General features: G+C 72.9%; 56 protein-coding genes and 1 riboswitch (2 of these 57 cut by a window edge). Of the genes, 25 read left to right on the top strand and 31 right to left on the bottom strand.

What is annotated here, in order from left to right:
• A protein-coding gene (locus tag AB1207_RS13005; protein WP_367638799.1) for an ABC transporter ATP-binding protein crosses the window boundary here: on the top strand, window positions 1-619 show its 3' portion. The gene continues 314 nt to the left of window position 1, outside the view; 619 of the gene's 933 nt are visible here — the last part of the coding sequence; the start codon falls outside the window, past its left edge; its stop codon occupies window positions 617-619.
• Window positions 616-1,443, top strand: a complete 828-nt coding sequence (locus AB1207_RS13000; RefSeq protein ID WP_367638798.1) for an ABC transporter ATP-binding protein — start codon at window positions 616-618, stop codon at window positions 1,441-1,443. Before AB1207_RS13005 ends, AB1207_RS13000 begins: the two co-directional genes overlap by 4 nt.
• Before the next feature lie 4 nt (window positions 1,444-1,447).
• Here AB1207_RS13000 and AB1207_RS12995 read toward each other — a convergent pair whose 3' ends face one another.
• From AB1207_RS12995 to AB1207_RS12950, 10 genes are all read right to left on the bottom strand, one after another.
• Window positions 1,448-2,515 carry a carboxylate-amine ligase gene (locus AB1207_RS12995; RefSeq protein WP_367638797.1) on the bottom strand — a complete coding sequence of 356 codons (1,068 nt, stop codon included), beginning with the start codon at window positions 2,513-2,515 and terminating at the stop codon, window positions 1,448-1,450.
• A gap of 65 nt (window positions 2,516-2,580) precedes the next feature.
• Entirely contained in the window at window positions 2,581-3,963 is a 1,383-nt protein-coding gene (locus AB1207_RS12990; RefSeq protein ID WP_367638796.1) for an NtaA/DmoA family FMN-dependent monooxygenase, read from the bottom strand.
• Complete coding sequence (locus AB1207_RS12985; RefSeq protein ID WP_367638795.1) at window positions 3,960-5,162, bottom strand: acyl-CoA dehydrogenase family protein; 1,203 nt, start codon at window positions 5,160-5,162, stop codon at window positions 3,960-3,962. The genes AB1207_RS12990 and AB1207_RS12985 overlap by 4 nt, the downstream gene beginning before the upstream one ends.
• A complete protein-coding gene (locus tag AB1207_RS12980; RefSeq protein WP_367638794.1) occupies window positions 5,159-6,799 on the bottom strand; it encodes a dipeptide ABC transporter ATP-binding protein in 1,641 nt (546 codons plus the stop codon). Before AB1207_RS12980 ends, AB1207_RS12985 begins: the two co-directional genes overlap by 4 nt.
• A gap of 41 nt (window positions 6,800-6,840) precedes the next feature.
• On the bottom strand, window positions 6,841-7,722 hold the full coding sequence (locus tag AB1207_RS12975; protein ID WP_367638793.1) for an ABC transporter permease: 882 nt from the start codon (window positions 7,720-7,722) through the stop codon (window positions 6,841-6,843).
• Entirely contained in the window at window positions 7,719-8,018 is a 300-nt protein-coding gene (locus AB1207_RS12970; RefSeq protein WP_437178929.1) for an ABC transporter permease subunit, read from the bottom strand. The genes AB1207_RS12975 and AB1207_RS12970 overlap by 4 nt, the downstream gene beginning before the upstream one ends.
• 51 nt (window positions 8,019-8,069) lie before the next feature.
• The gene (locus AB1207_RS12965) at window positions 8,070-8,726 is read right to left on the bottom strand and encodes an ABC transporter permease (protein ID WP_367638792.1); all 657 of its coding nucleotides are present in this window, start codon (window positions 8,724-8,726) and stop codon (window positions 8,070-8,072) included.
• 7 nt (window positions 8,727-8,733) lie between these two features.
• Window positions 8,734-10,200 (bottom strand): ABC transporter substrate-binding protein, encoded by a 1,467-nt coding sequence (locus AB1207_RS12960; RefSeq protein ID WP_367638791.1) that lies wholly within the window; start codon window positions 10,198-10,200, stop codon window positions 8,734-8,736.
• Window positions 10,201-10,466: 266 nt separating this feature from the next.
• Window positions 10,467-10,559, bottom strand: a complete 93-nt coding sequence (locus tag AB1207_RS12955; protein ID WP_367638912.1) for a putative leader peptide — start codon at window positions 10,557-10,559, stop codon at window positions 10,467-10,469.
• Between the two features lie 21 nt (window positions 10,560-10,580).
• Window positions 10,581-10,678, bottom strand: a riboswitch (SAM riboswitch).
• Between the two features lie 130 nt (window positions 10,679-10,808).
• On the bottom strand, window positions 10,809-11,744 hold the full coding sequence (locus tag AB1207_RS12950; protein WP_367638790.1) for a sugar-binding transcriptional regulator: 936 nt from the start codon (window positions 11,742-11,744) through the stop codon (window positions 10,809-10,811).
• Between the two features lie 104 nt (window positions 11,745-11,848).
• Between AB1207_RS12950 and AB1207_RS12945 the strand changes: the two genes are divergently transcribed.
• Genes AB1207_RS12945 through AB1207_RS12930 form a run of 4 tightly spaced genes read left to right on the top strand, consistent with a single transcriptional unit; the run spans window position 11,849 to window position 14,270 of the window.
• Complete coding sequence (locus tag AB1207_RS12945; RefSeq protein WP_367638789.1) at window positions 11,849-12,496, top strand: transaldolase family protein; 648 nt, start codon at window positions 11,849-11,851, stop codon at window positions 12,494-12,496.
• Window positions 12,497-12,536: 40 nt separating this feature from the next.
• Complete coding sequence (locus AB1207_RS12940) at window positions 12,537-13,289, top strand: SDR family oxidoreductase (protein WP_367638788.1); 753 nt, start codon at window positions 12,537-12,539, stop codon at window positions 13,287-13,289.
• Window positions 13,290-13,315: 26 nt separating this feature from the next.
• Window positions 13,316-14,059, top strand: a complete 744-nt coding sequence (locus tag AB1207_RS12935; RefSeq protein ID WP_367638787.1) for a PfkB family carbohydrate kinase — start codon at window positions 13,316-13,318, stop codon at window positions 14,057-14,059.
• Complete coding sequence (locus AB1207_RS12930; RefSeq protein ID WP_367638786.1) at window positions 14,037-14,270, top strand: PfkB family carbohydrate kinase; 234 nt, start codon at window positions 14,037-14,039, stop codon at window positions 14,268-14,270. Before AB1207_RS12935 ends, AB1207_RS12930 begins: the two co-directional genes overlap by 23 nt.
• Before the next feature lie 19 nt (window positions 14,271-14,289).
• Here the strand turns inward: AB1207_RS12930 and AB1207_RS12925 are convergent, their stop codons facing one another.
• The gene (locus AB1207_RS12925) at window positions 14,290-15,345 is read right to left on the bottom strand and encodes an agmatine deiminase family protein (RefSeq protein WP_367638785.1); all 1,056 of its coding nucleotides are present in this window, start codon (window positions 15,343-15,345) and stop codon (window positions 14,290-14,292) included.
• A gap of 42 nt (window positions 15,346-15,387) precedes the next feature.
• Window positions 15,388-17,424, bottom strand: a complete 2,037-nt coding sequence (locus tag AB1207_RS12920) for an amidase (RefSeq protein ID WP_367638784.1) — start codon at window positions 17,422-17,424, stop codon at window positions 15,388-15,390.
• Window positions 17,425-17,431: 7 nt separating this feature from the next.
• Between AB1207_RS12920 and AB1207_RS12915 the strand changes: the two genes are divergently transcribed.
• A complete protein-coding gene (locus AB1207_RS12915; protein WP_367638783.1) occupies window positions 17,432-18,154 on the top strand; it encodes a TetR/AcrR family transcriptional regulator in 723 nt (240 codons plus the stop codon).
• A 173-nt stretch (window positions 18,155-18,327) separates the two neighbouring features.
• Here the strand turns inward: AB1207_RS12915 and AB1207_RS12910 are convergent, their stop codons facing one another.
• The 3 genes from AB1207_RS12910 to AB1207_RS12900 are packed head-to-tail and all read right to left on the bottom strand — an operon-like array spanning window position 18,328 to window position 22,330.
• Window positions 18,328-18,645, bottom strand: coding sequence for a DMT family transporter (locus tag AB1207_RS12910; RefSeq protein WP_367638782.1), 318 nt, complete (start codon window positions 18,643-18,645; stop codon window positions 18,328-18,330).
• Window positions 18,645-19,079, bottom strand: coding sequence for a DMT family transporter (locus AB1207_RS12905; protein WP_437178928.1), 435 nt, complete (start codon window positions 19,077-19,079; stop codon window positions 18,645-18,647). Before AB1207_RS12905 ends, AB1207_RS12910 begins: the two co-directional genes overlap by 1 nt.
• Entirely contained in the window at window positions 19,076-22,330 is a 3,255-nt protein-coding gene (locus tag AB1207_RS12900) for a cytochrome P450 (RefSeq protein ID WP_367638781.1), read from the bottom strand. The genes AB1207_RS12905 and AB1207_RS12900 overlap by 4 nt, the downstream gene beginning before the upstream one ends.
• Window positions 22,331-22,429: 99 nt before the next feature.
• Between AB1207_RS12900 and AB1207_RS12895 the strand changes: the two genes are divergently transcribed.
• The 4 genes from AB1207_RS12895 to AB1207_RS12880 all read left to right on the top strand — a co-directional run bounded on the left by AB1207_RS12895 (window position 22,430) and on the right by AB1207_RS12880 (window position 26,273).
• The gene (locus AB1207_RS12895; RefSeq protein WP_367638780.1) at window positions 22,430-23,050 is read left to right on the top strand and encodes a TetR/AcrR family transcriptional regulator; all 621 of its coding nucleotides are present in this window, start codon (window positions 22,430-22,432) and stop codon (window positions 23,048-23,050) included.
• A 297-nt stretch (window positions 23,051-23,347) separates the two neighbouring features.
• Entirely contained in the window at window positions 23,348-23,707 is a 360-nt protein-coding gene (locus AB1207_RS12890) for a hypothetical protein (RefSeq protein ID WP_367638779.1), read from the top strand.
• Between the two features lie 1,056 nt (window positions 23,708-24,763).
• Window positions 24,764-25,795 (top strand): site-specific integrase, encoded by a 1,032-nt coding sequence (locus AB1207_RS12885; RefSeq protein WP_367638778.1) that lies wholly within the window; start codon window positions 24,764-24,766, stop codon window positions 25,793-25,795.
• A gap of 7 nt (window positions 25,796-25,802) precedes the next feature.
• Complete coding sequence (locus AB1207_RS12880) at window positions 25,803-26,273, top strand: hypothetical protein (RefSeq protein ID WP_367638777.1); 471 nt, start codon at window positions 25,803-25,805, stop codon at window positions 26,271-26,273.
• A 7-nt stretch (window positions 26,274-26,280) separates the two neighbouring features.
• Here AB1207_RS12880 and AB1207_RS12875 read toward each other — a convergent pair whose 3' ends face one another.
• The 7 genes from AB1207_RS12875 to AB1207_RS12845 all read right to left on the bottom strand — a co-directional run bounded on the left by AB1207_RS12875 (window position 26,281) and on the right by AB1207_RS12845 (window position 31,586).
• Complete coding sequence (locus AB1207_RS12875; protein ID WP_367638776.1) at window positions 26,281-26,604, bottom strand: hypothetical protein; 324 nt, start codon at window positions 26,602-26,604, stop codon at window positions 26,281-26,283.
• Between the two features lie 26 nt (window positions 26,605-26,630).
• Window positions 26,631-27,071: a MarR family winged helix-turn-helix transcriptional regulator gene (locus tag AB1207_RS12870; protein ID WP_367638775.1), complete on the bottom strand. Its 441-nt coding sequence runs from the start codon at window positions 27,069-27,071 to the stop codon at window positions 26,631-26,633.
• A 92-nt stretch (window positions 27,072-27,163) separates the two neighbouring features.
• Complete coding sequence (locus AB1207_RS12865; protein ID WP_367638774.1) at window positions 27,164-27,637, bottom strand: MaoC family dehydratase; 474 nt, start codon at window positions 27,635-27,637, stop codon at window positions 27,164-27,166.
• Complete coding sequence (locus AB1207_RS12860; RefSeq protein WP_367638773.1) at window positions 27,634-28,542, bottom strand: amidohydrolase family protein; 909 nt, start codon at window positions 28,540-28,542, stop codon at window positions 27,634-27,636. Before AB1207_RS12860 ends, AB1207_RS12865 begins: the two co-directional genes overlap by 4 nt.
• A 5-nt stretch (window positions 28,543-28,547) precedes the next feature.
• On the bottom strand, window positions 28,548-29,480 hold the full coding sequence (locus tag AB1207_RS12855) for an SDR family oxidoreductase (RefSeq protein WP_367638772.1): 933 nt from the start codon (window positions 29,478-29,480) through the stop codon (window positions 28,548-28,550).
• A gap of 37 nt (window positions 29,481-29,517) precedes the next feature.
• Entirely contained in the window at window positions 29,518-29,976 is a 459-nt protein-coding gene (locus tag AB1207_RS12850; protein WP_367638771.1) for a DUF3237 family protein, read from the bottom strand.
• A complete protein-coding gene (locus tag AB1207_RS12845) occupies window positions 29,973-31,586 on the bottom strand; it encodes an acyl-CoA synthetase (RefSeq protein ID WP_367638770.1) in 1,614 nt (537 codons plus the stop codon). Before AB1207_RS12845 ends, AB1207_RS12850 begins: the two co-directional genes overlap by 4 nt.
• A gap of 121 nt (window positions 31,587-31,707) precedes the next feature.
• Between AB1207_RS12845 and AB1207_RS12840 the strand changes: the two genes are divergently transcribed.
• Genes AB1207_RS12840 through AB1207_RS12830 form a run of 3 tightly spaced genes read left to right on the top strand, consistent with a single transcriptional unit; the run spans window position 31,708 to window position 34,702 of the window.
• Window positions 31,708-32,556, top strand: coding sequence for an IclR family transcriptional regulator (locus AB1207_RS12840; protein WP_367638769.1), 849 nt, complete (start codon window positions 31,708-31,710; stop codon window positions 32,554-32,556).
• Window positions 32,557-32,570: 14 nt separating this feature from the next.
• Window positions 32,571-33,698, top strand: a complete 1,128-nt coding sequence (locus tag AB1207_RS12835; RefSeq protein WP_367638768.1) for an aromatic ring-hydroxylating dioxygenase subunit alpha — start codon at window positions 32,571-32,573, stop codon at window positions 33,696-33,698.
• Window positions 33,695-34,702 (top strand): PDR/VanB family oxidoreductase, encoded by a 1,008-nt coding sequence (locus AB1207_RS12830; protein WP_367638767.1) that lies wholly within the window; start codon window positions 33,695-33,697, stop codon window positions 34,700-34,702. The genes AB1207_RS12835 and AB1207_RS12830 overlap by 4 nt, the downstream gene beginning before the upstream one ends.
• Window positions 34,703-34,727: 25 nt before the next feature.
• On the opposite strand, the gene AB1207_RS12825 is transcribed toward AB1207_RS12830, so the two are convergent.
• On the bottom strand, window positions 34,728-36,275 hold the full coding sequence (locus AB1207_RS12825) for a methyl-accepting chemotaxis protein (RefSeq protein ID WP_367638766.1): 1,548 nt from the start codon (window positions 36,273-36,275) through the stop codon (window positions 34,728-34,730).
• A 91-nt stretch (window positions 36,276-36,366) separates the two neighbouring features.
• Window positions 36,367-37,704, bottom strand: a complete 1,338-nt coding sequence (locus AB1207_RS12820) for a M20/M25/M40 family metallo-hydrolase (RefSeq protein ID WP_367638765.1) — start codon at window positions 37,702-37,704, stop codon at window positions 36,367-36,369.
• A 33-nt stretch (window positions 37,705-37,737) separates the two neighbouring features.
• Here AB1207_RS12820 and AB1207_RS12815 point away from each other — a divergent pair, with 33 nt between their 5' ends.
• The 6 genes from AB1207_RS12815 (at window position 37,738) to AB1207_RS12790 (ending at window position 43,509) form a co-directional block, all read left to right on the top strand.
• Complete coding sequence (locus AB1207_RS12815) at window positions 37,738-38,394, top strand: GntR family transcriptional regulator (RefSeq protein WP_367638764.1); 657 nt, start codon at window positions 37,738-37,740, stop codon at window positions 38,392-38,394.
• A gap of 154 nt (window positions 38,395-38,548) precedes the next feature.
• Entirely contained in the window at window positions 38,549-39,472 is a 924-nt protein-coding gene (locus tag AB1207_RS12810; RefSeq protein ID WP_437178936.1) for a sugar phosphate isomerase/epimerase family protein, read from the top strand.
• Window positions 39,473-39,494: 22 nt separating this feature from the next.
• A complete protein-coding gene (locus AB1207_RS12805; RefSeq protein WP_367638762.1) occupies window positions 39,495-41,204 on the top strand; it encodes a dihydroxyacetone kinase family protein in 1,710 nt (569 codons plus the stop codon).
• Between the two features lie 13 nt (window positions 41,205-41,217).
• Complete coding sequence (locus AB1207_RS12800; RefSeq protein WP_367638761.1) at window positions 41,218-41,718, top strand: ribose-5-phosphate isomerase; 501 nt, start codon at window positions 41,218-41,220, stop codon at window positions 41,716-41,718.
• A gap of 33 nt (window positions 41,719-41,751) precedes the next feature.
• The gene (locus AB1207_RS12795) at window positions 41,752-42,525 is read left to right on the top strand and encodes a triose-phosphate isomerase family protein (protein ID WP_367638760.1); all 774 of its coding nucleotides are present in this window, start codon (window positions 41,752-41,754) and stop codon (window positions 42,523-42,525) included.
• Between the two features lie 9 nt (window positions 42,526-42,534).
• A complete protein-coding gene (locus tag AB1207_RS12790; RefSeq protein WP_367638759.1) occupies window positions 42,535-43,509 on the top strand; it encodes a 3-hydroxyacyl-CoA dehydrogenase family protein in 975 nt (324 codons plus the stop codon).
• A gap of 19 nt (window positions 43,510-43,528) precedes the next feature.
• Here AB1207_RS12790 and AB1207_RS12785 read toward each other — a convergent pair whose 3' ends face one another.
• The 3 genes from AB1207_RS12785 to AB1207_RS12775 form a co-directional block, all read right to left on the bottom strand.
• Window positions 43,529-43,966 (bottom strand): VOC family protein, encoded by a 438-nt coding sequence (locus AB1207_RS12785; protein WP_367638758.1) that lies wholly within the window; start codon window positions 43,964-43,966, stop codon window positions 43,529-43,531.
• A gap of 44 nt (window positions 43,967-44,010) precedes the next feature.
• A complete protein-coding gene (locus tag AB1207_RS12780; protein WP_367638757.1) occupies window positions 44,011-45,591 on the bottom strand; it encodes a methyl-accepting chemotaxis protein in 1,581 nt (526 codons plus the stop codon).
• A gap of 257 nt (window positions 45,592-45,848) precedes the next feature.
• Entirely contained in the window at window positions 45,849-47,804 is a 1,956-nt protein-coding gene (locus AB1207_RS12775; RefSeq protein WP_367638756.1) for an alpha-amylase family protein, read from the bottom strand.
• A gap of 122 nt (window positions 47,805-47,926) precedes the next feature.
• On the opposite strand from AB1207_RS12775, the gene AB1207_RS12770 reads away from it, so the two are divergent.
• Window positions 47,927-48,694, top strand: a complete 768-nt coding sequence (locus AB1207_RS12770) for an alpha/beta hydrolase family protein (protein WP_367638755.1) — start codon at window positions 47,927-47,929, stop codon at window positions 48,692-48,694.
• Here AB1207_RS12770 and AB1207_RS12765 read toward each other — a convergent pair.
• Window positions 48,675-49,337: a hypothetical protein gene (locus AB1207_RS12765; protein WP_367638754.1), complete on the bottom strand. Its 663-nt coding sequence runs from the start codon at window positions 49,335-49,337 to the stop codon at window positions 48,675-48,677. The two genes, AB1207_RS12770 and AB1207_RS12765, sit on opposite strands and share 20 nt — an antisense overlap.
• A 106-nt stretch (window positions 49,338-49,443) precedes the next feature.
• On the opposite strand from AB1207_RS12765, the gene AB1207_RS12760 reads away from it, so the two are divergent.
• Complete coding sequence (locus AB1207_RS12760; RefSeq protein ID WP_367638753.1) at window positions 49,444-49,968, top strand: QcrA and Rieske domain-containing protein; 525 nt, start codon at window positions 49,444-49,446, stop codon at window positions 49,966-49,968.
• A gap of 10 nt (window positions 49,969-49,978) precedes the next feature.
• Here the strand turns inward: AB1207_RS12760 and ilvD are convergent, their stop codons facing one another.
• On the bottom strand, window positions 49,979-51,835 hold the full coding sequence (gene ilvD, locus AB1207_RS12755; protein ID WP_367638752.1) for a dihydroxy-acid dehydratase: 1,857 nt from the start codon (window positions 51,833-51,835) through the stop codon (window positions 49,979-49,981).
• Window positions 51,836-52,159: 324 nt separating this feature from the next.
• Between ilvD and AB1207_RS12750 the strand changes: the two genes are divergently transcribed.
• Window positions 52,160-53,173, top strand: coding sequence for a tyrosine-type recombinase/integrase (locus AB1207_RS12750; protein ID WP_367638751.1), 1,014 nt, complete (start codon window positions 52,160-52,162; stop codon window positions 53,171-53,173).
• A 12-nt stretch (window positions 53,174-53,185) separates the two neighbouring features.
• On the opposite strand, the gene AB1207_RS12745 is transcribed toward AB1207_RS12750, so the two are convergent.
• On the bottom strand, window positions 53,186-54,259 hold the full coding sequence (locus tag AB1207_RS12745; RefSeq protein WP_367638750.1) for a ThiF family adenylyltransferase: 1,074 nt from the start codon (window positions 54,257-54,259) through the stop codon (window positions 53,186-53,188).
• Window positions 54,256-55,083, bottom strand: coding sequence for a hypothetical protein (locus AB1207_RS12740; RefSeq protein WP_367638749.1), 828 nt, complete (start codon window positions 55,081-55,083; stop codon window positions 54,256-54,258). Before AB1207_RS12740 ends, AB1207_RS12745 begins: the two co-directional genes overlap by 4 nt.
• A 126-nt stretch (window positions 55,084-55,209) precedes the next feature.
• Between AB1207_RS12740 and AB1207_RS12735 the strand changes: the two genes are divergently transcribed.
• Window positions 55,210-56,349 carry a M15 family metallopeptidase gene (locus AB1207_RS12735; RefSeq protein ID WP_367638748.1) on the top strand — a complete coding sequence of 380 codons (1,140 nt, stop codon included), beginning with the start codon at window positions 55,210-55,212 and terminating at the stop codon, window positions 56,347-56,349.
• 243 nt (window positions 56,350-56,592) lie between these two features.
• On the top strand, window positions 56,593-57,035 hold the beginning of the coding sequence (locus AB1207_RS12730; protein WP_367638747.1) for a S53 family peptidase. Its footprint extends 1,600 nt past the window's final position; 443 of the gene's 2,043 nt are visible here — the first part of the coding sequence; it begins with the start codon at window positions 56,593-56,595; its stop codon lies off the right edge, out of view.

Raw genomic sequence — 57,035 nt, 5'->3', positions numbered from 1 at the left:
GGACCTGAAGCGGCAGCGGAAGTACCGCGGCGGCGTGGTCTCGATGCTGCCGCAGGGGGCGATGAACGCCATCAGCCCGACCCTGCGCGTGCGCAACCTCGTGCACGACGTCATGCGGGCGCACGACCGGTCCGTGACGCGGGACCAGGCGCTGGACCTGGCCCGGGACCGGCTGAAGATGCTGGAGATGCCGGTCCGCGTGCTCGACTCCTACCCGCACCAGTTGTCCGGCGGGATGAAGCAGCGCGTCATCACGGTCGTCTCGACCCTGCTGAACCCCCGGCTGCTCATCGCCGACGAACCGACGTCCGCCCTGGACGTGTCGAGCCAGCGGATGCTGGTCGAGATGCTCCTGGCGATGGTCGAGCAGCGCATCATGTCGGGGGTCGTGTTCGTCACGCACGACCTGCCCGTGCTGTCCCAGGTGTCGGACAAGCTCGCCATCATGAACGCGGGGAAGATCGTCGAGACGGGCCCCACGGAACAGCTCGTCCACGACCCGCAGCACCCGTACACGAAGAAGTTGCTGTCGTCGGTGCTGGACCCGACGGAGGAGACGCGGGCACGGGGCCGGGACCGCCGGACCCGCCCGCAGCCGACCGAGGGAGGTCTGCGATGACGACGGGAACCACCGGACCGGCCGCTGCGACGGCGACCGACAGCGTGCTCGCCTGCCGGGACGTCGTGAAGGAGTTCCACGTTGCCGGGTCGAAGGTCGTGGCCGTGGACCGGGTCTCCCTGGACTTCCCGGCCGGCAACGTGCTGGCCGTCGTGGGGGAGTCCGGTTCCGGCAAGTCGACCCTCGCGCGGATGCTGCTGCGGCTCATGCCGGTGACCTCCGGCGCGATCTCCTTCCGCGGGCAGGACGTGACGAACCTGCGGGGCAAGCAGTTGCGGTCGTACTGGAGCGAGGTGCAGGCGGTCTTCCAGGACCCGTTCGCCTCGTTCAACCAGTTCTTCGCCGTCGGCGGCCTGCTGCGGCGCAGCCTGGCGCTGGCCTCGGTCGGGCGGGACGAGGCGGACGCCCTCATCGAGGAGTGCCTGGGCTACGTCGGGCTCACCCCGGCCGACACGTTGCACAAGTACCCGCACCAGTTGTCGGGTGGTCAGCGGCAGCGCGTCATGCTGGCTCGTGCGCTCATGATGCGGCCCAAGGTCCTGCTGGCCGACGAGGCGACGAGCATGCTCGACGCCACGCTGCGCGTGAACGTCCTCAACGTCCTGCACGACCTGAAGGACGACCTCGGGCTGACGGTGCTGTTCATCACCCACGACATCGGGCAGGCCTGCTACCTGGCCGACCGCGTCGCGGTCATGGAGCACGGGAAGGTCGTGGAACGCGGCAGCACGGACGAGGTGATCTTCGCGCCGCAGGCGGACTACACCAAGCGCCTGCTCGCGGACGTCCCGGACCTCAAGGGCAGTCTCAAGCGGCGCGTCTGACGGTTCAGGACCGCAGGGTCGCCTCGGCGGCCTCGCGCGCCACGGCGTCCACCCCCGACCGGGCCGCCGTGGCGCGCTGCCAGTCCGCGCCCGTGCCGCGGCGGCGGACGTCCGCCAGCCCGGTCAACACCAGCTCCTCGTCCCCGGCGTCGAGCAGGGCGGGACGCACGTGGTCCACCAGGGCGGTCAGCACCGCGTCGGCGGGTTCCGGCCGGCCGGAGGTGGGGGAGACGAGCTCGCCGCCGGTCCCGTCGTGCGCGGCACGCCAGGACGCCGCGCGCAGGGCGGCGACGGAGACGTCGGGCACCGGGAGGCCGTCCGCCGCCTCGCGGGCCGCGGTCTCCACGAGTCCCCGGGTGAGGGCGGCGAGGAGCACCGCGTCGCGGGCCAGCAGGCAGACGTCGGCGACGCGGACCTCCACCGTGGGGTGCGTCGCCGAGATGCGGGCGTCGAAGTAGAACTGCCCCGCGTCGAGGGGGACGCCCGTGGCCAGCAACCGCGCCGTGGCCCGGTCGTAGCCGGCCGCGTCCCCGAACGGTTCGGTCGGTCCGGCCGTCGGCCAGCGGTACCAGACCTGGGTGCGGTACGAGGCGTACCCGCTGTCGGCGCCCTGCCAGAACGGGGAGTTGGACGACAGGGCCAGCAGCACGGACGTCCAGGGCCGCAGGCGGTCCAGGACGGCGGCGGCCTCGCCCCGGTCGGGGACCTCGACGTGGACGTGGCACCCGCACGTCAGCTGTTCGCGGACCAGCAACCCGTAGTGGTCCTCCAGGCGCTGGTAGCGCTCGCCGCGGGTGGTGGCGGACGCCGTCGGCAGCGGGTGGGTCGCCAGGGCGAGCAGCCGGGCCCCCCGCTCCCGGGCGGCCGCAGCGGTGCGGGCGCGGCGTCCGAGGAGGTCGGAGGCCGCCTCCCGCAGGTCCGTGTGCGGAGCGGTGCCGGTCTCGACCTGCTGCTGCTGCAGTTCGGTCTGCTCCTCCACGGCCCGCGCCACCGCCGGCCCGTCGCCACGAGCCCTGCCCGTGTCGGCGTCGACCAGCAGGAACTCCTCCTCGATGCCGACGCGTCGTCCCACCCGGCGATCATGCTGCGGTGGTGGGCTGCGTGCATGCCGAGGTCGTTCTGGGGCCCCTGCCGGCGTCAGGTGCGTCCTCGAAGACCCCTCCCGCCGGCGAACCGGCGGCCTGGGTGGTCGGGCGGGAGGTGCGGTCCGGCTCCACCGAAGCGTTCGCGCATCGTCTGACCCTTGACGTACCCCTCGGGGCGGCGGCCACGCTCGCGCAACCGCGGGACCACGAACTCGCCGAAGTCCTCCAGGGTCCCGTAGCTGTGGTGCTGGGTGAGGTTGATGCCGTCGATGCCGACGTCGTCGAGCCAGCGCTCGATCTCCGCCACGACGACGTGGGGTTCCCCGGCCACGGAGAAGGTCCGGGCGAAGCGGCCCGTCGCGTCGAGGAAGTCCGCGATCCGCTGCTCGAGCGGGAACCCCCGGGTGGCGGGGTCGTCCAGTCTGCCCTCCGCGGCCAGCGCCTCGCCGACGGTCCGGTCCCGCGGATGGGCGGTGGGGTCGAAGGGCAGGGACGCGTGGGCGAGCCGACCGTCGAGGCTGTCGAAGCGCTCGTGCTCGGCCACCTTCGCCGCGACCTCCGCAGCGGTGCGGCCCGTGACCACGCTGGCCTGGACCACGAACTTCACGTCCTCGGCCTGGCGGCCGTGCCGGACGGCTGCCTCCCGCACCGCGGCGATGGTCCGTCGCACCGACGCCTCGTCGGGTCCGCCGGTGAAGACGAGCTCGGCGTGCCGGCCGGCGAACTCGATGCCGGCCCGGGAGGCGGTGGCCTGCACCACCAGCGGCGTCCTCTGGGGGGAGGGTGACGTCAGGTGCGGTCCGGCGACGCGGAAGTGCTCGCCGGTGTGGTGCACGTACCGCACCCGGGTCGGGTCGGTGTAGACGCCACGGTCGCGGTCGGCGACCACCGCGTCGTCGTCCCAGGACCCCTCCCACAACTTGTAGACGACCTCCATGAACTCGTCGGCGATGGCGTAGCGGTGGTCGTGCTCGATCTCGTCGGCGAGCCCGAAGTTCCGGGCCGCGTTCGGCAGGTACGACGTCACGACGTTCCAGCCCACGCGCCCCCGGGTCAGGTGGTCGAGGGTGCTCATGCGTCGCGCGAAGGCGAACGGGGGTTCGTAGCTGGTGGAGAAGGTCACCCCGAACCCGAGGTGCTCGGTCACGACGGCCATCGCCGGGACGACGAGCAGCGGGTCGTTGCTCGGGATCTGCAGTCCCTCCCGCAGAGCGGTCTCCGGTCCGCCGCGGAACACGTCGTAGGCTCCGACGACGTCGGCCAGGAACACGGCGTCGAACCCCGCCTCCTCGGCGGTGCGGGCCAGCGTCGTCCAGTACTCGACGTCCTCGAACGTGTGGCGGCGGTTCCCGGGCAAACGCCACAACCCGTGCGTGATGTGGCTGACGCAGTTCATCTCGAACAGGTTCAGCAACAACGGCTTCACGGCGCTCACGCGATCTCCTTCCCGGCCTCGCCGGTCGCCCAGGCGTACGTCAGCCCGGACCCGTTGACGAGGTGGTCGCCGACGGTCCGCAACTGGTAGGCGACCGGGTTGTGCGAGGCGAGGGTCCGGGCGTTGCGCCAGTGCCGGTCGAGGTGCCGACCGAGGTCGGTCGCGGAGGCGCCCCCCACGTCGAAGAGAGCCGTCGTCGAGCGCAGCACGAGTTCCACGACCACCGCCTGGGCCTGCACGGTGGCCAGTTCGGCCTGTTCCACGGCTCCGGTGCGTTCGGGACCCGTGGCCGCGTGCACGGCGTCCAGGGCGCGCGCGGCGTCCAGGACGAGCGCACGGGACGCGGCCGCGTCCGCGGCGAGCCGCCCCACGACGTGCAGGACGAGGGGGTCCTGGGCGGCCGTCGCCCCGGATCCATGCCGGTACACACGGGTGCGGGTGCGGACGAAGTCCGTCGCATCGCGCACCACGGCCTGCGCGGTGCCGGCGAGGCAGGCCAGCAGGACGAGCTGCACGAAGGCCGTCATCGGCGTGGGGACCCCGTCACCGTGCTGCTCGACCACGTGGGCGGGGTCGACGCGGACCCGGTCGAAGCGGGTCGTCCCACTGCCGGTCAGGCGTTGACCGAAACCGTTCCAGTCGTCGCGCAGGTCGACCCCCGCAGCCCTGCTCGACACCACCACGCCGACGGGCACCGTCGTCCCGTCGGGCCCCTCCCGCTGGGCGCTCACCGCGATCCAGTCCGCGAAGAGCGACCCGGTGGTGTAGTGCTTCACACCGTCGAGCTGCCACCCGTCCCCGACGCGCGTCAGTCGCGTCGACAGCGACTCCACGACGGCCGAGCTCCTCTCGTGCGTCGCGTTGCCGAACACCTCGCCGGCGGCCACGGCCCGGAACCAGTCGGCGGTGCCCGGCCGGTCGGGGTCCAGGCGCAGTCCCTCGACGTGGGCGAAGTGCGCGCGCAGGAGTTGCGGGAGGTTGGAGTCGGCCGCCGCGAGGTCGACGAGGACGGCGAACAGCTCCTCGTCCGTGGCACCGCCCCCGCCGAACTCGGTGGGCACCGTCAACGCGGTCACCCCGGCCTCGCGCAACGCGTCGACCGCGGCGAAGGGCAGTTCCCGCTTCTCCTCCCGCCCGACCGCGCCGGCGGCGATGCCGTCCAGGACCTCCGCGAGCTCACCTGGCCCACGGCGGCTCACGGGCGGGCTCCCGGGACGCCGGTGGAGCGGCGGATCCGGGGGACCGCTGCCAGCAGTGCCTGCGTGTACGGGTGCCGGGGTTGCTCGAAGACCTGGTCGGCGTCGCCCTCCTCCACGATGCGTCCCCCCTGGACGACGAGCACACGGTCGCTGAGGTGGTGCACGACCCCGAGGTCGTGGCTGATGAACAGGTACGCCGTGCCGAGCTCGTCCTGCAGGTCCCCCAGGAGGTCGAGCACCTGGGCCTGGATCGACACGTCGAGGGCGGAGACGGGTTCGTCGCAGACCACCAGGTCAGGGCGGGTGGCCAGGGCACGGGCGATGGCCACCCGCTGCCGCTGCCCACCCGACAACCGCAACGGGTGGTCGTGGAGGTGGCGAGCGGACAACCCCACGTGGTCGAGGAGTTCCGAGACGCGACCGGCCGGGTCCTCCTCCACCCGACCGACGGCGTCCAGAAGGATGCGGCGCACGTCGTGGCGGGGGTCGAACGAGCTCAACGGGTCCTGGTGGACGTAGCCGAGGCGACGACGCCGCGGTCGGCGCTGCTTCTCGGTGACTCCCGTCCAGGGGAGCCCGGCGAACTCCACGGCACCCCCGTCGGGTTCCACCAGGGCCAGTGCGATCGCCGCGGCTGTGCTCTTGCCGGACCCCGACTCCCCGACGATGCCGACGGTCTCGCCGCGACGGACGTCGAACGACACGTCGTCGAGAACGGTGCGCGTCACGCCGTCGGGGCCTCGGTAGTGCTTCGAGACCGAGGACACCCGCAGCAGCGCAGGGGTGTCGTCCACCGGCGCCGGGAGGACGGAGGTCCGCGGACGCGGCACCGCCGTCGTCCCCGGGCCCGCCGGGGAGGACAACCTCTCCCCGCGCGACTGCGCGGAGGGTACGGCCGCGATGAGCCGGCGGGTGTACTCGTGCCGGGGGTCACCCAGCACCTGCGCCGTCGGGCCGGACTCGACGACGCTCCCCTCGCGGAGCACCAGGACGGTGTCCGCCAGCCGGTCCACGACGGCGAGGTCGTGACTGATGAGCAGCAGGCTCCGACCGCGGGCCACACCGTCGGCGAGCAGGTCGAGGACCTGCGCCTGCACTGTCGCGTCCAGCGCGGTGGTCGGTTCGTCGGCGATGAGGACGGGCGGGTCCAGCGCGATGCCCGCGGCGATGAGCGCTCGCTGACGCAGACCGCCCGACAGTTCCGCCGGCCGCTGCCGGGCGCGCCACGAGGGTTCGGGCACACCGACGTCCCCCAGCAGGGCGACGGCCCGCTCGTGCCGTTCCCGGCGGCGGCCGACCCCGTGCAGCCGCAGGGGTTCGGCGACCTCGTCGCCGACGCGGCGCAGGGGGTCCAGGGAGACCAGCGCGTCCTGCAGGACCAGGCCGATGTCGCGGCCTCGGACTCTGCGCCAGGCGCGGTCGGACAGCGCCCGCAGGTCGCGACCGGCGAAGGAGAGTTCGCCGGCGTGGATCGTCGAACCCGGTCCGGTGAGCCCCAGGAGGGACCGGGCGGACACGCTCTTGCCCGAGCCGGACTCCCCGACGATCGCGACGCAGGTACCCGCCGTGAGGTCGAAGGACACGTCGTGGACGACCTGGCGGTCGCCGAAGGAGACCGACAGGTCCCTGACCCGCACGAGGGCATCGTGCTGCGGGGGGTCGCTGGGGTGGAGTGGGTTCACGAGGGGCTCCCGGGTCGGGTGGCGTTCTGCAGGAAGCGGCCCAGGACGGTGACCGCGAGCGTGGTGAGGATGATGACCGCACCGGGGAAGAAGTCGAGCCACCAGGCCTGCTGGAGGTAGTTGCGGCCGGCGTTCAGCATCGCCCCCCACTCCGGCGCGGGGGGTTGGACGCCCAGGCCGAGGAAGCCCAGTGCGGCGGCCCAGACGATCGCCTGCCCCACGCCGAGGGTGATCAGGGCGACGAGCGGGCGGAAGGCGTTCGGCAGGATCGTCCGGGCCACGATCGTCCGCGACGGGTGGCCCAGCGTGCGGGCCGCCTGCACGTACGGCGCAAACCGCACCGCGAGCACCTGACCGCGGACCATGCGGGTGTACCCCGGCAGGGACGCCACCCCCACGGCGACGATCTGCGTCAGCGCGCCGTTCCCGAAGACGGTGATGAGCACGAGGGCCAGGAGGAGCCCGGGGAAGGCGTACAGGACCTCGACCGCGCGGTTCACGGCCCCGTCGGTGAACCGCGACCCGAGGCCGGCCAGCAGTCCGAGGACGAGCGCGCCGGCCATGGCCAGGGCGGTGGCGCCGAGGCCGATGAGGACGGACTGCCGGGTCCCGTGCACGACACGGGCGAAGACGTCCCGGCCGGACTGGTCGTTGCCGAACCAGTGCTCCGCGGACGGGGCGGCGAAGCTCTGGTCGAGGTGGATGACGAGCGGGTCCTGGCGGGTGAGGGCACCCGGGAGGAGGGCCGCCAGCGCGACCAGCGCGATCACCGCCAGTGCGAGCAGCAGGGCGGGGGAGCGCCAGGAGGACCGTGGCCTGCGGACCACCCCCGGGGAGGCGTGGGCCTGCGGGTCGGTCGCGATCTCGACGGTGGTCACCGGGTGCCTCCCAGGGCGTGACGCAGACGGGGGTCGACGAGGACGAACGCCGCGTCGGTCAGCAGGTTGGCCACCACGTACACGAGGGCGACCACGAACGTGATGCCGGTGACGAGCGGCAGGTCCTGCGCCGCCACGGCCCCGACCAGGCCCTGACCGAGCCCCTGCCGGGCGAAGATCGCCTCGACGACGACCGCCCCGCTGATGAGCGAGCCCAGAGCCCAGCCGGACAGGCTGATGCCGGGCAGCGCCGCGTGCCGGAGGACGTGCCGCCACCGCACACCCGCCACCGACATGCCACGGGCCCGTGCGGACAGGACGAAGGGTTCACCGAGCGCCTTCTCGAACTAGTCCCGTGTGACCTGACCGAGGAAACCGGCCAGCGGGATCGCGAGGGTCAGGGTGGGCAGCACCAGGCCGGCGACCCCGTTGTCGATGACCGGCAGCCACTGGAGCTTGGCGGCGACCACGACGAGCAGGACGAGACCCAGCCAGAACTGGGGCAGAGCAGCGGCCACGACCTCGACGCCGGACCCCACCGTCGTCGCCCACCGGCTCCGCCCCGCCGTCAGCAGCGTCGACGCGACGGACAGGACCCAGGCCGTGACCAGCGCCGACACCGTGAGCACCAGGGTCGGGCCGAACTGGCTGCCGATGACTTCCACGACGGGTTGCTTGAACGTGTACGACTCGCCGAAGTCGAAGCGTGCCAACCCGGCGAGGTGGTGCAGGTACTGCACGACCAGCGGGTCGTCGAACCCGTAGGCCGCTCGGACGGCTGCGACCGCCTCCGGGGTGGGGTGCTGGGACGCACCGCCCAGCACCGCGACGGCGGGGTCCCCCGGGACCAGGTTCCCCAGCAGGAAGACGATCGTGCCGACAGCCCACAGGAGGCCGATCGCGCCGGCGAGCTTCAGGGCCCACCGGCGTGCCGCGGCACGACGCGGACCGGACGGGCGGGCCACCGCGGGCCGGACCTCGAGGGTCGGGGTGGAGGTGCTCATCGTCGTCTCACTCCGTCAGGTAGGCGTCGTGCAGCACCGGTTCGCCCTCGGACGTCTCGATCCAGACGTCCTTCAGCTCCTTGCGCACAGCGAGTCGGGTCTGGACGGGGTAGAGGCCGACCGCCCAGGCGTGGTCGGCCACCATCTGCTGCGCCTGGGCGTACAGCACCTTCTGCGTGCCCGGGTCGGTGGTCGCACTGGCCCTGAGCAGCACGTCGTCCAGGGCGGGATCGGCGTCGAAGGCCACGTTCTGGCCGTTGTCGACGTCGAGGGTGGCCTGCGAGAACTGGATGTACATGACGTGCGGGGTGGGGGAGTTCCAGTAGGTCCCCAGGGCGTCGTACTTGGTCTCGTCACCCCAGACGGAGTTCATCGAAGAACCGTCGAGGGGTTCGAGGTCCACCTCGATGCCGACGAGCTTCTCCTCCGCCTGGATGTTCTGCAGGATCGTGACGTCCCCGGGGGGCGTCTCCCCGCTGTCGGAGTTGTAGGGCAGCAGCACCGTCAACCGCCGGCCGTCCTTGGTGCGGTACCCCTCGGAGTCCCGGCCGGTCCAGCCGGCCGCGTCGAGGAGGCGTCCGGCTTCGGCCGGGTCGTAGGGGTAGGGGTCGTGCGAGGCTGCGGAGTAGGAGGGGGTTCCACTGGAGATGGTGTTCCCCTCGTACGGGTAGACGCCGCCGTACGCGCTGTGCACGGCGGCCTGGGCGTTGGAGGCGTGCGCGAACGCCTTGCGCACGCGGACGTCGGAGAAGACGTCGCTGCGCGTGTTCAGACCGAGGCTGAAGGGGGAACCGGAGTGGACGAAGCTGCTGAGCTGCAGGTCCGGATTGGACTCCGCCGATTCCTGCGACTCGGCGGGGAGGTTGAAGATGGCGTCCACCTGACCGCCGGCGAGCGCACTGTAGCGGGTGGTGTTGTCCTTGAGGAACCGCCAGGTCACCCCCTCCAGGTAGGCTGGTCCCTGGTGCTTGGCGTTCGCCGGAGCGGAGTTGTAGTTCTCGTTCCCGACGAGCTCCACGTCTCGGGCACGGTTCCACCGCTTGACCACGAAGGGTCCGGTGCCGACCGGCGACACGCAGTTCTGGGCCAGGCCGCGGGCCATGGCCTTGGGTGATTCCATGCCGAAGAACGCCTGGCTCAGAGCGATGAGCAAGGGGGAGTAAGGGCGCAGGAGCTCGATGCGGACGACGTGGTCGTCGACGGCCACGGCCTGCTTGAAGTAGGACGTCAGGTACAGCAGGTCGGTGGACGACTGCGTCGCGGGGTCGAGGATCTGGTGGAAGTTGGCCACCACCGCGGCGGCGTCGAAGGGAGTGCCGTCGGTGAATTCGACACCCTTCTTCAGGGTGAAGTCGTACGTCAGACCGTCCGGGGAGATCGTCCAGCTGTCCGCCAGCCACGGGACGACCTGACCGTCGGAGGTCGCCGAGACGAGGCTGTCGAGGTACTGCCGTGCGATGTAGGTCTGGGGCATGTCCCCGCTGTTGTGCGGGTCGAGGCAGGTGGGTTCCCGGTCCGTGGCGTAGACGGCGGTCCCCCCATCGACCCGGCGACCCACTCCTTCCGACCCGGACGAGGTTGCGGCGCAGCCGCTCAAGAGGACCGAAGCCGCAACGGCGGCAGTGGACAGGGTTCTCCGACGGGTGGGCACAGTGCTCCTGGGGGACGTGCTCGCGAGCGAGGTGAGCAGGTGGGGTAGGCCCGCGGGCGACGCCGCGCAGGTGGGGGGTGAGGGTCCGGTCAGGCCGGACAGCAGCTGCTCGACTGCCGAGCGAGGTCGACGTGGCGCCGGCGCACCAGGTGGACCCGCGGTCGCTCCGCGGCTCCGTTCACGTTCTGCACGACGTCCTCCGCACTCCATCGTCTTGGCGGAAGCACCTGTCGGAACCCGTGGGACCCGGTGGTTGCTGCGGCGTCGTCGAGCCAAGTCTCTCGGCCGCTCTGGATGGTGTGGTCAGTCAAGCGACTCGGAGTCGAACGTGTCAACCCCGAGTCCCGCACTGCAGCGCGACGTCAGGTCGGGAACTCCGTCCCCGGGCAGTTCCGGAGGCGCGACGTCTCCTCGTCGAAGGCCCTCGGACGTCAGCCGAGCAGAGCCTCGGCGGTCCGGTGGTCGGTGACCAGGCGGTGGACGATCCCGCTGCGGCAGGCCGCCCGGACGGCGTCCGCACGGTCCTCCCCGACCGCGACGGCCGTGACGTCGGGGATGGAGCGCAGTTCCTCGGTGGTCACCGAGATCGCCCGGTCCGACAGCCCGGGAACCTCGAGGACCGAGCCGTCCTGCGCGAGGAGCGTCGTTCCGACGTCGGCCACGACACCCGCGTCGTCGCAGGCGGTCTGCACCGCGGCGGGCAGCGCCGAACGCAACCCCGAACCGTCGCCGCGCCAGGAGCCGATGCCGACGACGGCGCGGTCCGTCCCGCCGTACAGGGCGAGGGTGGCCGCGATCGACGTCTCGGCCCGCAGGGTCCGGGCGCTGCCCGGGGTGTCGGCGAGGAGAGGGGCGTGCAGGACCCAGGCCCGGCCGGCGGTGCGCGAGCCCACCGCCCGCACGAGGTCGGCGGGGCCGGAGGCGAGGGGTTCCTGGGCCAGGCCGCCGACCAGCTGCACGACGTCGACCTTCGGCAGTTCCGGCAGGGCGTCGACCACCGCCCGCAACGTGCGTCCCCACGTGATGCCGAGCCGCTGACCGTCCTCGAGGAGGCCGGCGACGATCCGCGCGGCGGCCGCACCGAGTTCCGCGCGTCGTCGTTCGGGCGCCTCGGCCGCCGTGGGCACGACCACGCACTCGGGGACCTGCAGGTGCGCCGCGAGCCGCAGCGAGCTCTCCACCTGCACACCGGCCGGTTCGCGCACGGTGAAGGTGATGATGCCGTCCTTCACCGCGCGGTCGATGAGGCGCGCCACCTTGAACCGAGACACCCGCAGTTCGTCGGCGATCGCGCTCTTGGTCGCCCCGTCCACGTAGTAGCGCCGTGCGGCGGTGGTCGCTCGCAGGGCCTCCAGCGCGCTGTCCACGCGGCTCCTCCCGACGGGTTTCGTTGACACCAGGACTCCCGCGGCACGATAGTGCAGTTCACCGTTGAGCGTACCCCCGCTCAACTGAGCGCCTGGAGGAGTGCGTGAGGTTCTACGCGGACAGCGCCGACGTCGAGCGGGTCGAGGCCCTGCTCCGGGCCGGGCTGGTGAGCGGTGTGACGTCCAACCCGGCGATCCTCGACCGCGCCGACCGCGGCGCCGGCGACTTCCCCGAGCTGTACTCCCGCTACGTGGCGGCCGGTGCGGAGGAGGTGTTCTTCCAGACGTGGGGGAGCAGCCCGTCCGAGATGGTGGCCAACGCCTCGCGCATCACCGACCTCGGTGACCGCGTCGTCGTCAAGCTGACCGCGACGCGCGCGGGGTTCTCCGCCGCCGCGGTCCTGCGCCGCGCGGGCGTCCCCACGCTCATCACCGCGGTGAACACCGTCGCCCAGGCGGCGATGTCCGCACAGGTCGGCGCGGCGTGGATCGCCCCCTACTTCGGGCAGATCGCCGACCGCACCGGCGAACCGCCCGTCGGACTCGTCGGGGCCATGCACGCGGCCCTGCGGGACAGCCCGACGCAGGTTCTGCTCGCCAGCGTGCGGAACCCGCAGGCGGTCGAACAGGCCCTGGCCGTCGGGATCAGGGCGTTCACCGCGCACCCCGACGTCCTCGACGCCTGCCAGACCGACGAGCACAGCGAACGCGCGCACGCCACGTTCGAGGACCTCGTGCTCCGCCGCGCCTGAACCGCCGCTCGCAACCCCCACCTCGACGAGGAGACCGCACGTGCCCGCTGAACGCCGCGACCTGACCGGATCGGTGGTCCTGGTGACCGGCGCGGGGGCAGGCATCGGAGCCGCCACCGCGCGGCAACTCCTGGAGGCCGGGGCCCGGGTGGTGCTGGCCGACCTCGACCCCGGCAGGGCGACGCTGGTGGCTTCGGGTCACCCGCCGGAGCAGTTCCTCGCCGTGCGGCTCGACGTGCGTTCCCCGGACGCGGCCCGCCAGGCCGTCGCCGAGGCCGTGCACCGGTTCGGTCGCCTCGACTCGGTGGTCTGCAACGCAGGCATCGGGGTGTTCGGCGGCATCTGCGACTACCCCGACGACGTGCTGCAGGCGATCGTCGACACGAACCTCCTCGGGACGGTGTGGGCGGTCCGGGCTGCGGTGCAGCACTTCGACGACCGCGCGGCGGACGAAGACGCCGGTGGTGACGTCGTCCTGGTCGCCTCCGTGGCCGGGCTGGGCACCGGGGGAGGGGACGAGGCCGTGTACGCGGCGAGCAAGCACGGCCAGGTGGGTCTGGCGACCTCGCTGGCCCGGGAACTGCGGGAGCGCGGCGTCCGCGTCAGCACCATCGCCCCGGCGGCGGTGAACACGGGTTTCGCCGACGGCGTCGGGAGGACGGCGGGAGATCCCGTCAAGGACGGTTTCCTGGCCCCCGACGACGTCGCCTCCGCCGTCGTCACCGTCCTGCAGCAACCCCGGCGGATGCGCACGGCGCTGTGGTCGATGTGGAGCATGGCCGAGCAGTCCTGACCCGATCCCCGACCCCAGGAGCCCCCGTGAACACCTCCCCGCACCGCGGTGCCCGCGTCCTGGTGGTCGGCGAGGCGTTGGTGGACGTGGTCCGCCACGAGGACGGCCGCAGCGCCGAACACCCCGGCGGCAGTCCCCTGAACGTCGCCCACGGGCTCGGCCGACTGGGACACCGGGTGCAGTTCCTGGGCCGGATCGGCGACGACGCACGGGGTGAGGTGCTCCAGCAGCACCTCGTCGGGGCCGGCGTCGACCTCTTCCCCGGTTCCCTCGTCCGCGGCGCCACGTCGGTCGCCCGTGCGCAGGTCGACGGCGAGGGGCGCGCGACGTACGAGTTCGACCTCGACTCCACGCTGCCCCGGGTGCAGCTGCCCGCGGACCTCGACCACGTCCACACCGGGTCGATCGGTGCCTCCGTTCCGCCGGGTGCGGCCACCGCGCTGGAACTCCTCCGCAGCGCCCGGGCCGTGGCCAGCACGAGCTACGACCCCAACGTCCGTCCGGTGTCCTTCTCCGGTCCGGAGCAGGCGGTCCCCCTCGTCGAGGACTTCGTGGCCGCCGGCGACGTGGTCAAGGCGTCGGACGAGGACCTGCGCTGGCTGTTCCCCGGGGAGGCGGACGTCGACGTGGCGACGAGGTGGCTCCGGACGGGGCCGGCCCTGGTGGTCGTCACCCGCGGCGCCGCGGGGGCCGTGGCCGTCACCGGCAGCGGGCTCGTGGAAACTCGACGCGCCGACCGTGCCCGTCGTGGACACGGTCGGCGCCGGTGACGCCTTCACCTCCGGCCTGCTCGACGCCCTCGCCGCCGCCGGCCTGCTCGGTGTCCAGGCCCGGCCGCGATTGCGCAGCCTCTCCGGTCCGCTCCTGCGCAGCGTGGTCGAGGCTGCCGTGCACAGCGCCTCCTCCACGTGCCGGCGGGCGGGTGCTCGTCCGCCGGACCGCGAGGAACTCCGGCGCCACCTGGAGGCGACGGGCGGGTGAGGAACCCGGTCCTGAGCTGTCAGGCCGGCTGCTGCTGGGTGATGCAGTGGATGCCGCCGCCGAAGGCGAACACGTCCCGGGCGTCCACCAGCTCGACCTCCCGACCCGGGTAGGCGCGCGAGAGGACCTGCGCCGCAGCCTCGTCGCGGTCGTCGGCGAAGCCGCAGAGGACGACCACGCCGTTGGCGACGTAGTGGTTGACGTAGGAGAAGTCGACCAGTTCACCGTCGACCTCGGTGGTCTTCGGGGCGAGCAGTTCGGTCACCTCCAGGCGGCGGCCCCGGGCGTCGGTCGCGGTCCTCAGCAGTTCCAGGACCTCCTGCGACACCTCGTGGTCGGGGTGGCCGGGGTCGGTCTGCGTGTGCACGAGCACCGCCCCGGGGCGGGAGAACGTCGCCACGATGTCGACGTGCCCGCGGGTGCCGAACTCGCCGTAGTCGGCGGTCAGTCCCCGGGGCAACCAGATCGCCGTGGTGGTGCCGAGGTGGCGGTGGACCTCCGCCTCGACCTGTTCGCGCGTCCAGCCGGGGTTGCGGGCGGGGTCGAGCTGGACGGTCTCGGTGAGCAGCACGGTGCCGTCGCCGTCCACGTGGAAACCCCCGCCTTCGGTGACCAGTGGGGAGGACGCGACCGGGACACCGGCCAGCGACGCCACGTGCGCGCCCAGCAGCCGGTCCTGGTCCCAGGCGGCCCAGCTCTGGGCACCCCAGCCGTTGAACGTCCAGTCCACGGCCTGCAGGCCGCCCCGCCCGCGCACGAACGTCGGTCCGGTGTCCCGGAGCCAGGAGTCGTCGAGGCCCACCTGCTCCAGCTGCACCCGGGGGTCGAGCAGTTCGCGGGCTGCGCCCACGTCCTCGGGGCGGACGAGCATGCGCACGGGTTCGTGGGCCACGACGGCGGCGGCGACGCGGCTCCACGCCACACGGGCCCGCTCGAGGTCGGCCCCGCCCTCCTCGCCGAACGTCTCGTTGGGCGGGGGGAAACCCATCCAGGTGAGGGCGTGCTGCTCCCACTCGGCGGGCATCGACGTGCCGGTCGTGTCGGGGGTCGTCGTACCGGTCGCTGCTGTGCTCATCGGGGTGTCTCCTGTCGGGCGGTCGTTGGGGTGGGCGAGCCGTCAGAGCGGGGCGTCCGGCGTCGTCGCGAGGTCGCCGGCCACCACGCCGGCCTGGTCGCGCACGAGCACGACGACGAGCGGGCCGTACGGGCCGTGCCAGGAACTGACGGCCGGGCCGTGGGCGTCGGCCGGTGTGCGGGTCGTGCCGCGCAGGACACCGTCCTGCAGGTGCGTCTCGACACGGACGCCGTCCACGTGGGCGGAGTGCTCGGCCGGGGTTCCCCCCGTCACGGTGGCGGAGAACGTCACGACGGTCTCGTCGCCCTCCACGACCGCGCTCACCTGGTCCACGCGCACGGCGAGGTCACCGGCGGCCGCCGGGCGCGGTTCGCCGAAGGCCGCTTCGTCGGGCAGAGCCGGGGTCCGCGGCGGCGGTGTGCGGCGTTCGCGCAGCGCGGCGATGGAGGAGGCCAGCTGCACGAGCCGGGTGTCCGTGTGCGCGGCTCCGGCGATCGTGAGGCCCACCGGCATCCCGGTGTCGGACATGGTGCCCAGGGGGACGGTGACGGTCGGGATGCCGAGGTGGCGGGGCACGAGGTTCCCGTTGGAGACCCAGACCCCGTTGCGCCACGCGATCTCGGCCGAGGCGGGGTCGACGTCGGCGTCGGCGGGTCCGACGTCGGCGGCCGTCGGGAACACGACGGCGTCGAACCCCTCGGCCTGCAGCCATTCGTCGAAGTCCTCGCGCCGCGCCTGTTCCAGACCGCGCAGGCCGTCCTCGAGACCTGCGACGTCGCGCCAGTCCGGTTCCCACTCCTTCGCCCGGGCGACGTAGTCGGCGATGTCGTAGGCGATGTCAAAGGGCAGGACGCCGTACTGGTCCGGGAGGGCGCCGGGGGGTGCGGGGAAGATGAGCGCGGGGTCCACGTCGGCGAAGCGGTGCAGTGCCGGGTCGCCGTTCTGGCGCAGGAAGCAGTCCATCGCCCAGACCGAGAGGTCGCCGACCTCGTCGCGCAGGAACTCCCGGCTCACCAGACCCCGGGCGACGAGGCCCTGGTCGCCGTCGTGGAGTTCCTCGTAGTTCTCCACGACGGGGAACGGCACGACCACCACCTCGGCGCCCGCGGCGACGAGGTCGTCCTCCATCCGGCCCCAGAGTTCCATCACGCTGTCCCGCGTGAGGATCGGGTGGGCGCTGGTGGGATCGGCGTTGACGTAGGTGCGCGGGACGGCCAGTCGCAGGCCGGCCAGCGGGAGGTCCTCCGCCTGCGCGAACGACGGCGGACGGACCTGCGAGGGGGCGGGCAGGTCGATCCAGGGTTGAGTGCGCCAGAAGTCGCCCTCGGTGGTCTCGTCGTCGGCGACGACGACGTCCAGGACGTGCCGCAGGTCGGCGACGCTGCGCGTGTGCGGGACGACGACGTCCATCGTCGGCACCAGGGGCCAGTTGCCCCGCACGGAGATGACCCCGCGGGACGGGGTGTAGGCGACGAGGGCGTTGTTGGACGCGGGAGCCCGACCGGACGACCACGTCTCCTCACCGAGGCCGAACGCGGCGAAGCTGGCCGCGGTGGCGGTACCGGAGCCGTTGGAGGACCCCGACCCGAACGCCGAGGTGAGGAACTCGGCGTTGTAGGGGGACTCGGCCCGTCCGTGCAGGCCGCGCTGCATCCCGCCGGCCGCCATGGGCGGCATGGTGGTCAGGCCGATCAGCACCGCCCCGGCCGCACGCAGCCGGGCGATGGTGAAGGCGTCCTGCTGCGCGATGAGGTCCCTGAACGCGGGGGAGCCGCTGGCGACGGGCAGCCCGCGCACCTGGTAGCTGTCCTTGGCGGTGTACGGGATGCCGTCCAGGGGGCCGAGGACCTCACCGCGGGCGCGGCGCAGGTCGGCGGCGCGGGCCTCGGCGAAGGCGCCGGGGTTCAGCACGGGCACCGAGTTGAGCCGGATGCCGGACCGGTCGTACCGGCCGATGCGGTTCAGGTAGCGCGCCACCAGTTCCACGCTGCTCACGGCGCCCGACTGCAGGGCGGCCCTGAGCGACTCGACGTCTGCTTCCACCACGGTGAAGACCTCTGTGTCCACGACGCAAAACATACACCGTTTGGTTTCCCTCGACCAGACCCTGCGGGCGCGCCGTCTGCGGTGGGCCGACGGTGTTTGCGTAGGCTCGGCGGCCGAGACCTGGAGGCCCGTCATCGCCCGACCGAAGCAGCCGCTGCTCAGCCGCGAGCTCATCGCCGCCACCGCGCTGGAACTGGTCGACCGCCACGGGGCGGAGGGGGCCAGCATCCGGAAAGTGGCTGCGCGCCTGGGGGTCAACCCCACCTCGCTCTACCACCACGTGCCCGACCTCGCGGCCGTGGTCGAGGACGTGCGGGCCCTGGTCTCGGCCGCCATCGACTCCGAGCCCCTGCGCACCCTGGCCTGGGAGGACGGTCTGCGCGCCTGGGCCCGCTCCTACCGCAGCGCCTTCGCCGGCCACCCCCGCGCGATCCCGCTGCTCATGACGCACCGGGTCTCGGCGCCGGTGCTGCTGGCGCAGTACGAGGACTTCGCCGTGGCCGCGGAGGCGGTGGGCTGGAGCAGTCGGGACGTCCTGCCGCTCCTGACCGCCTTCGAGTCGTTCATCCTCGGCAGCGTGCTGGACATGTCGGGGCCCGTCGTCGTCTTCGACCCCACCGGGCAGGAGGACGTCGTCCCGCGGTTCGCCGCCGCCTTCGCGACCGTCGCCGGAGAGGACCCGGCGGACCCGGTCGCCACGCGCGCGTTCGAGCTCGGCCTGGAGATGCTCGTCTGTTCCGCTCGCCCACCGCAGGACACGTGAAACCCTCCGCGGTCGAGGCGGGGCTGCTCCTCACCCCTTGGACCGCTCGACTGCGAGTCGCCAACGGGCCCGCCTCCACCACCCCCGGGCCTGTGGGCGAGTCACACGCTCCCCTCGGGTGTGCGGCGACGTCGCACGACCCACGCGTGACGCCTGTTGCCGGACGACGGCGGTCAGCTCGTTCCCCACTTGACGAGTGCTATCCCGGTGATCACCAGGGCGATGCCCACGGCGGAGGTGCGGCTGACGCGTTCGGCGAAGAGGACGGCGCCGGCCAGTGTCGTGAGGAGGACGCCGGCTGCGGCCCACGCCCCGTAGGTCAACCCCAGGCCCAGCCCGGCGTCGAGGGCCAGTGAGAGGAGTCCGATGGCGACGAGGTATCCCGCTGCAACAGCGGCGTACCAGGCCTTGCGGCCGGTGACGGCCATCTTCAGGGACAGGGTCGCTGCGACCTCGGCGATGATGGCCACCGCCAGGAACACCCACGCCATCAGCCCTGCACCTCGGCTTCGTCTCCGGAGTGCGACCGTGAACCGAGTTCCACGCACAGGACGCCTGCAGCGATGAGGACCACTCCGGCAGCGACGACCACGTTGAAGGGTTCTCCGAACAGCGCCGCCGACAGGACTGCGGTCAAGCCGACGCCGGACGCGCCCCAGATCCCGTAGGTCAGGCCCAACGGCGCGCCGGTCCGCAGGACCAGCACCATGAGGGCGAAGGCGCCGCCGTAACCCAACGGCACGACGCCGTACCACCAGGGGTTCGTCAGGGCGGCCTTCAACGACAGGGAGGCGCTGACCTCCGCGAACACCGCGATCGCCAGGAAGAGGGCGGCGCGCGGGGTGAGGCTGGACCGCGGCCGCCTCCCCGGCTGGTCCTCGGGTGCACGGCTGTGGCCGGAGCTGTGTCCGGTGTTCGTGGTCACGACGCCCACACGTCCTCGGCGTAACGGCCTTCCTGGACCAGGTCCTCGAGCCACTGCCGGCTCTGCTCGACGCTCGATCCCGTGTGGTCCCGGTGCAGGTCCACGAGGAACGAGCGGGTTCCGGCGCCCACGGTGTCGGCTGCGCCGCACACCCGGATGTGAGCACCGGCCTGCAGGCGGCTCCACAGGTCCCCGCCGTCCGCGCGCAGGCGGTCCTGCACGTAGCGCAGACCGTCGACGGGCTCCTGCGAGAACGTCGGGCGCAGGTCGACGACTCCGCGCGCCGCTGCGTCCGTGAGCTCGTCGCGGTGCAGGAAGTCGAGTGCCTCTGCGCGGCAGCCCACGTACAGGGTCAAGCGGCCGGTCCCACCCAGGTGCACCTCCTCGGCGACGGCTGCGCGGAACGGGGCCACGCCGGTGCCGGCAGTGACCATCACGACGTCGGTGCTCACCGTGCCGTCCGCGGCCCTGGGAAGGCGGAAGACCTCCGGGCACGGGGCGATGCTGGCGTCGACGACGTCGCCGGCCACCGTCGCGGACAGGAAGGTCGACGCCGTCCCGCGGTGGGCCCCCTCGCGCCGCGGCAGTGGTCGCTCCACCACCGCCACGGCGAGGTCGACGGTGTCCGGGGTCGCCACGGCCGAGGAGGAGATGGAGTAGCGCCGCGGCTGCACCGGCCTCATCAACCCCAGGAAGTCCTCGAAGCCGAGCTCGCAGGAGGGGTGGCGTTCCACCATGTCCACGACGCTGACCGGCCCGTGGGCCACGTCGTCGAAGTCCTCGGGGGAGGCGTCGGCCAAGGCGGCCAGGGCTCGCCGGTCCGGGGGGCACGAGGTGCAGTCGCGCAACGCGGCCGCCTCGAAGGCGCCGGCGGGCCGTTGGAGGTCGAGCACCTCGCCGAGCAGCTGACGGACCGTGAGGGGTCGCCCCACCGGCAGGTGGTGGGAGGCGCGGATCGAGCCCTTGCCCTCGACGGTCAGGCTGACGACGTCCGCCAGGTCCAGCCCGAAGCGTCGTGCAACGCGTTCGACCAGGTCAGCCCGTTGCCGTGGCCACACCAGGAGGTGGTCCCCGGTGCGGTACGTGACACCTGGGGGCAGCGCCAGCCGGACGTGGTGCTTGCGCTGTCCCGCCGGGGCCTGGGCCGAGGTCAGGGGTCGGGAGTCCACGACGCGCAACACCTCTTCGGCCCCCTCTCGCACGGAGGGGACCGGCCTCGCCCCCGCCTGTCGCTGCACCCGGTAGCGGGGTGGGCGAGGGGCGGGAAGGGCGGTGTCCGGGTCGCCGACCCCTGTGGGGCCGGCGAGCGCAGCGTGCAGCCGGCGGGTCCACTGGTCGACGGCGGCGTCGAACGCTCCGGCGGCATCGGCAGCCCCCAGGTCTGTCAGGCGTTCGGCCCCCGCTGCGGCCAGGGCGCGGTCGAGGAGCTGCGGAACCTGCTGGTAGGTGCCCGGCCAGTTCCGGTCGCCCAGGCCCAGGACGGCGTACCGGACACCGGTCAGCGCCTGGGCGGGGAGGTCCTGCACCCACTGCGTGAAGCGGGTCGCCTCCTCGGCTGGGCGGCCGTTGTAGGAGGCGGCCACGACGAGGAGGATGTCCTCGGGTGACAGGTCGTCGACCAGGTCGTCCAGAGCTCGCGGCGCGCTCACCGCGCGGGCGCCGCCCAGGAGTTCGGCCAGGTCGCGCGCCACCGCCCGGCCGGTGCCCATGGTCGAGCCGTGCGCGATCCGCAACCGGTCCACGGTGGAGGGAGCCAGGTCGCCGCCGGCGGCCCTGGTGGCTGCGGAGGTGGTGCCGTCGTGGAGGGCGACCTCGGCGGCGCCCGAGTTCGGGACCCCGCACGGGTTGGCGACGGGCAGCGTCGACCTCCGGACGTGGCGGGGTCGGACCCTCATCGTGAGACCCTCCGGCTTCAAGGTCAACAACTCGCGGATCTTCAGCTGGTAGTCGGTGTGGTCGACGAGCTCGAACCGGTGCAGGATCATCCCCAGCACCAGGACGGCTTCGTGGAGGGCGAACTGTCGACCGATGCAGGCGCGCTGGCCGTTCCCGAAGGGCTTGTAGGCGTGCGCCGGGCGCTGTGCGTCGAACTCGGCGTCGAAGCGGCGGGGGTCGAAGGTGTTCGGGTTGCCGCCCCAGGACGGATCGCGGTGCAACGCAGGCGTGCTGATCGTCAGGGCCTGTCCGCGTCGGACCTGGTAGCGCCCTCCGATGACGGTGTCCTCGTAGGGCTGGACGGTGAACGCGGGAGCCGTGGGCCACAACCGCAACGTCTGGTTGAGGACCTGCCGGATCCACGTCAGCCGTCCGACGTCTGCGAACGCCGGTGACGGGCGGTCCTGGTCGCCCCAGACCGCGTCCACCTCAGCTTGCGCGCGAGCGAGGACTTCGGGGTGCTTGAGGAGGAAGTACACGGCGAAGGACAGGGCGCTGCTGGTGGTCTCGTGGCCGGCGATGAGGAAGGTGATGACCTGGTGACGGATGTTCTGGACGTCCAACCCCTGTCCCGCGGCGGGGAACAGCATGCGGTCCAGCAGGTCCTGACCGTCGTTGGACCCCTGTGCCCGGCGATGGGCGATGACGTCGTCGACGAACTGCGTGAGGGTCTGACGGTCCTGCTCGAAGCGGGTGTCGGCCCGACGCCGAAGCCACGCTGTTCCTGGTGGGGTGATGGCCGTCTCCTGCGTGTAGGCCAGGCCCCTGACCATCGCGGAGACGAACGGGTGCTCCTCGGCCCGGCTGAAGCACTCGAAGTCGTACCCGAAGCCGCACAGACCGATCGTGTCCAGGGTCAGTCTGGTCGCATCGCCAGGGACGTCGACCGTGGGGTGCTTCTCCCAGCGGTCCAGCAGCCGGTGACCGACCTCGACCATGGTGTCGTGGTACCCGCGCATGGCGCCCAGGGAGAAGGCGGGTATGAGCAGGTCGTGAGCGGTCTTCCAGTTGGGTTCTTCGTCGTGAGCGGTGAACAGTCCGTCGCCGCCCAGGAGCCGCACCCGCTCCAGGGTGGCGTCGATCTTCTTGTGGAAACGGCTCTCGTCGCACAGTTCCGCGACCAACGCCTGGTCGCTGACGAGGGTCATCTCCTCCCCGAACAGCCGGAGCCCGAAGACGGGCCCCAGGCGCTGCGCGAGTCGAAGGGTGAACTCGGTGAAGCTGGGGGCGGTGAGGAGTTGGACGTGCCCCACGAGGGGGACCCGCGGGGGTTCGGGGATGGTGTGCGGGCGGGCGGTCGCCGAGGTCGGGGTCACGGGTGCTCCAGGTGACGTGGGGTGCGTGGTGCTGCTCTCGTGGTACGAGACCGTACCGGACGTCGGTACGCCCGCGTACCGCCATGCGATGATGGTTGTGTGCAGATCTCGAAAAGCGCCGAGCCGGCGACCACCCCTTCGCGGCAGCGACTGCTGACCGGCATGGCAGCTGCACTGCGCGAGAAGGGGTTCAAGGCGACGACCGTGGCCGACGTCGTCCGGCACGCCAAGGTGTCCCGGCGGACGTTCTACGAGGAGTTCTCCGGCAGGGAGCAGTGCTACGTCGCTCTGCTGGAGCAACAGGACCGTCGGGTGGTCGACGCCGTCCGCACTGCGGTGCGAGGGGGTTCGTCCTGGCGCGACCAGGTGCACCAGGCGATCGAGGCCTACGTCGACGTGGTCGCCGCTGATCCTCAGGTGACGTTGAGCTGGATCAGGGACCTGCCGACCCTGGACCTGGTGGCCGTCGAGACCGAGCGGCGGTCCACGGACACGATGCTGGACCTGATGCGCGAACTCTCCAGCGGCGCGGCCTTCCGCAGCGCGGGCTTGCTCCCGCTGGACGAGACGACGGCCCGCCTGCTGGTCGGTGGGTTGCAGGCGGTCACGGCCGCCGTCCTGGAGGAGGAGGGGCCCTGGGCGACCGTGACGCCGACGCTCACGCGAGTGGCGTGCGCGATGCTGCAGGAGTCCTCACAGGTCGCCCGGCAAACACTCTGAGGACGACGAAGCGGGACCTTGCCGTCTGTCCCGACCGCACCGTCCTGACCTGCGGTGGAACAAGTCGCGTGAGTCGGCAGGCCACCTACTCGTCTCATCCGATCTGTCCTCGTCGACGATCACCAGGACCTGCGGGGGAGTGGAGCGGGGTTTCCATGACCGCGCGGCCTGCGGGATGACCGTGCGGTCGTCGTCGACGGCTGCCGCCAGGCACGCTGGCGTCGCATGATGCTCAGGACACGGGTGATCCTGCCGATGCTTCGCGGATGATCGCCCAGGGGACTGGAGACTCGACGGGTGGGCAGAAGGCGGTCAGGCGGTGATGCCAAGCAGGTCCTGCGCAACCGCGCCAACCAGATCTCCGGCTGGGTGCTGTGGGGGCTGCTCACCGGGGTCTGGTGCTTGAACGACCCGATGGGGCTGGCCCCTTCGCAGCCACCGTGGGCCACCCGAGGCGAGGCGGCGGTGATCAGCGTCTGCTTCGCTGCGCCCAGCGTCCTGGCTGTCCTTCTCTTCTCGGTGCCGTACGTGAGAGTAGGACACGACACGGTGTTGGTGCAGAACCTCCTGTTCCGCCACGTCATCTCACGTGGGCTGATCGCCGCTGTGCGCGAGAGCGTGACGTGGCCGGTGCTGGTCCTTGCCGATGCCAGCTGACGCGCCCCCGCCGACTCCTGGACTGCGGGATGACCGTGCGCCGCGTGCACCGCGGGATGACCGTGCGACTAGATCAGCGGCAGCGCCTGTGACAGGACGACGAGGGACATGGACACGACCCCGAGCTTGTGACCTGTCGTCCACCCCTGATCCCCGCGCCGTCGCCGTCGCCTGACGTCGACGAGAGAGACAACGATCAGTGCGAGAGCACCAACGATGAGGACGACGTTGCCCCAGGGCCGAAACATGATCGGCATCCTTGCCGGTGCGCCAGGCAAGGGCACCTCGCGGCATGCGTGTGAGTGAGTGACCGCTTTTCAGCCATGTGCGGGTGATCGTGGTGCTCAACGTGCATCCGGACATCGACATGACCGAGACGTCCGTGACCGTGAAGTTGAGGCGGCCTGGCGGACCTCATGCGACGACGACAGTCAGTCGTCGTCAGCGGATACAAGCCGACGACCACGGGTAGACAGAGTCAGCAGGTCACTCAGAGGCAGGCGGCACGACAGCCAGGGGAGGGCGTGAGAGGCGAGGAAACGTGCCACCCCTCCTTGAGATGTCATAATGAAGATTATCGGCGTGCCAGACAGGGGTTGATCGTCAGGCGACGCCCACCGTCGGACCCTGGTGACAGCGCCCCCGTCGAGACTCCGACGTCGGCGTCAGCATCAGGCGTCGACGCCGACAGCGCCGGATGTCGACCTCTCCGGCGCGTCGGCCACTGGGGTCCGAAGTCCCGGTACCTGCACGGTCGCTCGGACCCAACATCGCCGAGCCCGGCCGGCGACGCGTCGCGTCCACCAGGTCGCGACTCCCACGACGTCACCACAGCCCGGTCGACGCCCACGCAGCGGCGAGACGGCCCGCGTCGTCGGATCCCGTCTCGCCACCTGCGCCAGTCGCACCGGACCGGTCCCGGCGTTCTCGTGGCACGTCGTCGAACTGCGCATAACGACGGATATGCGGCCAGGACCACGTCCGACTCCCCCGATGTCGTTGCCCTGCAACGCTTTGAGTTGACAGAGCACTCCCCTGGCTCGTATCGTCGGCAGCATGGCTCCCCTGAACCCCGGGGTTCTCGAGTCCCTCACCACTTCCTCCGCCCTGTCGGCCGCAGTGCAGGCCTACGAAGTGGCCCGACTCCCCCGCAAGGACTCCCCCAACACCCTCGCGGCCCGCGCCCGCGACGTGGCCGGCATCACCCCGCGCCTGGCCGCCGTCGTCGATGCGACCGAACCCCTCGTCGGTGACCTCACGACGCCCGCCCTGCGCGCCGCCTTCGCCGACTTCTCGCTCGACCACGCCCGCAGTTCCATCGCGCGGTGCTGGTCGACGTGGAACGGGTTGTGCGGTTTCCTCGTCGCCGAGGACGTCCTGCCCGGGAACCCGATGTCGGGTGTCCACCGGCCGCGCCCGGTCGAGCAGGGTCCGAAGCCGTTGCGCGGCAACGACACCCCGGAGGTTCTCCTGGACGCGGTGGCCGCCGGCCGGCGGGCGCGGGACCCGTGGCCCGAACGGGACCTGGCGGTGGTGGCGACGTTGCTCGTGACGGGGATCCGCAGCGCGGAACTCGTGGGCCTGCGCATCGGCGACCTCGCCGGGACGGCCGGGGAACGGCGGGTGCGGGTGCGCGGCAAGGGCGGCGCCGAGCGCAGCCTGCCCGTCGAGGAGGCGCTGGCCGAACTGGTGGACCGCTACCTCGCGAGCCGCGCCCGCCGGTTCCCGGCGGCCCGGGCACCGCGCCTGGACGCACCGCTGTTCGTCGACACCCGCGGACGCGCGCTGTCCCGCCACCAGCTGCAGTACCTCGTCGAGCAGTGCTACCGGGCCGCCGGGGTCAGCGACCGCGTCCAGCGGGGCGCCCTCGTCCACGCGCTGCGGCACACGTTCGCGACCCGCGTCGTCGCGAGCGGGGCCAGCGCGGTCGAGGTGATGCGGCTGCTGGGCCACCGGAGCCTGGCCACGTCGCAGCAGTACGTCGACGCCGGCGCCGACGAGCTGCGCTCGGCCGCCGCGGCCAGCCGCTCCTACGCGGCGCTCCGGACGCTGGCCTGCGACGCCGGGAGCCACGCAGCCGTGACATGATCCGAGCATGGCGACGACGCGGCGGACGCACTGTGCGAACAAGATGCCCTGGCCGGCGGGGAACCACCGCAGCCTGGAGCGGTTCCTCGACGACGCGGAGCGGGCGGGGACGCTCGACATCATCGCCGACCACCCGCAGGCGGCGACCGTGCTGGCCTTCGCCCCGCACAGCCTGGACGCCGAGACCGTCGGCACCGTCCTGCGCTTCGCGGAGTCGCAGGAGCAAGGGCAGGCGTTCCCCGCGGCCTGGCAGCACTGGCTGCAGGTCACCGAGGGCAGCTACGAGGACCAGGCGGCCGCCGCGGCGGGCTTCGCCGACTTCGCCGAGGCCGTCGACCACGACCACTGGGAGGCCCGCGGGGACGCGCCCGTCGCCGAGACGCTGACGGGCTTCATCGACGCCGTCGTCGCCCGCGAGGACGGCACCACCCCCCGCGAGGCCCTCGACGCCGCCACCGGCGTCACCACCGGGGACTGACGGCGCTTCAGCCTCGCCGGTCGCGCTGGTAGGCCGTCCACGCGGCGGTGCACGCCTCGCAGCGGCACCGCAGGTTGCGGTAGCCGTTGGCGCTGCCGTGCCGGGGATCGTCCGGGTCGGCCCGGAACGCGGCGGCGGTGTCGGCGGCGGAGGGACGGGCGGCCGCCGGCCCCAGTCCGAGCTCGGCCCGCCAGACGCGGATCGTGGGGTGGCTCACGCCGAGCAGGCGGCCCGCCTCCTGCTGCGGCAGGTCGGCCGTCGCCTGCACGGCCTCGCGCCAGCTGGCGTGCCCGGCGCGGCGGGCGATCTCGTCTCGGTCGTAGCGGGGCACCGGCGCACCCTACGACGCGAGGGCGCTCACCGAGGGGGCGTCTCCCCCAGCGCCCGGCGCGACACCTGCAGGGCCTTGCGGAACGTCTCCCGTTCGCGCACCCCGAGCCCGCGCACCATCTCCTCCTCGATCTCGGCGACGGGCTCGCGCAGCTCTTCGAGGACGCGTTGCGCCGTCGGGGTGAGCGTCAGCAGCATCCGGCGCCGGGAGCGTTCGTCGACCTCGCGCGACAGGTGCCCCTTCGCTTCGAGGTCCACGACCATCTGTGCCATCGTCTGGGCCCGCACGAAGGAGTTGCGCGCCAGGTCGGCCGAGGTCATCCCGGGGTGGCGTTCCAGCACGGTCAGGGCCGTGTACTGCAGCGACGTCAGCCCGTGCGCGCCCACGACGGCGTCCAGCCGGTTGCGGATGGCGAGCTCGACCTGCTTGATGAGGTACAGCAGGGTCACGTCGGTCTGGCTGGTCACCGCCCCATCCAACCCTACGTCCGCTGCTGCGCAGCCCGGGCCGTCGGCCCCCGCACGGGCGGTGCGGGAGCCGACGGTGGTTTCCACGGTGGTCAGGCGTAGAAGCGGGCGAGGAAGTCGACGACGACCGCCGGCCGCTCCTGGCCCTCGATCTCGATGGCGCCGGACACGGTCAGCTGCACGCCGCCCTTGACCTCGGTGACCTCCTTGAGCGTCCCGGCGAAGCGGACGCGGGAGCCCGCGGGGACGGGGGCGGTGAACCGGACGCGGTCCATCCCGTAGTTCACCTTGGTCGTGACGCCCTCGACGTCGAAGACCTCCGACCACAGCGGGATGAGCAGCGACAGCGTGAGGAACCCGTGGGCGATGGTCCCGCCGAAGGGGCCGTCCTTGGCACGTTCGGGGTCGGTGTGGATCCACTGGTCGTCCCCGGTGGCCACGGCGAAGCGGTCGATGCGCTCCTGGTCGACGAGCAACCAGCTCGACGGGCCGACCTCGGTGCCGACCAGACCGGTCAGTTCCTCGAAGCGCACGACCTTCTGGGGGGTGGTGCTGTCGGTGGTCATCGGTTCTCCTCGGTGGGGTCGGTGGGCTCGGGACGGAGCCCGAGGATGCGCAACGCGTTGTCGCGCAGGATGAGGGGCCGCACCTCGTCGCGGATCGGGAGGTCGGCGAAGTCCTCCATCCACACGTCGGGGTGGATGAGGGGGAAGTCGGAGGCGAACAGCACCTGGTGGCGCAGGAACGTGTCGGCCGCCCGGACCAGCGCCGGGGGGAAGTACTTCGGCCGCCACCCCGACAGGTCGATCGCCACGTTCGCCTTGTGGGTCGCGATGGAGATCGCCTCGTCCTGCCACGGGACGGAGGGGTGGGCGAAGATCAACGTCAGGTCGCCGAACTCCGCGGCGACGTCGTCGAGCAGCATGGGGTCGGAGTAGCGCAGCTTGAACCCGTGCCCTCCCCGCACCCCCGCGCCGATGCCCGTCTGACCCGTGTGGACGACCACGGGCAGTCCCAGCTCGGCCAGCGCGGCCCAGAACGGGCGGTGCTGCGGCGCCGAGGGGTCGAAACCCTGCACCGTGGGGTGCAGCTTGAAACCCCGGGCGCCGTGGTCGAGGGCGAGGGACCGCAGGCGGTCGAGCGCGTCGGGCCGGTGCGGGTCGACCGAACCGAACGGGACGAGGACGTCGGCGTGGTCGGCGGCCTGCTCCACGACCTGCTCGCTGGGGATGGGCGGGTGGCCCAGCTGGTGCTCGGCGTCGACGGTGAACACCACCGCCGCCATGGACCGCTCCCGGTAGAACTGCGCGATCGAGGCGATGTCGGGCGTGACGCCGTCGGTGCGGAAGTACTTCGCGGCGGCGGCAGCGAGGTCCGGCGGCAGCGAGCAGTGACCGTGGTCGCCGACCTCCACGTGGACGTGGGTGTCGACGGCCGTGACGGCGTCGACGTCGATCTCCGGGCGGTACACGGGGCTCAGGCCTGCGGGCGCACGAGGTCGGCCGGCAGTTCGGGGAACCGCTCGCCGACGGACTGCAGGTTCTCGCGCAACGTCGGGGCGAACTGCCCCGCGATGGTCTCGGCGTCCCAGCCGCCCTCGTGGTGGACGGTCAGGACGGGTTCGGGGTGGCTCCACACCTGCAGCCGGTCCCCGCCGGCCCCGAGGACCTGACCGCTGATGCCGGCGGACTCGTCGGAGGCGAGGAACACCACGAGACCCGCGACGTCCTCGGGGGTCCCGAACCCGAGGTCCTGCCGGTAGAACGACGGGATCGGCTCACCGGCGTCCATCGCCTCCACGGCGGCCGTGAAGTACGGGATGGTGCGGGTCATGGCGGTCGCGGCGACGGGGACGACCGCGTTCACGGTCACCTGCGCCTTCTTCATCTCCAGCGCCCAGGTGCGGACCATGCCGACGACGGCGGCCTTGGCGGCCGCGTAGTTCGTCTGGCCGAAGTTCCCGCGCTGGCCGGTGGGCGAACCGATCGTGACGATGCGGCCGGGGACACCCCGCTCCTTGAACGAGGCGAACGCGGCGCGGACGCAGGAGAACGTACCCCGGACGTGGACCGCGAGAACGGCGTCGAAGTCGTCGTCGCTCATCTTCAGCAACGACTTGTCCCGCAGGATCCCCGCGTTCGTCACCAGGACGTCGAACCCGCCGAACTCGGCCAGCGCCGTGTCGACGAGCTGCTGCGCCGTCTCGGCCGACCCCACCGGCGCGACCACCGCCACGGCGCGCCCGCCGGCGGCCTCGACCGCCTCGACGGTGCTGCGAGCGGCCGCCTCGACGGCGTCGTTGACGACGACCGCGGCACCCGCCTGCGCCAGGGCGACCGCGTAGGCGGCGCCGAGGCCCGCCCCGGCGCCGGTGACGACCGCGACCTTGCCCTGCAACGTGGTGCTCATGTGCTGATTCCTCCTGTGGTGGAACGGTTCGGGGTGCTCAGAGGACGGTGAAGACCTGGACGTCGACCCGCCGGGGGTGCCGGCGGGCGTCGGCGACGAACACGCGGCCGCAGACCCACGCCCAGTCGGGCGCCGCGCTCGACAGTCGCGGGGTGCAGCGGAAGTACACCCGGTCGGCGTCGACGACCTCGCCGCGCGCCAGGGCCGCCATGTCCTGCGGCGATCCGCTGCGCACGCCGCGGTTGTGCACCGAGAGGCGGTCACCGGCCGAGGTCTCCACGACGTACTGCGCGTCGAGGAGGGCGAACCCGGGGGTCAGCACCTGGTGGTCGGCACCACCGGGCAGGACGCGACCGGTCAACCCGCCGGGTCCGTCGAGGGTGCCCCCGACGATGGGGACCATGCGGCGGTGCCCGTCGGGGGCGGGGCCGAGGTCGACGGGGTCGCCGACCTCGATGCGCAGGGTGAACAGTTCCTCCAGGCCCGGGGCGCTCACCGGGGCACGACCTGCTGCGCGGGTGGCTGGGCGGCGAGGAGGGCGGCGACGTCGTCCGCGGCCCGCTTGCGCAGGTCGACGCGGCGGATCTTGCCGGTGCCGCCCATGGGCAGTTCCTCGACGCAGAACACCCACCGGGGCACCTTGTAGGCCGCGATCCGGGTGCGCAACTGCTCGCGCAGCTCGTCAGGGTCGAGCGTGACGCCCTCCAGGGCCGTCACGTAGGCGGCGCCCACCTCGCCCCAGCGGTCGTCCGCGACGGCGACCAGGGCCGTCGTCGCGACCCCCGGCAGGCTGGCGATGACGGCCTCCACCTCAGCGGGGTAGACGTTCTCGCCGCCGGAGATGAACAGGTCCTTCAGCCGGTCCACGACCCGGACGCGGCCCTCGTCGTCGACGTCCACGACGTCACCGGTCCGGTACCAGTCCCCCGCCTCGCCGGTGAAGGCGTCGGCGCTGTCCTGGGGGCGTCCCCAGTACCCCGCGAAGACGTTCGGGCCGCGCACGAGCAGTTCCGAGGGGGTCGTGGAGGGGTCCAGCGGCACGGGCCGTCCGTCGGAGCCGACGGCGGCGACGTCGACGAAGAAGTGCGGCGCTCCCACCGACGTCGGCCGGGGGACACCGTCGGCCGGGGTCTCCATGAACACGCCGGGGGCGGCCTCCGTCATGCCGTAGCCCTGCACGACCTCGACGCCGCGCTCGCGCCAGGCGGCGGCGACGCGCTCCAGGACGGCCGAGCCTCCGTAGACGACGGTGTGCAGGGACGACAGGTCCGCCTCCGGCCAGGAGGGGTGGTCCACCATCATCTGCAGCATCGTCGGGACGCAGGCGAAGCTCGACGCGCGGAACTCCTCGACGGTGCGCAACAGGCCGGCGGCGTCGAACCGCGGCAGGACCTCGACCCGCCCCCCCTTGAGCAGCGTCGGCAGCGTGATCTGCCCCAGCCCCACCGCGTGGAAGATCGGCGCCGTGCACAGGGCCCGCTCCCGGCGCGAGACGTCGACGTGGGTGAGCTGGTTCAGCGTGTTCCACGTGAGGTTCCCGTGGGTCAGCACGGCGCCCTTGGGTCGGCCGGTCGTCCCGGAGGTGTAGAGGAGGACGGCGGGGTCCTCGAGGGAGGCGCAGGCGACCGCCGGAGCGGAGTCCGCCCCCAGCAGCACCTCCTCCAGCGGAGCCGACGCGACCCCCGGCACCTCGACGATCGACAACACGGCCCGCAGCGGCACGTCCTCGGCGATGACCGCGGCGGCGACGGCGTCCACCCCCGGCCCGACGACGAGGACCTCGGACCCGGAGTCGCGCAGCGCGAACGCCAGCTCGCGGGCGACGAGGCGGATGTTGAGGGGGACGAACAGGGCCCCCGCACGGCCGCAGGCGAAGAGCAGCTCCACGGCCGCGAGGTCGTTCAGACCCAGGTAGGCGACCCGGTCACCGCGCTGCACGCCCAGGGCCGCCAGACCACCGGCCAGCCGGTCGGTGCGCACCGCGAGCTCGCGGTAGCTGCGCGTCCGGCCCGCCTGGCTGAGAGCCGTCGCGTCCGGGTCGATGCGGGCGCGGCGCGCAGGCCACGACCCCAGTCCACGGTCGAGCAGGGTGTCGAAGCCGTCCACGGGTGCTGCTCCTCGGTCCACGTCGTCGGGGTCGTCGGGGGGGTCCTGCCAAGTGTCCTGCCGCGGTCGGGGGACGACCACGGCTCGAGTGTGCAGATCGACAGGAACCCTGTCAATCCTGATGTGGACGGGGCATGCTGTCCGGGTGACCCTCACGTCGCGCACCTTCGAGGTGCTCGCCGCCTTCACCCCCGCGCGCCGGTCTCAGCGGCTGGCCGACCTCGCGGCCGCCACCGGCCTGCCCCTGACCACCACCCACCGCATCGTGGGTGACCTGCTGCGCTGCGGCGCCCTCGAGCGCGGTCCCGACGGCACGCTGCACGTCGGCCTGCGCCTGTGGGAGATCGGCTCGCTGGCCCCCCGCGGCAACGCCCTGCGCGACGCAGCCCTCCCCTTCCTCGAGGACCTCTACGTCGCCACGCGGGAGAACGTCCAGCTGGCCGTCCGCGAGGGCCTGGAGAGCGTCTTCGTCGAACGCCTCACCGGCCGCGACGCCGTCACCGTCATGACCCGGGTGGGCACCCGCTTCCCCCTGGCCTCCACCGGCGTCGGCCGGGCGCTATTGGCCCACGCCCCCGCGGACGTCCAGGAGGCCGCCCTCGCCCTGCCCGTCCGACGCTGGACCCCGCACACCGTCACCGACCCGGCCCGGCTGCGCGCCGCGCTCGCCGAGGTCCGCCGCACCGGGGTCGCCGTCAGCGACCGCGAGGTCACCCCCGACGCCGTGTCCGTCGCCGCCCCGGTCCGCGGCCCCGACGGCGACGTCGTCGCCGCCGTCTCGCTCGTCGTCCACAGCGGCGCCGCCTCCCCCGTCGCCCTCGGGCCCGCCGTCCGCGCCGCAGCCCTCGGCATCTCCCGGACGCTGGGCGCGCCGCCTTCCGCTGTGCGGAATCAGCTCTGGCGGGACACCGCCACCGCGCCGGAAGGTGCGGAGCGCGAGCCACCGGCTCCCACCGCACCGCCGCGATGAACCAGGAGGACCCCGTGACCGAGCTCGACGTCCCCGGGCGCGTGACCGCCAAGATCTTCCCGTACCCGCTGAACGCCTGGTACGCCGCCGCCTGGGACCACGAGGTCACCGCCAAGGCCCCCGTGGCCCGCACCGTCGCCGGCCGGCCCCTGGCCCTCTACCGCACCCAGGACGGACGCCCCGTCGCCCTCGACGACGCCTGCTGGCACCGGCTCGCCCCCCTGTCCCAGGGCAAGCTCGTCGGCCGCGACGGCATCCAGTGCCCCTACCACGGCCTGCAGTACAACGCCGCCGGCCGCTGCACCTCGATGCCCGCCCAGCCCACCGTCAACCCCAGCGCCCTCGTCACCTCCCACCCCGTCGTCGAGCGCTACCGCTACGTCTGGGTCTGGCCCGGCGACCCCCTGCTCGCCGACGCCGACACCATCCCCGACATGCACCAGATGGACTCCCCCGAGTGGGCCGGCGACGGCCTCACCATCGAAGCGCCCTGCAACTACCAGCTCATCCTCGACAACCTCATGGACCTCACCCACGAGGAGTTCGTCCACGGCTCCAGCATCGGCCAGGCCGAACTGTCCGAGAGCGAGTTCACCACCCGCCACGAGGACGACGGCAGCGTCACCGTCACCCGCTGGATGCGCGACGTCGAACCCCCGCCCTTCTGGCTCAAGAACATGCGCGACAAGTTCCCCGGCTTCTCCGGCCGCGTCGACCGCTGGCAGATCATCCACTACTACGCGCCCTCGACCATCTGCATCGACGTCGGGGTCGCCGAAGCCGGCACCGGAGCCCCCGAGGGCGACCGCTCCCGCGGCGTCAACGGCTACGTCATGAACACCATCACCCCGGAGACCGACACCACGTCGCACTACTTCTGGGCGTTCATGCGCAACTACCGCCTCGAGAGCCAGCTCATCACCACCCAGCTGCGCGAAGGCGTCCACGGCGTCTTCGCCGAGGACGAGGCCATGCTCGTCGCCCAGCAGCGCGCGATCGACGCGAACCCCGACAAGGTGTTCTACAGCCTCACCATCGACGCCGGCGGCATGTGGGTGCGCCGCATCCTCGACCGGATGCTCGCCGCCGAGGGCCGCTCCCTGCCCGTCCCCAGCAGCACCCCCTCGCAGGTCACCTCGTGAACGCCCGCACCTTCCACGACGCCCGCGTCGTGGAGACCGCCGACGTCGCCACCGGCATCCGCCGCGTCGTGCTCGAACCCCCCGCCGGCGCTCGCCGTCGCGCCGACCCCGGCACCCACCTCGACGTCCGCGTCGAGGTCCCCGACGGTGACCGTGGCGTGCGGCCCGAGGTCCGCTCCTACTCCGTCGTCGACTCCAGCCCCGACGGTTCGCGCCTCGCCCTCACCGTGCACCTGTCGCCGACCAGCCGCGGCGGCTCCGCCCACGTGCACGGCCTGCGCCCCGGGGACGTGCTGCGCTGCACCGGTCCCTTGCAGAACTTCCCCGTGCGCATCGGCGCCGAGCGCTACCTGCTGATCGCCGGTGGCGTCGGGATCACGGCGCTCGCGGCCGCGGCCCGGACCCTCACGCGCCTCGGCGCCCACGTGGACCTCGTCTACGCGGGCCGTTCCCGCGACCGCATGCCCTACCTCGCGGACCTGCAGGCCGAACTGGGCGAGCGGGTCCAGCCGGCGGTCTCCGACGAGGGCACCCGCCTCGACGTCGACGCGCTGCTCGCCCGCACGGCACGACAGGCCCCCGGCACCGAGGCCTACGTGTGCGGTCCGCTGGCCCTGCTCGACGCCGTGACCCACGCCTGGCGACGGCACGGCCTGCCGTCCACCGCGCTGCGGTACGAGACGTTCGGCAGTTCCGGACGGCACGCGGCGCAGGCGTTCCGCGTGCAGCTGCCCGCCCTCGGCATCGAGACGGTCGTCGACCCCGGCAGCACGGTGCTGGAGTCGTTGCAGCGCAGCGGGGCCGACCTCATGTACGACTGCCTCAAGGGCGAGTGCGGGCTGTGCGTCCTGCCCGTCCGCCGGGTCGACGGCGTCGTGGACCACCGGGACGTCTACCTGTCGGAGGACCAGCAGGCCGACGGGGGCTCCGTCTGCGTCTGCGTCTCCCGGGTGGCCGCCGGACCGGAGGGGCGCGAACCCCTCCTGGTCCTCGACCTGCCCTGACCGCCGCGCCCGACGTGCGGGCGGCTCAGAAGCGGAAGCGGCCCACCAGCGTCTGCAGCTGCGAGGAGATCCCCGCCACCTCCTGAGCGGCCTGCTGCGCGTACTCGACGGTCTGCACCGTGGTGCGCGTCGCGTCCGACACCTCGCGGACGCCGCCGTCCACCCGGTCGGCGCCGGCGGCGGCCTCGGCGATCGACCGGGCGATCTCCGACGTCGTCGCCGTCTGCTCCTCGACCGCCGAGGCGATCGTCGTCTGCAGGTCGTTGATGCGGGAGATGACCTCGGCGATCGACCCGATGGCCGAGACCGCGCCCGTCGTGTCGTCCTGGATCGCCTGCACCTGACGGGAGATGTCCTCGGTGGCGCGCGCGGTCTGCTGCGCCAGCTCCTTGACCTCCCCGGCCACGACGGCGAAGCCCTTGCCCATCTCCCCGGCGCGCGCGGCCTCGATGGTCGCGTTGAGGGCCAGCAGGTTCGTCTGCTCGGCGATGGCCGTGATGACCTTGACGACCGAGCCGATCTGGGCGGAGGACTCCCCGAGTCGGGAGACGGTCGCGGTGGTGTCGTCGGCGACCTGGACCGCCTGCGCCGCGACGCCGGTGGCGTCGGCGGCAGAGGAGGAGATCTCGCGGATCGCGCTGCCCATCTCGTCGGCCCCGGCTCCGATGGCCTGCAGGTTCGTCGCGACCGACGCGACGTCACCGGCGACGAGCTCGACGCTGCGGCCGGTGCGCTGGGACGCCGACCCCGCCTCGACGCTGCGGTCGGCGAGGGCCGCCGAGGTGCGGCCGAGCGTGCCCGCCCCGTCCGCGACCGAGGAGATGTCGACGCGCAGCTGCGCCAGGGCGCGGTCCAGGGCCGCGGCGGCCCGACCCAGCTCGTCGGAGTTCTGCACACCGCTGGTGGCCGTGAGGTCGCCGCGCTCGAGGGCCTGGGCGACGTCGACGATGGCCTGGGCGTCGGAGCGGATGCGGCGGACCGTCAGCGTGACGACGCCGGCCGAGACGCCGAAGCCCACCGTCAGCAGTCCCAGGGTCAGCACCAGCGCCCGCTGCGCCTGCGACCGGCCCTCGGCGACGGCGGCCGTGACCGCGGCGTCGGCACTGTCGCTGAGCGTCGTGATGTCCTTCGCGAACCCGGCCTGCGCCGTGTTGTACGCCTGGTTGGCGGCGGCCGCCGACGCCTCGTCCTTGGCTGCGAGGATCTGCTGCCCCGCCGCCTCTCCGGCCTGGTACTGCGTGCGCAGGTCCTCGACGAGCCCCTTCTCCGACGCGGGGACCAGCGTGGCGAGCTTCGTGATGCTCGAGGTCACCTCCGCGCGACGCTTGTCCAGTTCGGGGGCGACACGCGGACCCTGACCGGGCACGAAGGCACCGCTGAGCGCGAGCGTGGCGATGTCGCTGCTGGCGAGCTCGATGGCGCGCACCGTGCTCTGCCGCTGCAACGGCCCCGTGGAGAGCTGGTCGATGTCCTGCGACACCGACCGCGTCGCCAGCACTCCACACGTACCGGTGGCGACGGCCACCACGGCCAACGACGCTGCGGCCCCCACGATCCGGGTGGTCAACGACACGGTGAACAGCTCCCCTCGTCAGAACTCCGACGGGAGACCATCGGCACCGGAGGGGACGCGCTTGAGTCGTCTCAGACCACCGGGCGACCGCCTAGCAGGTCGCCACGAACCGCCGCAGCACGCGCACCCCGAACTCGAGGGCGTCCACCGGGACCCTCTCGTCGACACCGTGGAACATGCCCGCGAAGTCCATGCCCGCCGGCAGCCGCAGCGGCGCGAACCCGTAGCCCCGGATGCCGAGGTGGGAGAACGACTTGTTGTCGGTCCCGCCGGAGAGGCAGTACGGCAGGACCTTCGCGCCGGGGTCCTCGGCCTCCAGCGCCGACCGCATCCGGTCCACGAGCGGGGCCGCGAACTCCGTCTCGAGGGCGACCGACTCGTTGACGACCTCGACGTCGACGCGGTCACCGGCCAGCTCCCGGATCGTCGCCATGAGTTCCTCTTGGCGCCCGGGCAGGAACCGGGTGTCGACGAGCGCGGTCGCCGTGCCGGGGATGACGTTGTGCTTGTACCCGGCCTCGAGGACCGTGGGGTTCGCCGTGTTCTGCAGCGTGGCGCCGACCCACCGGGCCGTCGTCCCGAGGGTGGCCAGCAGCGCCGACGGGTCGTCCTCGTCGAAGGCGACACCGGTGATCTCCGAGACGCCCTGCAGGAACTGCCGGACGGTGGCCGTGTACTCCAGCGGCCAGGTGTGGCCCCCGATGCGCGTGACGGCCGCGCACAACCGGGTGACGGCGTTGTCCGTCCCCACCTGCGACCCGTGGCCGGCGCGGCCGTGCGCGACGAGGCGCAACCAGGCCAGGCCCTTCTCCGCCGTCTGCAGGAGGTACGTGCGCTGGCCGTCGAGGTCGACGGAGAAACCCCCGACCTCGCTGACCGCCTCGGTGACGCCCTCGAACAGGTCGGCACGGTTCTCCACGAGCCACTGCGCGCCCTGGGTCCCGGCGGCCTCCTCGTCGGCGAGGAACGCGAACACGAGGTCGCGCGGCGGGCGCGTCCCGGCGCGGGTCGTCTCACGCAGGACGGCGAGCAGCATCGCGTCCATGTCCTTCATGTCCACGGCGCCGCGACCCCACAGGCAGCCGTCGGCGACCTCGCCCGCGAACGGGTCGACCTTCCAGTCCGCGGCCCGGGCGGGCACGACGTCGAGGTGACCGTGCAGCAGGAGCGCACCCCGCTCGGCCGTGCCGCGCTCGTCCCCCGGCACCCGCACCACGACGTTGCCGCGGCCGTGGAACCCCTCGACGTACTGGGGCTGCAACCCGACCTCGTGGAGCAGTTCGGCGACGTGCTCGGCGGCGACGCGTTCGCCGGGACCGGAACCGTCGCCGTAGTTCGACGTGTCGATGCGGATGAGGTCGCGGCAGAGGTCGAGGACCTCGTCCTCCGCGGAGGGGGTGCCCTGCGAGGTGCTGGTGTCGGCGCTCACCCCCGCAACCGTAGCCGGTAGCGTCCCGGTCCCATGGACGACTGGTCGGTGACGACTCCCCGCGGGCTCACGGACACCGTGCACGACGCGATCCTCGAACTCCTCATGAACCGCGGGCTCGAACCCGGCTCGGCACTGCGCACCCAGACCCTCGCCGACCGCCTCGGCGTGTCGGCCACCCCCGTCCGCGAGGCCCTGGCCCGGCTCGAGGGTTCCGGTCTCGTCGTGCGCAGCGCGCGCCGCGGGTACCGGGCGGCCCCCCTGCTGTCGAGCGAGGAGCTGGGCCAGCTCGTCGACGTCCGCCTGCTGGTCGAACCCGGCAACGCCGAGCGGGCCTGCGCCCGGACCGACGACGCCTTCGTGGCCCGGCTGTGGGCGGCGGTCGAGGAGCAGCGCGAGGCCCCCACGGGCCCGGGGTACTCGGGCTTCAAGCACTACCTGGAGGCCGACTGGTCCTTCCACGAGCTGCTGGCCGAGGGGACGGCCAACCCCTTCATCGTGCGGACCCTGGACTCCTTCCGCGGCTTCGTGCAGCGCCTGCACCAGGACGAGGACCGGGTCAGCGACGCCCACGAGAGCGTGGCCGAGCACGAGGCCATCGTCCGCGCCTTCGAGCGGCGGGACCCGGCCGCCGCCGCGGCGGCCATGCGCGTCCACCTCGAGCGCGTGCTCGAACGCGCGGTCGGGTGACACGTCCGGCCGGGCACTCGCCAAGCTCCATGATTTTCTATAGAATCCGTGTCACGACGACCTCAGGAGTGAGAACGTGAGCGACGACGCCACCCGCGTGTTCGACGGCTTCCCGGCCGTGCTGACCCGTCAGAACTGGCCGATCACGGTGCCGATGATGCCCCACCCGCACGTCCTGCCGGACGGTTCGACGGTGCAGGAGCAGTCGGCCGAGGGCTGGGCGCAGACCTTCGAGGTCATGACGGACGCCGGGTACACGTGCATCGACCCGACGGACACCTGGATCCGCATCGCGGACCTGTCCCCGGAGCGTCAGCAGGAGTTCGCCCGCACCGTGCGCGCCTCGGGTCTGCAGATCCCGGCGTTCTCCACCTCGCGCCGCTCGGTCATGGACCACGAGAAGGCCGACGAGAACCTGGCCTACTCCCACCGCGCCATCGACGCGTGCGCCGCCATCGGCATCCCGGTCGTGAACTTCGGCTTCATGCGCGGGTTCACCCCGGCGCAGGCCAAGGCCCTGTGGTTCTGGCTCGAGCCCGGCTACGCCGACGACTTCAGCGACGACGTCCGCGCCGTGGCGGTGGGCAAGATCAAGGAACTCGCGAAGCACGCCCAGGAGGTGGGCGTGCAGATCGCGCTGGAGATGTACGAGGACACCTACCTCGGCACCGCCGACCGCATGGTCCAGTTCGTCCAGGACGTCGGCTACGACAACGTCGGCCTCAACCCCGACTTCGGCAACATCCTGCGTCTGCACCGCGAGGTGGAGCCGTGGGAGGAGATCGCCGCCAAGACGTTCCCGTACACGAACTACTGGCACCTCAAGAACTACTACCGCGACGAGGAACCCTCGACCGGTTCGGTGCGCACCCACCCGGCTCCCCTGGAGTTCGGGACGATCAACTACCGCAAGGCCATCGCGATGGCCCTCGACGCCGGTTTCCGCGGCGCGTTCTGCGTGGAACACTACGGCGGCGACAGCATCAGCGTGGGTGCGACGAACCGCGAGTACATCCGCCGCGTGCTGCCCAAGGCGACCCCGTTCCAGCCGTTCAGCAGCGGCGCTGCGAAGCACTGAGCGATCGAAGGAGACCGTCCAGATGACCAAGATCTTCGGTGACCCCGCGGAGTTCGTCGACGAGTCCGTCGCCGGTTTCGTGGACCTGTACTCCCACTACGTCCAGCCCGTCCCGCACGGGGTGATCCGCTCCACCGCCACCCCCGAGGGCAAGGTCGCCGTCATCGCCGGCGGCGGCTCGGGCCACTACCCCGCCTTCGCCGGCTACGTCGGCCCGGGACTTGCCGACGGCGCCGTGTGCGGCAACGTCTTCGCCTCCCCCTCCACCCGCTGGGTCTACGACGTCGCCAAGGCCGCCCACCGCGGCGGCGGGGTCCTGCTCGGCTTCGGCAACTACGCCGGGGACATCCTCAACTTCGGCCTGGCCGCCGAACGCCTGCGCGCCGAGGGGATTCCCGCCGAACTGCTCGTCGTCACCGACGACGTCGCCAGTGAGGGCCAGGGCGCCAACGGAGAGCGCCGCGGCATAGCCGGTGACGTCGTCGCCTTCAAGATCGCCGGCGCGGCCGCCGAAGCCGGCTACGGCTTCGAGGACGTCGTCCGGGTCGCCCGTCACGCCAACGACGTCACCCGCTCCATGGGCATCGCGTTCGCCGGCTGCACCCTGCCGGGTGAGACGGAACCCCTGTTCACGGTGACGCCCGGGAACATGGCCATCGGCCTCGGCATCCACGGCGAACCCGGCATCTCCGAGGAACCCATCGGCACCCCCACCGAGATCGCCACCCTGCTGGTGGAGAAGGTCCTCGCCGGGAAGCCGGAGTCGGCGCCCGACTCGGGCCGGGTCGCGGTCCTCGTCAACGGCCTCGGGGCGACGAAGTACGAGGAGCTGTTCCTGCTCTACGTGCCCATCGCGAAGCAGCTGCGCGCGGCGGGCTACGAGATCGTGGCTCCGCAGGTCGGCGAACTCGTCACCAGCCTGGACATGGCGGGTTGCTCGCTGACCGTCACGTGGTTGGACGAGGAGCTCGAAAAGCTCTGGACCGACCCGGCGCAGTGCCCGGCCCTGTCCGTGGGCGCGACCATCGAGACCACCCCGGCTCCGACCTACGTCGTCCCCGAGGACGAGGTCGCCGACTACACCGGCACCCCCGCCGAGGCGGCCGAGTCCGGGCAGAAGATCGCGGGGCTCATCGAGGCCGTCCGCGACGTGCTCAAGGACGCAGAGGCCGAACTGGGCCGCATCGACGCCATCGCCGGGGACGGTGACCACGGCACCGGCATGGTCAACGGCTCCGTCGCGGCCGCTCAGGCCGCCCGCACCGCGGCGGACGCCGGCGCAGGTGCCGGGTCCACGCTGTCGGCCGCGGGTGCCGCCTGGGCGGACCGCGCGGGCGGGACCTCCGGAGTGATCTGGGGGGTGCTGCTGCACGCGTTCGCCGAGAAGCTGGGCGACGAGGGCAAGCCGTCGGCCGAGCAGGTCTCCGAGGGCGCCACCGCTTCGGTGGAGGCCGTCATGCGTCTCGCCGGGGCGCGGGTCGGCAACAAGACGATGCTCGACTCCCAGGTCCCGTTCGCGGAGACCCTGGCCGAGCGGATCGCCGCCGGTGATGACCTCAAGACGGCGTTCACCACCGCCGCCCAGGCCGCCACGCAGGCCGCGGAGGCGACCAAGGACCTGCGCCCGCAGATCGGCCGGGCCCGGCCGCTGGCCGAACGGTCCCTGGGCCACCCCGACGCCGGCGCCGTCTCGCTGGCGCTGGTGACCCGCACCGTCGCCGACAAGCTCTGAGGAGGAGAAGGACATGACTGATCTGCAGTGGCGCGTCGTCCTGGGCGCCGACGAGGCCGGTGTCTCGTACAAGGACGCGATCAAGGCCGACCTGCTGGAGGACCCCCGGGTCAAGGAGGTCATCGACGTCGGCGTGAACGCCGACACGGACAAGACCGCCTACCCGCACGTGGCCGTCGCCGCGGCCCGCAAGATCGCCGCGGGTGAGGCCGACCGCGGGATCCTCGTGTGCGGGACGGGCATGGGCGTGGCCATCGCGGCCAACAAGGTGCCGGGCATCCGCGCCTCGGTCGCCCACGACTCCTTCTCGGTGGAGCGGCTGGTGCTGTCCAACGACGGCCAGGTCCTGACGCTGGGCGAGCGGGTCATCGGCAAGGAGCTGGCGCGGCGGCTGGCCAAGGAGTTCCTCGGCTACGTCTTCGACACCTCCAGCGCCTCGGCCGCCAAGGTCGACGCCATCACGGGGTACGAGACGGGCGCGTCGGACGAGGCGGGTAGCGTCCCTTCCTGCTGAGACCTGCCCCTCGAGACCGGAGCCCTGCGCACCATGACGACCCGCCCCCGCCCGCTCGTCGGGGTCAGCCTGAAGATGTACTTCTCGCTGGCCCGGACGCGGAGCTACCTCGCCGACGTGGCGGCCCTCGGTCCGGTGGTGGCCGAGGCCGGGGTGGACGCCTTCGTGATCCCCGACTTCCTCACTGTGACCACGGGTCTGGACCTGCTGCGCGGGACGGGGATCGCCATCGGGGCCCAGGACGCGTCGTGGGAGGACTTCGGGGCTCTCACGGGTGAGGTGTCCCCCGCCGCGCTGCGCGAGGCGGGGGCCCGCTTCGTCGAGATCGGCCACGCGGAGCGGCGGCGGATGTTCGCCGAGGACGACATCGTCACGGCGCGCAAGGCGGCCGCCGCCGCTCGCAACGGTCTCGTCCCCCTGGTGTGCATCGGCGAGAACGTCCGCATCGACGTCGCCGACGCCGCCCGCACCACGATCAGCCAGGTCCTGGCCGCGCTCGAGGACGTCCCGTCCGAAGCCGAGGTCGCGATCGGCTACGAGCCCAACTGGGCGATCGGTCAGACCGAGCCCGCACCCCCGGAGCACGTGGTCGGGGTCACCACGCGCCTGCGCGACGCCCTGTCGCACCGCCGCGGCCTGACGCGCATCCTCTACGGCGGCAGCGCCGGCCCGGGCATGTTCACCGACGTCGCCGAGGGGGTCGACGGCCTGTTCCTCGGCCGCTTCGCCCACGACGTCGCCAACTTCCAGGCCGTGATCGAGGAGATCGCGGCCCACCCGCTCAACCGAGCGGACGACCACTCCTAGGAGAGTTCCGTGCCCACTGCACCCCGCACCGACAAGATCACCAAGGTCGCCCAGATCGGCACCGGCTACATGGGCGGCGGCATCGCCCAGTCCCTCGCCCTCGCCGGCAACGACGTGTGGCTCGCGGACGCCGACAAGGAGTCCACGCAGCGCAACTACGAGCGTCTGCTGAAGGAGTCCGAGCTCTTCGAGGCGCAGGGCCTGTTCGCGCAGGGCAGCACCGAGGTGCTGAAGCAGAAGTTCCACCCCGCGGACTCCATCGAGGAGGCCGTCGCCGACGTGCACTTCGTCGAGGAGGCCGTCTTCGAGGACCCGACGGTCAAGAAGGACGTCCTCTCGCGCGTCGAGAAGGCCGTGACCCCGGGCACGATCATCGGGACGAACACCTCCACCATCCCCGTCAAGGTGCTGGCCGAGGCGTTCGAGGACGCGTCGCTGTTCCTCACGGTGCACTTCTCCAACCCGGCGCCGTTCATCCCCGGTGTCGAGCTCGTCACCGGCGAGGCGACCGACCCGGCCGTCCTGCCGCTCATCGACGACCTGCTGACGCGTGCGGGACGCCGGGGCGCCCAGGTCAAGGACGTCCCCGGTTTCGTCCTCAACCGCCTGCAGTACGTCCTGCTGAAGGAGGCCATGTCGGTCGTGGACGAGGGTGTCGCCACCCCCGCCGACGTCGACACGATCGTCTCCACGACCTTCGGGTTCCGCCTGCCCTTCTTCGGCCCGTTCGCGATCGCCGACATGGCCGGCCTCGACGTCTACGCCAAGGGTTTCAAGGTCCTCGAGGGCCACTTCGGTGAGCGCCTCTCGGCGCCGGCGAACCTGACCGCGCTCGTCGAGCAGGGCAAGTTCGGGACGAAGACGGGCTCGGGGTTCCTCGAGCTCGACCCCGAGAAGCTCGCCGCCCTCATCGACTACCGCAACAAGGCGTACAAGAAGATGCAGGAACTGCTCGACGAGCTCGGCCCGTCGCCGCTGGCCTGATCCTCCCCACCTGCCGGGCTCAGTCCAGGCAGAACTCGTTCCCCTCGGGGTCGGCCAGCACGACGTGGCCGGCCCCGAAGGGTGGTTCCGGGGAGTGTCGCTCCAGGACCCGGGCCCCCAGCGCCACCAGCCGTTCCGCCTCCGCGGCGAGGGCGGCCATCCGCTCCTCCCCCTGCGCCCCCGGAGCCGCCCGCACGTCGAGGTGCACGCGGTTCTTGCCGGCCTTGTCCTCCGGGACGCGCTGGAAGTACAGGCGGGGGCCGCGGCCCTCGGGGTCCACGACCGCCCACGCCTCCTCCCACCGCTCCTGCGGGACGCCCCACGCGGCGAGGGCCTCCTCCCACGTCCCGTGCGGAGCCGGGGGCGGCATGTCCACGTAGCCGAGGACCTCGCCCCAGAACCGGCCCAGCCGCCGGGGGTCGGCCGCGTCGAAGGTGACCTGGACGTCGCGCGTCATGCCCCCGCATCCTGCCGTGCGGGAGTGGCCGGGGGAAGGCGCCCTCAGTAGCGGAAGCGCCCCACGACGGCCTTGAGCCGGTCGGCCATCCCGGCCAGGTCCTCGGAGGCCTCGCGGGTCGACCGGACGCCGGCCCCCGTCTCGGAGACCGCGGAGGCGACGTCGTGGACGACGGCCGCGATCTGCGCGGACCCGTCCGCTGCCTCGGTCACGCTGCGGGACATCTCCCGCGTCGTCGCGGACTGCTCCTCGACCGCGGCGGCGATGGTGGTCTGGAACGCGTTGATGCGCGAGATGATCTCGCTGATCTGGGCGATGGCGTCGACGGCGCGGGCGGTGTCCTGCTGGATCGTCTGGACCCGCCCGGTGATGTCGCCGGTCGCGGTCGCGGTCTCCTGGGCGAGGTCCTTGACCTCCGAGGCCACGACCGCGAACCCCTTGCCCGCGTCGCCGGCCCGCGCGGCCTCGATGGTCGCGTTGAGCGCCAGGAGGTTCGTCTGGGCGGCGATGGCCGTGATGGTCTGCACGACGTCGGAGATGCCTCGCGAGGACTCCCCCAGCGCCTCGACCGTCCGCGTCGTGGCGTCGGCCAGCGCGACGGCCTCCGCCGCCACCCCCGCCGCCTGCGTGGTGTTCAGCGAGATCTCCTCGATGGAGACCCCCATCTCCTCGGCGCCGGCGGCCACCGACTGCACGTTCGCCGAGGTCTGGCCCGCGGCCGCGGCCATGGAGGCGACCTGGCCGCTCACGGCCTCCGCCGACGCCTCGATCCGGCCGGCGGTGCCGTGCAGGCCCTGCGTCGCGGTCGTCACGGCGTCGGCGGCCTGCGCGGTCTCGCGGACCGTCTCCTGCACCTTGACCACGAACCGGTTGAACCCGGCCGCGGTGTCGGCGAACTCGTCGCGACGGTCCTCGGCGAGGCGCTGGGTCAGGTCGCCGTCGCCGTCGGCGATGTCGGCCAGGCGGGAGTTCAGGGCGCGCAGCGGCGTGAGGACGCTGCGGGTCACGAGCAGACCGATGACGACGAAGGCGACGAGCCCCACGGCGGTGCCGCCGACCACGGTGCGCTCGATCGTGGTGTGCGCACGCTCGGACGCCGCGGCGCGGACCGTGAGCAGGGACTCCTCCTCACCGCGCAGCTGGCCCGTCAGAGCACGGATCTGGTCCATGACGGCCTTGCCCGCGTTGGTGAGGACGACGGCCTGGGCGGCCTCGAAACCCTTCTCGCGGCGCAGGTCGATGGTCTGCTGCATCTCCGCGACCTTCTGCTGCACCAGCGGGCGCAGCTGGGCGATGCGCTGCTGCTGCGCGGGGTTGTCCGCCGTGAGGCGGGCGACCTCGTCGAGGTGACCGTTCACCGCCTGGGTCGCCGCGGTGAACGGGGCGAGGTAGTCGTCCGCGCCGGTGATGACGAAACCCCGCTGGCCGGTCTCGGCGTCCTTCAGGTCGGCCGTGACGGTGTCCACGGCGGTGAGCACCGCGTAGGTGTGGTTGACGGCGGCCTCGTTCTCGGCGAGCTGGCCGGAACTGCGGAAGGAGATCCCACCGACCACCGTGAGCAGGACGGCGGCGAGGGCGAAACCCGCTGCCAGTCGCTTCCCGATGGTCCACCGCAGTCGCGTCATCCGTCCGACCTCCTCCGCCCGGCTCCGCCGGACCGTCGCGGTCCCCGGTGCTCGAGGACGGAAGCGCGACTCCACCCCTTCGACACGCGGGAACAGCGTGCTTGACGTTCCGCAGGGTGGAACCGCCCGTGCGGGTGCGACCGTCGGAGTGACGTTCCCCGTGCGCACCGACGGGTTCCGTGGTGCAGGGCGCGCTCCCGAGTTCCCCTCTCCCTCCGGGTCCTGGCTTCCGGGACAGGGGAACTCGGGACACCGCCTCAGACGTCGGAGGCGACCAGCCAGACCGCCTGCCACGGCGCGAGCCACACGTCGCCGTCGCCGCCGCGGGGCACCGGCCCTCCGGTCAGCGCGTCCTGCGCCTGCGTCAGCCCCAGACCTTCCAGGCGGAACCCCGGCCAGGACCGCCAGCCCTCGGTCACGTTGCACAGGGAGAGGAGGTTCCCCTCGGGGTGGCGGTGCAGGACGGCCAGCACCCCGGGGTCGGACATCTCGAGCACCTCGGCGGCCACCGAGGCGTGCAGGTGCGGCAGGGAGGCCCGCACCCTCGCCAGGTGGCGGAAGCCGCTCAGGACGCGGCCGGGCACCGTCGACGGGTCCGCCGCCGCGGACAGTTCCCGGTCGTCGAACCAGGGCCGGTGCACCCAGCGGTTGTCCGCGGCCTGCTCAGGGACGGCGGCCCAGGCCGGGTCGCCGTCCAGGGCGAGTTCGTCGCCCATCCAGACCACGGGGATCCCGCCCCAGCCCATGACGACGGTGTGGGCCAGCAGGAGGCGCGCGACCGCGCCGTCGACGGCGGCTTCGTCCACGGTGCCGTCCGGGCCGCCCGCCCGGGCCGCCGTCAACCCCACGAGGGCTGCGGCCGACCCGCTGATCCTCCGGTCGCCGGTGGCGGGGTTCTCCTGGAACACCAGTCCGCGCGCGGTCGACCCGGGGAACGTCCCGGAGTACCAGTCGGACAGGAACCGCCGGTGCTCGTGACCCGAGAGCCCCACGGCCGCTGCGTCGGCGTCGGAGACGGCCCAGCCGATGTCGTCGTGGCAGCGGACGTAGGTGATCCACGCCGTCGAGGCCGGGACCGGGGGGAGGGACCGCAGGGCGTGGGTGGCCAGCGTGACGTCCTGCGCGGCCAGCATCGACCAGATCTGCACCATGAGGGTGTTGTGGTAGGCGAGGTCGCTGACCCGACCGTGGTGCCGTCCCCGGCCCAGGTAGTGCACCAGGTCGTCGGGGGCGACGATCGCCTCGGCCTTCAACAGGACTGCGGGACAGGCGATGCGGGTCACCGCACGGAGGACCTGCGTCAGGCTGTGGACCTCGGGCTGGTTCTGGCAGTTCGTCCCCAGCCGCTTCCAGATGAACGCGATGGCGTCCAGCCGCAGCACGTCCACCCCGAGGTTGGCCAGGAAGAGGACGATCTCGGTGTACTCGAGCAGCACGTCGGGGTTGGACCAGTCGACGTCCCACTGGAAGGAGTTGAACGTCGTCCACACCCAGGCGTCGAGCCCGTCGTCCCAGCTGAAGTTCCCCGGGGCGAAGTCGGGGAACACCTCCGGCAACGTGCGCTCGTAGGCGTCGGGCACCGCTCGGTCGGGGTGGACGTGGAAGTACCGCCGGTAGCGCTCGTCCCCGGCGCGGGCCGCCTGCGCCCACGCGTGCTCGCGGGCCACGTGGTTCAGGACGAGGTCCAGCACGAGGCTGATGCCGCGCTTGTGCAACGAGGTCGCGAGGTCGGCCAGGTCCTCGACCGTCCCCAGGTCCGCCCGCACGTCGCGGTAGTCGGCGACGGCGTACCCACCGTCGCTGTCGCCCTCGCGCGGCCGCAGGACGGGCATGAGGTGCAGGTACCCCACCCCCAGGTCCTCGAGGTGGTCCAACCGGTCCCGCACCCCGGCCAGGGTCCCGCCGAAGCGCTCGGTGTAGGCCGCGTAGCCCACCAGCGCCGGGTCCTGGAACCAGTCCGGACGCAAGGTCCGCTCCTGGTCCAGCCGGTGCAGGGCCTCGTCGCGGGCGGCGTAGGCCGTGGCCGCCGCGCGCAGCAACCGCTCCCCCGCCGTGGCGGCGACGTCGGAGGGGTAGACGTCGGCGAGGCCGGCGGCGAGGTCCGGCCACCACCGCGCCACGCGCAGCGCGAAGGTCTCGCGCCGCAGCGGTTCCAGCCCGGCGAGCAGGTCCTCCGGGACGGGCGGTGGGGGCTGGCTCCGGTGGTGGTGCACATGTCCTCCTCGTCGTGCGGTCGCTCAACTCTGCCGTGCCGGGTGGGGCGACCACCAGTGCCCTCCCGCCGTGGCGGGCCGACGACCCCACCGGCTGCGCCCGGGCCACTAGGGTCGTCGGCATGGCTGACGCGGTGTCCTTCACGAGTTCGACGGGGCAGCGACTGGCCGGCCTGCTCGACGTCCCCGCCGGGCCGGTCCGGGGGTGGGGCATCTTCGCCCACGGGTTCACCCTGGGGAAGGACTCCCCGGCCGCCGCGCGCATCTGCAAGGGGCTCGCCGAGGAGGGCATCGGCATGCTCCGGTTCGACAACCTCGGGCTGGGCCAGTCCGAGGGCGACTGGGGCGACGGGTCCTTCACGCACAAGGTCGACGACACCGTGCTCGCGGCCGGTTTCATGGCCGAGCGCGGAACTCCCGCAGCCCTGCTCGTGGGGCACTCCTTCGGCGGCGCAGCGGTTCTCGCGGCCGCTGGCCGGGTGCCCGGTCTGCAGGCGGTCGTCAGCGTCGGCGCCCCGAGCGAACCCCGGCACGTCGAGCACAACTACGACGCGCTCGTGGACCGCGTCATGGCCGACGGGCACGCCGAGTGGCTCGTCGGCGGCCGCGCGCTCACCCTCAAGCGCGCCTTCGTCGAGGACGTCCGCGACGCCGACCTCAAGCAGCACGTGCGCCGGCTCACGGTCCCTCTGCTCGTCATGCACTCCCCCACCGACTCCACCGTCAGCGTCGAGAACGCCAGCGCGATCTTCAAGGCGGCCCCGCACCCGCGCAGCTTCGTCTCGCTGGAGGGGTCCGACCACCTGCTCACCGCGCGTGGTCAGGCCCGGCGCGCGGCCCGCATCATCAGCGCCTGGGCCGACCAGTACCTCACGGCGCTGGAGGCCTGACCGTCGCGGGTCCGAGTCCGAACCGCTCGGCGACGTCCTCGACGAGCGCGCCGAGCGGGCGCCCGCCGTCGACCGGCACCACCGCCTGCGGTGCCCGGTCGGCGAGATCCGCGCCCAGGCGCGCGGTGAAGAGCGCATCGCGCGCCAGGAGGTTGGCCAGGGCCCGGGGCGGGTCGCTCGTGCGTCCGGCGACGTCGCCCTCGGAGCCGCGTCCGCGGAACGCCCGACGCCGGAAGTCCGGCGTCGGCAGCAGCCACAGCGCCCGGCCGGCGGCCGCCCCGGTCAGGGGCAGCACCAGACCCGGCAGGAGCCGGAACCCCTCGGCCACGACGATCCGGTCCGCCGGCCGTTCCAGCAGGTCCGCCACGAGGAGGTCGAAGCCCTCCCCGGCGAACCAGTGGAAGGTGTCCAGCATCTCGGCCGGGTCGCGCAGCACCCACCGCTCGTCCATCGACATCGCGAGGAACCGGTGCAGCAGCGGAGCCCGCCCCGGGGCGAGCCGGCGCGCGTGGTCGGCCATCGCGGCGTCCGTGTCGTAGACGTCCACCCCGTGGCGCCGGGCCAGCTCGCGGGCGACCGTCGACTTCGCCGCACCCGAGCCCCCGCCGAGCCACCGCACGTGCGCCAGGCGACCGGTGTCCACGGAGCGCACGCTAACCCTGAACCGCGCGGTCGTCCGTCTCGTGTCACCGTCGCAGGACCCGTGCGGCCACTCCACCGCACGGACCACCGACGCACGGAGGACGATCGTGACCGACGACCGGAAGACCCCCCACCCCCTGCAGAACACGGTCCTGACCCGGCGCGGCCTGGCCGTGACCGGTGGAACCCTCGGCGTGGGCTCCCTGCTCGCGGCCTGCGGCAGCGACGACGCCAGCACGTCCCCCGGCGCCGCCTCGTCCTCCTCGACGTCATCCTCGGCGTCCTCCTCGAGCGCCCCGACGTCCTCGGCCGGCGGATCGGCCAGCGCCTCGGGCGGTCAGGCCCTGACGAAGCTGGCCGACGTGCCGGTCGGCTCCGGTGTCGTCGTCCAGGACGCGAAGGGGTCGGCCGTCGTGGTGGTCCAGCCCGAGGCCGGACAGGTCGCGGCGTTCAGCGGCCTGTGCACCCACCAGGGGTGCGCGGTGGCTCTGAAGGACGAGGAGCTGGACTGCCCGTGCCACGGCTCGAGGTTCGAGCTCCTCACGGGCAAGGTCCTCCAGGGGCCGGCGACCGAACCCCTGAAGTCCTTGCCGGTGCAGGTGGACGGCGACTCCGTCGTCGCCTCCGCCTGACCCTCCCGCTTCAGCCGTGGGTGCGGTCCGGGACCTTCCGGACCGCACCCGTCGAGGCCGACGTCGCCATCGCGGCGTAGGCGCGCAGGGCGCCGGTCAGCGGACGGTCGCGGTCGAGGGGTTCCCACGGACGCTCGGACGACTCCATCTTGGCGCGGCGCTCGGCCAGGACGTCGTCCGGCACGCGCAGGTGCAGACCGCGGGTCTCGACGTCGACCACGATCGCGTCGCCGTCGTGCACGAGCCCGATGAGTCCGCCCGCCCACGCCTCGGGCGACACGTGACCGATCGAGATGCCGCTGGACCCACCGGAGAAGCGGCCGTCGGTGACGAGTGCGCACACCTTGCCCAGGCCACGGCCCTTGAGGAACGACGTGGGGTGCAGCATCTCCTGCATCCCCGGCCCGCCGGCCGGGCCCTCGTAGCGGATGACGACGACGTGGCCGGGCTGCACGGCCCCCGACAGGATGCCGGTGACGGCATCCTCCTGGGACTCGAAGACGATGGCCGTTCCCTCGAAGTGGAACAGCGAGGGGTCGATGCCGGCCGTCTTGATGACGGCGCCCTCGGTGGCCAGGTTGCCCTCGAGGACGGCGAGGCCCCCGTCCGCGGTGTAGGCGTGCGCGAGGTCGCGGACGCAGCCGCCCACCGCGTCCGTGTCCAGGGAGTTCCAGCGGTTCTGCGTCGAGAACGCCTGGGTCGTGCGGACCCCGCCGGGCGCGGCGTGGAACAGTTCCACGGCCGCTGCGGACGGCGACTCGGCGCGGACGTCCCACTCCTGCAGCCAGGACGCGAGGTCGGGGCTGTGGACGGTGCGGACGTCCTCCTCGAGCAACCCCGCGCGCCACAGCTCACCGAGGATCGCGGGGATCCCGCCGGCGCGGTGGACGTCCTCCATGTGGAAGTCGGAGTTCGGGGCGACCTTCGACAGGCACGGGACGCGGCGGCTGACCGCGTCGATGTCGTCCAGGGTGAAGTCGAGCCCGGCCTCCTGCGCGGCGGCGAGGATGTGCAGCACGGTGTTCGTGGAACCGCCCATGGCCACGTCGAGGGCCATCGCGTTCGAGAACGCGGCCTTGCCGGCGATGTTCCGGGGCAGCACCGACTCGTCGTCGCCGTCGTAGTACTGCTTCGCGAGCTCGACGACGAGGGACCCCGCGCGCAGGAACAGGTCCCGTCGCGCGGCGTGCGTCGCGAGCGTCGAGCCGTTGCCCGGCAGCGACAGTCCGAGCGCCTCCGTCAGGCAGTTCATGGAGTTCGCGGTGAACATGCCCGAGCAGGACCCGCACGTCGGGCAGGCGGACCGCTCGACCGCGTCGAGGCCGGCCTCGGTGACCTGCTCGGACGCCGAGGCGGCGATGGCGGTGATCAGGTCCGTCGGCGCGTGCGCGACGCCGTCGACGACGACGGCCTTGCCGGCCTCCATCGGCCCGCCGGAGACGAACACGGCCGGGATGTTCAAGCGCATCGCGGCCATGAGCATGCCCGGGGTGATCTTGTCGCAGTTCGAGATGCACACGAGGGCGTCGGCCTGGTGCGCGTTCACCATGTACTCGACCGAGTCGGCGATGAGTTCCCGGCTGGGCAGGGAGTACAGCATCCCCGAGTGCCCCATCGCGATGCCGTCGTCGACGGCGATCGTGTTGAACTCCTTGGAGACACCGCCGGCCTCGGCGATCGCGCCGGCGACGAGGTCCCCCATGTCCTTGAGGTGGACGTGGCCGGGGACGAACTGCGTGTAGGAGTTCGCGATCGCGACGATCGGCTTCCCGAAGTCGCCGTCGGTCATGCCGGTCGCACGCCACAGGGCGCGCGCTCCGGCCATGTTCCGGCCGTGGGTCGAGGTACGGGAACGCAAGGCGGGCACGACGGGCTCCAGGTCTGGGTGCGAGGTGGGTCTCGCACGGGACACCGCGACCGATGGGCCCGCGGACTGCGTCCCGCGCGAGCGGACGTCTCCCCCGCGCCGCAGGTGTGCGGGCGACGGACACGCCTCGTCGGTGACCACCTCGTTGCGGCGGTGCACCTGGCACCGGGGTCCGTCTCGGAGTTCCCCGGGTGTCGTCAGGATAGACCCGGTTGAAGGGCCCCCGTCGTTGAGGCTGTTGCGGTTCGTCCCGGCGGCGGACACGGAAACATATCGGTCACGTATTGGCTCCGGTAACTGAACTTCCATTGGTAGTGTGGTCGCGTGAACCCGAACCGGTCGGTCGAGGTGCCCGACGAGCTGGTGGCGGCGCTGCTGCCACCCCTCGACCCCCCTCCCGTGCTCGACGTCGAGACCCTCCTCGTCTGGTTCGCCTCCCTCGACCCGGTCCGGCGGGGGTTGCGGGCCCCGGCGACGTGGCGCGCCTACGCCGTCGACCTCACGCACTTCGGCGACTGGTGCCTCCTGGAGGACCTCGAGCCCCTGCCGGCAGCGGCCGAGACGGTCGCCGACTACCTCGTCGCGCACGTCGAGTCGCTCTCGATCGCGACCCTCCAGCGCCGCCTCGCCGCCATCGCGGTGGCCCACGGCCTCGTCGGGGTCCCCTCCCCCACCGACACCGAGCACGTGAGCCTCGTCTGGCGCGGTCTGCGCCGCGTCCACGGTCCGGGCCGTCGCCGCCGGCGGGTGGACGCCCTCGAGACGCGTGGGCTGGTGGACCTCGTCGCGCCCCTGGCGGACACGGTCATGGATCACCGGGACCGGGCGCTGCTCGTCCTCGGCTTCGCCGGTGCCCTCCGGCGGTCCGAGCTCAGCTCCCTCGACGTCACCGACGTCGTGGCCGAGCCGGAGCGCCTCCTCGTCACCGTGCGCGCCAACGGCTCCCGGGACGAACGCGTCGTGGAGCTGCCGCGCGGGCAGCGCCTGGAGACCTGCCCCGTCCGTTCGTGGCGGAAGTGGACCGAGGTCGCCCGGCTCACCGAGGGGGCCGCGTTCCGCCGGATGACCAAGGGCGGACACTCCCTGCGTCCCGAACGCCTCGGCGACCGCGGGGTCGCCGAGGTCGTCAAGCGGCGCACCCTCGACGCCGGACTCGACCCGAGCCTGTTCTCAGGGCACAGCCTGCGCGCGGGGTTCGTCACCGCCGCCACCCGCGCCGGCGTCCCCGGGGTCTCCATCGCCCGGCAGACCGGACACCGCTCCGCCGCCGCGCTCGCCGCGTGCGTCCGCGAGGACCGGCCCTTCCCGGGCAACCCGGCGGCGCACGTCGGTCTCTAGCCGACCTGCGGGTCAGACCACGGGGCCGCCCGCGGCGCGCCAGGCCGCGAACCCACCGTCGAGGTGCACGACGTCGGTCCGCCCCGACGCCACCACGGCGCGCAGCGCCTGAGCGGAGCGGCCACCGCGCTCGCAGTGCAGGACGACGGGCCCCCCGGGGAGCCGGCCGGGATCGGCCAGCAGCTCCGCGAGGGGCAGCAGGACGGCACCCGGCACGGCGCCCGCCGCGTGCTCGTCCGGCTCCCGCACGTCCACGACCGTCCGCGCCGCGCCCTCCTGCCCGTCCCGCAGCAGGTCCTGCGCGCTGACCGTCGGCAGCACCTCGGCCGCGCTGCGCCGGGGGTCCGGGCGCAGGGGCAGCTCGCGCCACGTCATCGCCAGGGCGTCGTGCACGAGGACCCGTCCCGTGAGGGGCCGCCCGGCACCCGTGACGAGCTTCACGGCCTCGGTGACCATGACGCTCGCCACCGCCGCGCACACCCCGCCGAGCACCCCGGCCTCCCCGCAGCCCGGCACCGTCCCCGGGGGCGGTGCCGTCGGGAAGAGGTCGCGGTAGGTGGCGCCGGCGGGGTCGAAGACGCTGACGTGACCGTCGAAGCGGAGCACCGCCCCCCAGACCCACGGCCGGCCGGCGGCGACCAGCGTGTCGTTGACGAGGTACCGCGTCTCGAACGTGTCCGACCCGTCGAGGACGAGGTCGTAGCCCCCCACGACGTCCGCCGCGTTCTGCGCCGTGAGCCGCTCGCGGTGCCGGACGACCGTGAGCGAGGGGTCGAGCCGGGCCACGGCGTCGGCCGCGCTGTCCACCTTCGCCCGCCCGACGTCGGCCGTCCCGTGGGCCACCTGGCGCTGCAGGTTCGACTCCTCCACGACGTCGTCGTCGACGACGCCGATGGTCCCGACCCCGGCCGCGGCGAGGTAGAGCAGCGCGGGTGACCCCAGCCCCCCGGCCCCCACGACGAGGACGCGGGCGTTGAGCAGGCGGCGTTGTCCCTCCTCGCCGATCTCCGGCAGCAGCAGGTGCCGGGACCACCGCTCCCGCTGGGCGGGGGTGAGCTCGGGACCGGGGGCGACGAGGGGCCTCACGGGGCCACCCTCTCCCCCACGGCCGCGACGTGGGCGGCCGGGCTGTCCTGCTGCTCCAGAGCGGTCCGCAGCCGGGCGGCGCCGTCGGGTGCCGCCAGCCCGGCGGCCGGCGGGGACTGGCCCGTGAGACGTTGCAGGGCACGGGAGGTGGCCTCCAGCACGCCGAGGACCTCCGGGGCGGTGAGGCGCTCCAGGGATCCGGCCGGGCCGTCGAGGGCGAGGCAGCCGGTCACCGCCGAGCTCGACCCCGAGTCGTCGACCAGCGGCACGGCGACGACCACGGCGTACTTGCCCTGCACGCGCCGGAACTCCTCAAGGCTCAGCCCCTGCCGCTCCCCGGCCGCGTCGAGGACCGTGACGTCCCGTGCGACGACGGCGCCCGTCGCGACGCACTCGCCCACGACGCCCTTGCCCGGGGCCCACCTGACCCCGGAGGCGACGGGCCGTCGGCGGGCGCGGACGCGGTGCACCCGGGCCAACCGCGGCGCCCGGCCCCACGGCCGGACCAGCCGGTACCCGGCGAGCGCGAGGTCTCGCGGGTCCAGGCCCGTGGCGTCGACGACCGCCCAGAGGGCCCCGGACAGCAGGTCGTCGAAGAGCTCGCGGCGGGCCAGGGTGCGCCGGCCCCGGACGGTGGCGACGGCCTTGAGGACGGCGGGGACGACGGCCATCACCGCGGTGAGCACGACCAGGGTGACCACGACGGTGTCCGACGGCGTCCACAGGGAGGCCCGGTCCAGCGCCAGCAGGGCCGCCACGACGGCGGCCGCCACCGCCAGCGCGACGTCGAGGACGGGGCCGGTCCAGGCCCGGGAAGCAGTCACGGCGTCACCGTAGGCGGCACCTCCGACAGCCCGGTGAGCGTCCCGGACGGGGCCGCTCATCCACAGGCGGGCCGTCGCCGGTTTCCCCTGTGGTCGCATCGTCAACTAGCCTCCACGGCGAACTCGATGCCGACGAAGGACTCCCTCACTCCCGTGCGCCGCTCGCTGACGTCCCCGTTCCCTCGACGCACCACCCGCTCCCTGGCCGCCGCCGCCCTGCTGCTCGCGCTCGCCGCGCCCCAGGCCGGCGCCACGACCGTCACGCCCGCTCCGTCGAGCAGCCCGTCGAGCAGCAAGGACCTGCTCACGGCCCTGGCGACCCAGGCCGCGACCGCGCTGGAGGCCTACCAGCGGGCCCTGCAGGCCCAGCAGGACGCTCAGGCGGCGGCCGACGCCGCGCAGCAGGAGCTGGCCGCGGCCGACGCCGAGCTGGCGGTGAGCCGGGAGCAGATCGGCGGCTGGGCGTCGCAGGCCTACCGGGGCACGGGCGGGCTCAGCGAGCTGTCCGGCGTCGCCGTGCTGCTCGACCCGCGGCGCACTGGCGACGTCAGCTCGACGCTCGCGACCATGGACCGGGTCGGAGGCCAGTACGCCGACGTCGTGGAGACCGCCGAGCAGGCACGCGCGCGCCAGCAGGCGGCCACCGACCGCGCCACCGCCGCCGTGGACGCGGCACGCACCACGGCCGACCAGGCCCTGGCCGCGAAGGCCGCCGCCGACGCGGCCGTCCAGCAGCAGCTCGTCGCCTACTCCGCGTCCCAGCGCACGGCCGCGGGGCTGGACCCGCTGGCCCCCGACGCTGCCGTGGTGGACCGGGCCCGCGCCTTCCTGTCGAGCACGCAGACCTGCGCCGGCGGGATCCTCACCGGCTTCGCGAACGGGTTGCTCCCCGTGGACGCGCTCTGCCCGCTGTACGCCGCGCCCGACAAGGTCCTCCGGGCCGACGCGGCCCACGCGTTCGAGGCGCTGTCGCAGGCGTTCCAGGCGGACTTCGGCACGCCGCTGGCGGTCACCGACGCCTACCGGTCCCTGGCCGAGCAGATCGACGTCAAGGCCCGCAAACCCGGGCTGGCCGCCGCCCCGGGCACGTCGCGGCACGGTCTCGGTCTCGCGGTCGACCTCGGTGGCGGGGTGCAGGACGCGGGTTCGGTGCAGCACCAGTGGATGGACCGGAACGCCGCGCTGTTCGGGTTCGTGAACCCGGCGTGGGCCCAGGGTTCTCCCGGGCCGTTCGAACCCTGGCACTGGGAGTTCGTCGCGGCCTAGCCGGACCGTCCCCGGCCGGGTCGCGTCGGAACGGCGCCGTCCCGAGACCGCTGGAACCCGGCGGCGAACTCCCTGGGAGCGGCCCGGGAGGTTCGGGTGCCGTTCGTGAGCGCGTCCACCGAAGCCCCTGTGAGGCAACACCTTTCCCCGGGTGACGACGCGTGACGTCGAGTGCGTGACGTGCGCCCGGACGGGGGTTCGCGGGTCTAGGTTCGCGGCACCATCCCGTGGAGAGGACCACGCATGTCGCTGTCACGACCTCCGTCGTTCCGTTCGTCACGACTGTCCACCCGCCTGCTCACCGCCGTGGTGGGCGCCACTGCCCTCGTCGCGACCGGTGGCGTGGCCCACGCCGCGCCGGCCCGGACCACGACGATCGCGGGCACGTTGCCCCGCTGGCTGCCGAGCGGAACCGCTCGCCTCGCCCTGCGCTCGGCACCGGCGAGCGCCCCGCAGTCCGTCCGCGTCTACCTCGCGCCGCGCGGGGGGCTGAACGCGCTGCAGGCCGCGGTCGCGGCCGTCTCGACGCCCGGTTCCCCGTCCTACGGCCACTTCCTGAGCCGGTCCCAGTACGCGGACTCCTTCGGCCCCACCGAGGCGGCCGCCTCGACGGTGTCGGAGTACCTGACCTCGGCGGGTCTGCACGTGGACTCGGTCGAGGCGGACCGGCGCTACGTGGCGGCGAC

Source organism: Kineococcus endophyticus (assembly GCF_040796495.1).
In the GTDB taxonomy this organism is placed as follows: domain Bacteria; phylum Actinomycetota; class Actinomycetes; order Actinomycetales; family Kineococcaceae; genus Kineococcus; species Kineococcus endophyticus.
The sequence above is the reverse complement of the archived record's forward strand: the minus strand, read 5'-3'. Positions and strand labels throughout refer to the sequence as shown.

Coding starts and splice junctions, on each gene's coding strand:
- AB1207_RS13000 (WP_367638798.1), top strand. CDS start 616: ATGACGACGGGAACCACCGGACCGGCCGCTGCGACGGCGACCGACAGC.
- AB1207_RS12970 (WP_437178929.1), bottom strand. CDS start 8,018: ATGTCGGTGGCGGGTGTGCGGTGGCGGCACGTCCTCCGGCACGCGGCG.
- AB1207_RS12965 (WP_367638792.1), bottom strand. CDS start 8,726: ATGAGCACCTCCACCCCGACCCTCGAGGTCCGGCCCGCGGTGGCCCGC.
- AB1207_RS12960 (WP_367638791.1), bottom strand. CDS start 10,200: ATGCCCCAGACCTACATCGCACGGCAGTACCTCGACAGCCTCGTCTCG.
- AB1207_RS12925 (WP_367638785.1), bottom strand. CDS start 15,345: ATGAGCACAGCAGCGACCGGTACGACGACCCCCGACACGACCGGCACG.
- AB1207_RS12920 (WP_367638784.1), bottom strand. CDS start 17,424: ATGTTTTGCGTCGTGGACACAGAGGTCTTCACCGTGGTGGAAGCAGAC.
- AB1207_RS12910 (WP_367638782.1), bottom strand. CDS start 18,645: ATGGCGTGGGTGTTCCTGGCGGTGGCCATCATCGCCGAGGTCGCAGCG.
- AB1207_RS12885 (WP_367638778.1), top strand. CDS start 24,764: ATGGCTCCCCTGAACCCCGGGGTTCTCGAGTCCCTCACCACTTCCTCC.
- AB1207_RS12880 (WP_367638777.1), top strand. CDS start 25,803: ATGGCGACGACGCGGCGGACGCACTGTGCGAACAAGATGCCCTGGCCG.
- AB1207_RS12865 (WP_367638774.1), bottom strand. CDS start 27,637: ATGACCACCGACAGCACCACCCCCCAGAAGGTCGTGCGCTTCGAGGAA.
- AB1207_RS12855 (WP_367638772.1), bottom strand. CDS start 29,480: ATGAGCACCACGTTGCAGGGCAAGGTCGCGGTCGTCACCGGCGCCGGG.
- AB1207_RS12840 (WP_367638769.1), top strand. CDS start 31,708: ATGTGGACGGGGCATGCTGTCCGGGTGACCCTCACGTCGCGCACCTTC.
- AB1207_RS12815 (WP_367638764.1), top strand. CDS start 37,738: ATGGACGACTGGTCGGTGACGACTCCCCGCGGGCTCACGGACACCGTG.
- AB1207_RS12810 (WP_437178936.1), top strand. CDS start 38,549: ATGATGCCCCACCCGCACGTCCTGCCGGACGGTTCGACGGTGCAGGAG.
- AB1207_RS12805 (WP_367638762.1), top strand. CDS start 39,495: ATGACCAAGATCTTCGGTGACCCCGCGGAGTTCGTCGACGAGTCCGTC.
- AB1207_RS12800 (WP_367638761.1), top strand. CDS start 41,218: ATGACTGATCTGCAGTGGCGCGTCGTCCTGGGCGCCGACGAGGCCGGT.
- AB1207_RS12795 (WP_367638760.1), top strand. CDS start 41,752: ATGACGACCCGCCCCCGCCCGCTCGTCGGGGTCAGCCTGAAGATGTAC.
- AB1207_RS12785 (WP_367638758.1), bottom strand. CDS start 43,966: ATGACGCGCGACGTCCAGGTCACCTTCGACGCGGCCGACCCCCGGCGG.
- AB1207_RS12780 (WP_367638757.1), bottom strand. CDS start 45,591: ATGACGCGACTGCGGTGGACCATCGGGAAGCGACTGGCAGCGGGTTTC.
- AB1207_RS12770 (WP_367638755.1), top strand. CDS start 47,927: ATGGCTGACGCGGTGTCCTTCACGAGTTCGACGGGGCAGCGACTGGCC.
- AB1207_RS12735 (WP_367638748.1), top strand. CDS start 55,210: ATGCCGACGAAGGACTCCCTCACTCCCGTGCGCCGCTCGCTGACGTCC.